The sequence below is a fragment of the Trueperella sp. LYQ143 genome (assembly GCF_046599595.1).
In the GTDB taxonomy this organism is placed as follows: Bacteria; Actinomycetota; Actinomycetes; order Actinomycetales; family Actinomycetaceae; genus Trueperella.
Genome location: NZ_JBKIWR010000016.1, coordinates 1 through 57,671, shown reverse-complemented (window position 1 = coordinate 57,671; position 57,671 = coordinate 1). Strand labels below are relative to the sequence as shown.

At 52.7% G+C, this 57,671-nt stretch carries 44 protein-coding genes and 5 tRNA genes (1 of these 49 running past the window's edge); 18 read left to right on the top strand and 31 right to left on the bottom strand.

Features of this window, described 5'->3' with window-relative positions; all coding sequences use genetic code 11:
- From ACLHIL_RS07170 to ACLHIL_RS07150, 5 genes are all read right to left on the bottom strand, one after another.
- On the bottom strand, positions 1 to 2,580 hold part of the coding region annotated (locus tag ACLHIL_RS07170; RefSeq protein WP_411297271.1) for a hypothetical protein (this coding region is incomplete at its 3' end). Its footprint begins 1,630 nt before the window's first position; 2,580 of 4,210 annotated nt are visible.
- A gap of 494 nt (positions 2,581 to 3,074) precedes the next feature.
- Positions 3,075 to 3,986: an exonuclease domain-containing protein gene (locus ACLHIL_RS07165; protein WP_411297270.1), complete on the bottom strand. Its 912-nt coding sequence runs from the start codon at positions 3,984 to 3,986 to the stop codon at positions 3,075 to 3,077.
- 196 nt (positions 3,987 to 4,182) lie between these two features.
- Positions 4,183 to 4,551: a PH domain-containing protein gene (locus tag ACLHIL_RS07160; RefSeq protein ID WP_411297269.1), complete on the bottom strand. Its 369-nt coding sequence runs from the start codon at positions 4,549 to 4,551 to the stop codon at positions 4,183 to 4,185.
- Positions 4,552 to 4,760: 209 nt separating this feature from the next.
- On the bottom strand, positions 4,761 to 5,033 hold the full coding sequence (locus ACLHIL_RS07155) for a hypothetical protein (protein WP_411297268.1): 273 nt from the start codon (positions 5,031 to 5,033) through the stop codon (positions 4,761 to 4,763).
- Positions 5,034 to 5,147: 114 nt separating this feature from the next.
- Positions 5,148 to 5,221 (bottom strand) — tRNA-Gly (locus ACLHIL_RS07150).
- A 139-nt stretch (positions 5,222 to 5,360) separates the two neighbouring features.
- Here ACLHIL_RS07150 and ACLHIL_RS07145 point away from each other — a divergent pair.
- A tRNA-Pro gene (locus ACLHIL_RS07145) sits at positions 5,361 to 5,434 on the top strand.
- A gap of 799 nt (positions 5,435 to 6,233) precedes the next feature.
- On the opposite strand, the gene ACLHIL_RS07140 is transcribed toward ACLHIL_RS07145, so the two are convergent.
- Positions 6,234 to 6,851, bottom strand: coding sequence for a hypothetical protein (locus ACLHIL_RS07140; protein WP_411297267.1), 618 nt, complete (start codon positions 6,849 to 6,851; stop codon positions 6,234 to 6,236).
- Positions 6,852 to 7,044: 193 nt separating this feature from the next.
- Entirely contained in the window at positions 7,045 to 7,212 is a 168-nt protein-coding gene (rpmF, locus tag ACLHIL_RS07135; protein WP_411297266.1) for a 50S ribosomal protein L32, read from the bottom strand.
- A 640-nt stretch (positions 7,213 to 7,852) separates the two neighbouring features.
- Between rpmF and ACLHIL_RS07130 the strand changes: the two genes are divergently transcribed.
- The 3 genes from ACLHIL_RS07130 (at position 7,853) to epsC (ending at position 10,444) form a co-directional block, all read left to right on the top strand.
- A complete protein-coding gene (locus ACLHIL_RS07130; RefSeq protein WP_411297265.1) occupies positions 7,853 to 8,512 on the top strand; it encodes a YigZ family protein in 660 nt (219 codons plus the stop codon).
- Positions 8,513 to 8,591: 79 nt separating this feature from the next.
- Entirely contained in the window at positions 8,592 to 9,539 is a 948-nt protein-coding gene (gene cysK / locus ACLHIL_RS07125; protein WP_411297264.1) for a cysteine synthase A, read from the top strand.
- A gap of 329 nt (positions 9,540 to 9,868) precedes the next feature.
- The gene (epsC, locus tag ACLHIL_RS07120; RefSeq protein ID WP_411297263.1) at positions 9,869 to 10,444 is read left to right on the top strand and encodes a serine O-acetyltransferase EpsC; all 576 of its coding nucleotides are present in this window, start codon (positions 9,869 to 9,871) and stop codon (positions 10,442 to 10,444) included.
- Positions 10,445 to 10,745: 301 nt separating this feature from the next.
- Here the strand turns inward: epsC and ACLHIL_RS07115 are convergent, their stop codons facing one another.
- Positions 10,746 to 11,207, bottom strand: coding sequence for a ribose-5-phosphate isomerase (locus tag ACLHIL_RS07115; RefSeq protein ID WP_411297262.1), 462 nt, complete (start codon positions 11,205 to 11,207; stop codon positions 10,746 to 10,748).
- A gap of 76 nt (positions 11,208 to 11,283) precedes the next feature.
- Between ACLHIL_RS07115 and ACLHIL_RS07110 the strand changes: the two genes are divergently transcribed.
- Positions 11,284 to 13,323 (top strand): M13 family metallopeptidase, encoded by a 2,040-nt coding sequence (locus ACLHIL_RS07110; protein WP_411297261.1) that lies wholly within the window; start codon positions 11,284 to 11,286, stop codon positions 13,321 to 13,323.
- 126 nt (positions 13,324 to 13,449) lie between these two features.
- Here ACLHIL_RS07110 and ACLHIL_RS07105 read toward each other — a convergent pair whose 3' ends face one another.
- Positions 13,450 to 14,088, bottom strand: coding sequence for a disulfide bond formation protein DsbA (locus ACLHIL_RS07105; protein ID WP_411297260.1), 639 nt, complete (start codon positions 14,086 to 14,088; stop codon positions 13,450 to 13,452).
- A 94-nt stretch (positions 14,089 to 14,182) separates the two neighbouring features.
- On the opposite strand from ACLHIL_RS07105, the gene pepN reads away from it, so the two are divergent.
- Complete coding sequence (gene pepN / locus ACLHIL_RS07100; protein WP_411297259.1) at positions 14,183 to 16,741, top strand: aminopeptidase N; 2,559 nt, start codon at positions 14,183 to 14,185, stop codon at positions 16,739 to 16,741.
- A 470-nt stretch (positions 16,742 to 17,211) separates the two neighbouring features.
- Here pepN and ACLHIL_RS07095 read toward each other — a convergent pair whose 3' ends face one another.
- On the bottom strand, positions 17,212 to 17,457 hold the full coding sequence (locus ACLHIL_RS07095; RefSeq protein ID WP_411297258.1) for a glucose PTS transporter subunit EIIB: 246 nt from the start codon (positions 17,455 to 17,457) through the stop codon (positions 17,212 to 17,214).
- Positions 17,458 to 17,574: 117 nt separating this feature from the next.
- The gene (gene malQ / locus ACLHIL_RS07090; RefSeq protein ID WP_411297257.1) at positions 17,575 to 19,722 is read right to left on the bottom strand and encodes a 4-alpha-glucanotransferase; all 2,148 of its coding nucleotides are present in this window, start codon (positions 19,720 to 19,722) and stop codon (positions 17,575 to 17,577) included.
- Between the two features lie 140 nt (positions 19,723 to 19,862).
- On the opposite strand from malQ, the gene ACLHIL_RS07085 reads away from it, so the two are divergent.
- Complete coding sequence (locus ACLHIL_RS07085; RefSeq protein ID WP_411297256.1) at positions 19,863 to 20,759, top strand: acyl-CoA thioesterase; 897 nt, start codon at positions 19,863 to 19,865, stop codon at positions 20,757 to 20,759.
- Positions 20,760 to 21,040: 281 nt separating this feature from the next.
- On the opposite strand, the gene ettA is transcribed toward ACLHIL_RS07085, so the two are convergent.
- The 5 genes from ettA to ACLHIL_RS07060 all read right to left on the bottom strand — a co-directional run bounded on the left by ettA (position 21,041) and on the right by ACLHIL_RS07060 (position 27,024).
- Entirely contained in the window at positions 21,041 to 22,723 is a 1,683-nt protein-coding gene (ettA, locus tag ACLHIL_RS07080; RefSeq protein ID WP_411297255.1) for an energy-dependent translational throttle protein EttA, read from the bottom strand.
- Positions 22,724 to 22,978: 255 nt separating this feature from the next.
- Positions 22,979 to 23,497 carry a single-stranded DNA-binding protein gene (locus ACLHIL_RS07075; RefSeq protein WP_411297254.1) on the bottom strand — a complete coding sequence of 173 codons (519 nt, stop codon included), beginning with the start codon at positions 23,495 to 23,497 and terminating at the stop codon, positions 22,979 to 22,981.
- Positions 23,498 to 23,598: 101 nt separating this feature from the next.
- Complete coding sequence (locus ACLHIL_RS07070) at positions 23,599 to 23,751, bottom strand: hypothetical protein (RefSeq protein WP_411297253.1); 153 nt, start codon at positions 23,749 to 23,751, stop codon at positions 23,599 to 23,601.
- A 241-nt stretch (positions 23,752 to 23,992) separates the two neighbouring features.
- Positions 23,993 to 25,477, bottom strand: coding sequence for a GTP-binding protein (locus tag ACLHIL_RS07065; RefSeq protein WP_411297252.1), 1,485 nt, complete (start codon positions 25,475 to 25,477; stop codon positions 23,993 to 23,995).
- 2 nt (positions 25,478 to 25,479) lie between these two features.
- Positions 25,480 to 27,024, bottom strand: a complete 1,545-nt coding sequence (locus ACLHIL_RS07060; RefSeq protein ID WP_411297251.1) for a GTPase domain-containing protein — start codon at positions 27,022 to 27,024, stop codon at positions 25,480 to 25,482.
- 166 nt (positions 27,025 to 27,190) lie between these two features.
- Here ACLHIL_RS07060 and ACLHIL_RS07055 point away from each other — a divergent pair.
- Together ACLHIL_RS07055 and orn are read left to right on the top strand one after the other, a co-directional pair.
- Positions 27,191 to 27,263, top strand: a tRNA-Arg gene (locus ACLHIL_RS07055).
- Between the two features lie 19 nt (positions 27,264 to 27,282).
- Positions 27,283 to 27,951: an oligoribonuclease gene (gene orn, locus ACLHIL_RS07050; RefSeq protein ID WP_411297250.1), complete on the top strand. Its 669-nt coding sequence runs from the start codon at positions 27,283 to 27,285 to the stop codon at positions 27,949 to 27,951.
- A 158-nt stretch (positions 27,952 to 28,109) separates the two neighbouring features.
- On the opposite strand, the gene ACLHIL_RS07045 is transcribed toward orn, so the two are convergent.
- The 3 genes from ACLHIL_RS07045 to ACLHIL_RS07035 form a co-directional block, all read right to left on the bottom strand.
- Positions 28,110 to 29,471 (bottom strand): phosphotransferase, encoded by a 1,362-nt coding sequence (locus ACLHIL_RS07045; protein WP_411297249.1) that lies wholly within the window; start codon positions 29,469 to 29,471, stop codon positions 28,110 to 28,112.
- A gap of 463 nt (positions 29,472 to 29,934) precedes the next feature.
- Positions 29,935 to 30,009 (bottom strand) — tRNA-His (locus ACLHIL_RS07040).
- Between the two features lie 83 nt (positions 30,010 to 30,092).
- On the bottom strand, positions 30,093 to 31,022 hold the full coding sequence (locus ACLHIL_RS07035) for a RimK family alpha-L-glutamate ligase (RefSeq protein ID WP_411297248.1): 930 nt from the start codon (positions 31,020 to 31,022) through the stop codon (positions 30,093 to 30,095).
- Positions 31,023 to 31,433: 411 nt separating this feature from the next.
- Here ACLHIL_RS07035 and ACLHIL_RS07030 point away from each other — a divergent pair.
- The 8 genes from ACLHIL_RS07030 to ACLHIL_RS06995 all read left to right on the top strand — a co-directional run bounded on the left by ACLHIL_RS07030 (position 31,434) and on the right by ACLHIL_RS06995 (position 38,564).
- Positions 31,434 to 31,506 (top strand) — tRNA-Lys (locus tag ACLHIL_RS07030).
- A 418-nt stretch (positions 31,507 to 31,924) separates the two neighbouring features.
- Positions 31,925 to 32,149, top strand: coding sequence for a helix-turn-helix domain-containing protein (locus ACLHIL_RS07025; protein WP_411297247.1), 225 nt, complete (start codon positions 31,925 to 31,927; stop codon positions 32,147 to 32,149).
- Complete coding sequence (locus ACLHIL_RS07020; protein WP_411297246.1) at positions 32,142 to 32,339, top strand: hypothetical protein; 198 nt, start codon at positions 32,142 to 32,144, stop codon at positions 32,337 to 32,339. The genes ACLHIL_RS07025 and ACLHIL_RS07020 overlap by 8 nt, the downstream gene beginning before the upstream one ends.
- The gene (locus ACLHIL_RS07015) at positions 32,332 to 33,012 is read left to right on the top strand and encodes a hypothetical protein (protein WP_411297245.1); all 681 of its coding nucleotides are present in this window, start codon (positions 32,332 to 32,334) and stop codon (positions 33,010 to 33,012) included. The genes ACLHIL_RS07020 and ACLHIL_RS07015 overlap by 8 nt, the downstream gene beginning before the upstream one ends.
- A 221-nt stretch (positions 33,013 to 33,233) precedes the next feature.
- Positions 33,234 to 33,686, top strand: a complete 453-nt coding sequence (locus ACLHIL_RS07010) for a hypothetical protein (protein ID WP_411297244.1) — start codon at positions 33,234 to 33,236, stop codon at positions 33,684 to 33,686.
- Between the two features lie 165 nt (positions 33,687 to 33,851).
- Positions 33,852 to 34,376, top strand: coding sequence for a hypothetical protein (locus tag ACLHIL_RS07005; RefSeq protein ID WP_411297243.1), 525 nt, complete (start codon positions 33,852 to 33,854; stop codon positions 34,374 to 34,376).
- A gap of 707 nt (positions 34,377 to 35,083) precedes the next feature.
- Entirely contained in the window at positions 35,084 to 37,726 is a 2,643-nt protein-coding gene (locus ACLHIL_RS07000) for a DEAD/DEAH box helicase (protein ID WP_411297274.1), read from the top strand.
- 58 nt (positions 37,727 to 37,784) lie between these two features.
- Positions 37,785 to 38,564: a YggS family pyridoxal phosphate-dependent enzyme gene (locus ACLHIL_RS06995; protein WP_411297242.1), complete on the top strand. Its 780-nt coding sequence runs from the start codon at positions 37,785 to 37,787 to the stop codon at positions 38,562 to 38,564.
- Positions 38,565 to 38,730: 166 nt separating this feature from the next.
- On the opposite strand, the gene pflA is transcribed toward ACLHIL_RS06995, so the two are convergent.
- The 9 genes from pflA to ACLHIL_RS06950 all read right to left on the bottom strand — a co-directional run bounded on the left by pflA (position 38,731) and on the right by ACLHIL_RS06950 (position 50,473).
- Entirely contained in the window at positions 38,731 to 39,630 is a 900-nt protein-coding gene (gene pflA, locus ACLHIL_RS06990; RefSeq protein WP_411297241.1) for a pyruvate formate-lyase-activating protein, read from the bottom strand.
- A 177-nt stretch (positions 39,631 to 39,807) separates the two neighbouring features.
- Positions 39,808 to 40,056: an autonomous glycyl radical cofactor GrcA2 gene (grcA2, locus tag ACLHIL_RS06985; RefSeq protein WP_411297240.1), complete on the bottom strand. Its 249-nt coding sequence runs from the start codon at positions 40,054 to 40,056 to the stop codon at positions 39,808 to 39,810.
- A gap of 47 nt (positions 40,057 to 40,103) precedes the next feature.
- Positions 40,104 to 42,185, bottom strand: coding sequence for a formate C-acetyltransferase (gene pflB / locus ACLHIL_RS06980; RefSeq protein ID WP_411297239.1), 2,082 nt, complete (start codon positions 42,183 to 42,185; stop codon positions 40,104 to 40,106).
- A 165-nt stretch (positions 42,186 to 42,350) separates the two neighbouring features.
- Complete coding sequence (locus ACLHIL_RS06975; RefSeq protein ID WP_411297238.1) at positions 42,351 to 43,505, bottom strand: branched-chain amino acid aminotransferase; 1,155 nt, start codon at positions 43,503 to 43,505, stop codon at positions 42,351 to 42,353.
- An 18-nt stretch (positions 43,506 to 43,523) separates the two neighbouring features.
- On the bottom strand, positions 43,524 to 44,585 hold the full coding sequence (locus ACLHIL_RS06970) for a 3-isopropylmalate dehydrogenase (protein WP_411297237.1): 1,062 nt from the start codon (positions 44,583 to 44,585) through the stop codon (positions 43,524 to 43,526).
- 388 nt (positions 44,586 to 44,973) lie between these two features.
- Positions 44,974 to 46,398, bottom strand: a complete 1,425-nt coding sequence (gene aspA / locus ACLHIL_RS06965) for an aspartate ammonia-lyase (RefSeq protein ID WP_411297273.1) — start codon at positions 46,396 to 46,398, stop codon at positions 44,974 to 44,976.
- Positions 46,399 to 47,022: 624 nt separating this feature from the next.
- Positions 47,023 to 48,048 (bottom strand): ketol-acid reductoisomerase, encoded by a 1,026-nt coding sequence (gene ilvC, locus ACLHIL_RS06960; protein ID WP_411297236.1) that lies wholly within the window; start codon positions 48,046 to 48,048, stop codon positions 47,023 to 47,025.
- Between the two features lie 56 nt (positions 48,049 to 48,104).
- Positions 48,105 to 48,665: an acetolactate synthase small subunit gene (ilvN, locus tag ACLHIL_RS06955; RefSeq protein ID WP_411297272.1), complete on the bottom strand. Its 561-nt coding sequence runs from the start codon at positions 48,663 to 48,665 to the stop codon at positions 48,105 to 48,107.
- Entirely contained in the window at positions 48,665 to 50,473 is a 1,809-nt protein-coding gene (locus ACLHIL_RS06950; protein ID WP_411297235.1) for an acetolactate synthase large subunit, read from the bottom strand. Before ACLHIL_RS06950 ends, ilvN begins: the two co-directional genes overlap by 1 nt.
- Before the next feature lie 495 nt (positions 50,474 to 50,968).
- Between ACLHIL_RS06950 and ACLHIL_RS06945 the strand changes: the two genes are divergently transcribed.
- Complete coding sequence (locus ACLHIL_RS06945) at positions 50,969 to 52,573, top strand: aspartate:alanine exchanger family transporter (protein WP_411297234.1); 1,605 nt, start codon at positions 50,969 to 50,971, stop codon at positions 52,571 to 52,573.
- A gap of 629 nt (positions 52,574 to 53,202) precedes the next feature.
- Here the strand turns inward: ACLHIL_RS06945 and ACLHIL_RS06940 are convergent.
- From ACLHIL_RS06940 to ACLHIL_RS06930, 3 genes are all read right to left on the bottom strand, one after another.
- The gene (locus ACLHIL_RS06940) at positions 53,203 to 54,549 is read right to left on the bottom strand and encodes a threonine/serine exporter ThrE family protein (RefSeq protein ID WP_411297233.1); all 1,347 of its coding nucleotides are present in this window, start codon (positions 54,547 to 54,549) and stop codon (positions 53,203 to 53,205) included.
- A 165-nt stretch (positions 54,550 to 54,714) separates the two neighbouring features.
- Positions 54,715 to 56,562 (bottom strand): dihydroxy-acid dehydratase, encoded by a 1,848-nt coding sequence (gene ilvD / locus ACLHIL_RS06935; RefSeq protein WP_411297232.1) that lies wholly within the window; start codon positions 56,560 to 56,562, stop codon positions 54,715 to 54,717.
- A 120-nt stretch (positions 56,563 to 56,682) separates the two neighbouring features.
- On the bottom strand, positions 56,683 to 57,504 hold the full coding sequence (locus tag ACLHIL_RS06930; protein WP_411297231.1) for a class I SAM-dependent methyltransferase: 822 nt from the start codon (positions 57,502 to 57,504) through the stop codon (positions 56,683 to 56,685).
- Between the last annotated feature and the right edge of the window lie 167 nt (positions 57,505 to 57,671).

The following is a 57,671-nucleotide window of genomic DNA, read 5'->3' as shown; positions in this document are numbered from 1 at the left end:
CAGCAGATATGTTCCAGTGGCAGTAGCGCTTTGCCCTGGCTCAAGATCCTTGCGGGACAGCTCGCTGAGCGTGAGATCTGGAAGCTGATCGGTCAAGGTAATTCCTTTGACCGTCACATTTCCAGTGTTCGTCACTGTAAAGGTATAGGTAACTGGCGTCCCTACTCGTGCAACATAATCCTTGACATCATCTTTATCGGAAACCTTTTCCAAGGATAAAGCTGGCGTCCGTTTAATCGTTATGTTATTTGGCGCTTCATTAGAATTAATATCGCCATTCTTCGGATCTTTTCCAGTGGCGATTGCCTTATTCGTAATCTTACCGGCATCGACATCTGCCTGAGTGACCTGATATGTGCCGCTAGCAGTCAGTGTATTTCCTGGAGCGAGCGAGGTCGCCGAGGGTTTGCCGACGTTAACGCCTTCCATCAGATCTTTAATTGCGATGTCTTTGACCGTGACGTTACCCGTGTTCTTCAAGGTAAAGGTGTAGTTCACGGTATCGCCAGCTCGCAGAGTTGACTCTTTACCGTCATGGTCAGAGGTCTTCGTCAAAACGATTTCCGGCTGCTGTTCGGCTGGCAAAGAAACTGACGCGGTGCGCGTAAGGGTACTTCCCTTAGGTTCTTTAGCGTTAGCCGTTACTGTATTTTCCAATACCCCGCGCTCAACATCATCTTGCGTAATGGTGTACTGAGCGGTAGCAGTCATCACATCATTAGGCTGCCCGGCTGGTGCTAGTACTTTCTGATCCGGATTCGTAAAGGTAATCGGACCCAAATTCGGCAGTGGATCGTTCAGAGTAATATCACTTAGCGATACATTGCCAATATTCTTCAAAGTAAAGGTGTAGGTGACGACTTCCCCGGCAGTCAGCTTGTAGTTCTTCGGCTTATCCGCCGTCTTCGTCAGGGTGTAATCCGGTTTTTGTGGCTCGGTCTTTAACTCGTTCTTATCATGCGAGCTACCACCGGAAGTCTTTTCTCCATCCGAACCGGAGTATTCCACCAGCACGGTATTCACGATTGCTTGACCTGCGCCCTTAGCAGTGAGCTGAGTGCGATATTTGTACATGACTTCCTGGTTGTAAACCAGAGTGCCGCCATTTTCAGGGGTTGCTCCATTGCCGATATGGAATACCAATTGATGTTTATCCGCTACGTACTCGGAATCATCATCTGCAGGCTGATCCGTTCGTGGTTCTCGAACGTCACCGTTCATGTGGACGATACTTCCGGGGATATATTCAACCGTGCCGGGCAGGTTATCTGTTGCAACATTTAAGGTCGCCGTATCATAACCTACGTTCTTAATATCGACGGTGTACTCGAGAATATCGCCTTCCGTCGCGATCTTCGCTCCGGGACGGGTGATGTTCTCCACTGTTTTTTGTACTCGCACATCCGGCGAATAAAGCTCAACTTCGGTTGTAATGATAGTTGGGTAGTAGATATCGCCGGTAGATGACATGTACACACCGAAGGTATCCTGCCCATTGTGCAGTTTCCCGTCAATGTTAATGACCTTGGCGTCAACACCGTGGTTGTTGTTGTAATTCGGGATGCGATCAGTAATCAGCTTTCCTTCATACGTAACGGCTGAATTACCAAAATCATCAGCGGGCGTCAGCTCGTCATATACCCGCGCATTCGTTGGGGAGGCTTCCTTTCCAACTGTTGCGAAATCTCCTTTACCCGGCTGATCGCCTTCCCAGCTCACCGTACCCAATTTGGCGTGAACCGTACCGGCCACCGGAGTGACTAACCCCGTAAGGTTAATCGCGACCCTATTATCTTTATCCGTATAGCGTTGCCCGAAAAAGACGTTCAAATCATTGCGCGGTTGATCTGAATCAGCATAAACCACGACCAGCGACCAACCGCCGTATGCGTCGTATCCGGTGGAAAGCGGAAGATCGCCAGCCCAATACATGCCAGCACCGGCTTCTTTGACGTAATTCGTCACATCGGCGTAGGCGGTGTAATCCTTCTTAAAGTTCGTCAACCGTGAGCTCTTTACTGGAGCAACGTTGATGTAGCTACTCATCTTCGGAGTCTTAAACTTGATAACGGGGCCAGCCACTACTTCGTTCTCCGGGGCAGCTTTTGGCGGCTCCTGAGGAGTCTTGCCCGTCTGGCTCCCGTTTGTACGCGTTGGATCACCAGGAGCGCTGGAACCACCCCAAATTAGGAATGCTTTTTCAACACTCGCATTTTCTGCGATTGTGATACCAGCGGCTGAGGAATTGCGAGTAGTGGGATCGTTATCAGCATCCACTTCCCCCATATACAGATCGTTGTTCATACTGGAGCCATTAGCGCCTATACCCGCTTTGCCGTAAGCGGCAATAAGAGCGTCGGAGTAGTAACGCCTATCTGGCATACGCAGAGTATTACCTGTGATCTTGATATTCCCCTTCATCTTCGCGGAATAAATCCGCTCAAAGGGGGTTTGCCCATTCGGCAGAGGATCGGCTGCAAAAGCGCGACCTAAGCCGCCGAACGCACCCATGCCTACCAGAACTAATGCTAAAGCAAGTAAGAAAGCTGCAGCCTTCTTACCGGAGTAAATCCAACGCATTCTTGCTCCTACTACTCACCACAAGATTGGGGAAATATTACCGTCTCTTTAACAGCTACCACGAGGCATAGCTATACGACGGCAACGCAGCAGAAGATCAATGCATAAAAATTGCTCACCTAGCAAAAATCTCTGCTTCGTCTAACCTCCCCTTTTCCTAGGAGCCAGTATCGCATGTTAACGACTCTAATAAAAGTTGGATCAACATTTTCACCCAGGATTACACCACACTCACCCGCGGCAAAACCTTACTACTAAATTGCTAAAACCTTACTAATTTAATAGCAAAATTTTACTAACTTAACTTCTTTGCAGAGAAAAACATTACACAATCTCATACAGGAACCATTCACTATTACCCCCCCCCCCGACACCATACAGCCAGAAAAGCAAGCAATAGCGCCACTTATCGCCTAAACATATAAAGGTAACGAGATTTTTCGTATGACCAATAAAGAGCTATAGGATGTTTATCGCTATTCTTCGATAATTCGTTAATCTGTGAGAAGATTGAAGAATTCTTCCTCCGTAATGATCCGAATAGGAATTCCCGCGTCTCGCATGCGAATTGCCGCCAGTAGCTTGCGAGAACCAGCCGATTCATCAGCCCAAACACGCGGATTTGGTACACCAACGACAAGCATAGTGGTTTTCTTTGTGAGAGATCTCTCTGGAGTGGCACCTATAGCCGCCACAAGCTCCTGCAAAGCAGAGCGCGCCGCTCTGGTAAGCGTCCCAGTAAAAAGCACCCGCTCCCCTTCAAGAGCCGCGGTATGCCCATAGTGCTGGATTAGCTCAGCAGCACTAGCCCTATCAGCAGTATGCACCCTTGTAGTAGCATTACGGGAGCTTGAGCCATCATTTAGCCGAGTCGGATTGAGATTCTCGTATCCGTATTCTGACTGCATGCGCGCAAAAATCCGACCACAAGCCTGCGCATCTGAAAGTGCCTCGTGATGGGTAAATGATTCACCTGGGAAGTAATACGCAAAGAGCCGTTGCAAAGTGCGCTGCTCTAACCGATCACCAAGCAATCTGCGGGCCAACTGTACAGTACAAAACAGCTCATTTTCCCATCGCGGCAATTCGTATGCCCGCGCCAAACCCAATAAAACATGCCCATCAAAAGCCATATTGTGCGCCACTATCGGACGTTCACCAATGAAAGCGCAAACCTCGCCGTACACCTCATTCCACTGAGGGGCCTGTGCCACATCACTAGGGCGGATATTATGGATTCGCACGTGAACCGGATTGAAATAGTCAACATCCGGATGTGGACGTAGAAGCCGATAGTAACGATCCGCTATCTGCCCCTCACTATCAAAACGGACCATTCCAACCGAGCACGCAGATCGCCGCTGCTCATTTGCCGTCTCAAAATCAATGGCAACAAATTCACGCATACCTCAATACCACCCTGAATTACCTGCACGCCGGTCCGTTTGCTGTACCTCGTCAGCGCGAACAGTACCGATCACGCCCCGCCTAACAAATAGTAACTCTTCTTCGGTATAACAGTGCCGCACCGCCCGTGCTACTGCAGTGAACAGCAAGAAAACGAATTCTTCCCTACTGAAAGTTCGTTGCCCTATTTCCTAATCAATCCGCCAGAACCGCATGGGCGATAAGCATGTCAATCCGACGCACATCCACCTTTTTACCGACATTAACCTTGATATGCCCAGCTTTCGTCCATAACTCAATCTCAGCATTGAGATCAATCTTTCCCGCATTTTCAGTAGACCACATACATATCGACGAATACGGCAGCGAATACACTTCTACTTTCTTTCCAGTTATTCCCTGAGCATCTCGAACAATGAGGCGCTTATTTGTGAATACGGCAGAATCACGCAGTGTTTTATACGCCGAATGTGCCTGCTCCCCAGGTAAGAGAAGCGGGACAATATCAGCAGGGACCGGCACTTCTTCAAAGAAAGTCCATTGTGTAATCGCGGAAAGCTCCATCTATCTACCCCTATCGTTTATCAACACGTCCTCGTGTACTAACAAAATACGACCTATACGGCACAGCCTCTTTCAGGATATATGAAATCCGTAGAAGTTTTACCTATTTATACGGAAACACGCTCTTTATATAAGGAGCTATCTTTAACTATCAGGCAATATATGCACGACGCCAAGAACGTCATTTTTACTCAATCAGCATGGCATCTTCACACAGAAAATTCTGGCACTTTCTCGTAGTGCCATACATCAATGGCATTAAATTCCCTATGAGCGCGCAAAACTAGCTTTATAGCCCCAACACAGTGATAGGCAAGCACATTCACGTCTTTCACACCGACGAAACGACACATCATCACTTCAGGATTAACAATGGCGAAGATGAAAGCACACTGACGCTTCACCTCATAAAGCACGGGCCATCGCCACCATTTCTTAAAACACCATGCCCCGCCACAAACCGAAACGACAAAAATGCCCAAAATAAAAACACCGTTTGCTGTAGACGATCTCTACTCATTCACTGAATATCACCGCAGGGATATAACCACAAAGGCGTAAATGCGGAACATGCCTGGTTAAAAACCAGGCAATCATGGAGCGAGTGACGGGAATCGAACCCGCACCATCAGCTTGGAAGGCTGAGGTTCTACCATTGAACTACACTCGCACAACGCCACTATCTGTAACGTAGCGAATCTGAGTCTAACAAGAATATTGCCCAGACCAAAAGCTCCCGGCGTGATTTATCACTCATCATAGAGTTCAAAATTCGTTCCCAGCCCCACTCTCCCCTAAGATAGGCGAGACGGGGTATAGCGCAGTTTGGTAGCGCGTCCGCTTTGGGAGCGGAAGGTCGCAGGTTCAAATCCTGTTACCCCGACGGTAAGCCGCTGTTTTCCATGAAACTACCGAAGGAAAACAGCGGCTTTGTTGTACCCCTGCCCGCACACCCTGGTATTTCCTGATATACCCAGGAAAGCATGCAGGAGAGTTGGTAATTCACGGCTGACTTTCAGTAGATCAGGGGAACTCGTCAGATCAAGGGATCTCGCCAGATCAGGGGCTTTTATTAAGCGGGCACCCTTCATCAGATCAGGAGTTCTCGTTAGCTGGGGGGCGATCTTCATTAGAACGCTTCCCCTTAGATAGATACCGCGTCTTACCCCTGATAAAAGCCAAACCTTACGCCAATATATCCGCTACCTTGCGGTCAGGTACAGGAGAATCCATCTACCGATAACGAGCATAGCCGTGATTTCGAATGAGCCACGTATTGCCCACGGCACAGCTAATTCCGGCCCTCCCCTTTTCCTTTCTAGCCTGCAGAGCGAAACTTATCTGAAAGCGGGCACTGATGAGAATACCCACTGGTCACAAGCACTGGGAACACGATAACTGACTTATGCTCGGTTATCGTCGGTTTTTAATATTGGCGTCAATATTGCACCCAGACTCCGTATTTTCTGAGATTCATACGCACACCACAAGAACGCGTAAACTGGCACGAATCAATCCTCGGGAACACGCCAGCACAGCGCACCCACGCCCACAGCGCTAACTACGCGGGCACTACCGCCCGACTCTCAATCTCCCTATATCTTTACGCCCCAATACACGCCCCCAATGGCACACTCGCACCCAGGTACCGCGGGGGGGGGAGGAGGGGCGGCATCCCACAATTACTCGTGCGTTTTGAAGGAATCCATCAGACTCGTTGCGGCTACTGCATTTTGGCTATCGCGACCCCACGTTGTAACTTCGTAGACCTTTCCGTGAACCGTCACTACATATACGTATGCCTGATATGTATCAGTGGTGACGCGGAACGTCGGGTATTTATGTTCACCGGCAGAGCGATAATCGAGATAGGTCACACTACCCGCCGACAACCCAAGATTAGCCTGCAAATGTTCACCATAAGCAGCCGGATCGCCTAATAATCGTTCAGCCCCAATGTAATTTATAGATAATTCTTGTGAATGATCCGGATTCGCAACCGTTATCGGCATCTGATCTGCTGGGGAAGAAATCGGTGCCCACTGCGCCGGCACTTTCACCTCGAAAGCGTTATCCCCCGCAAGATACACAGTGCCATCTGCCTCAGGATGCGAGGCAATATGGCGCGCAGGATCCGCTGGAGCTGTTTGACTCGGGTTTGCCGGAGCGTCATCACTCCCCTGATTATCGGAAGCGCTGTGCTCCTGCGACTGCGCCGGCGTATCCGGAGACGCTGAATCTGTACATCCGGCGAGCAAAAATGCCGCCACAGTTACCCAAATAATTTTTCGATTACGCATAGCACTTCTCAGCCTACTCCGAAGAATGACGCAGCAGGTACTACATTGAACTGACTGTCTGCCACGAATAGCTCGACATTCCTCACCCATCGATTATATTGCTTGAATTCAGCGCCACCTATAGACCACAGGTATGCATGAAGGCCTCAGCATTACTAACTGAGACCTTCAATATCAACGTAGCGTTGAGCGCTTAACCGAGATCAATAAGACCCTTCTGCGCAGCCCTTGCCAGGCGACGCGGAACGCGCTTCTCACGCCCACCAACGCGAACGGGCTGAAGCTGGGTCAGCTCAGCCTTCCACTGGGAGCGGCGAGAGCGGGTGTTACTGCGAGACATCTTGCGCTTGGGAACTGGCATATCCAACCGCTCCTTTCAATTCTCCAGACCTTAGGTCTCTCTTATGCGCGGTATTCCGCGCAGCCAAAGATCCACTTTACTAGGTCTGGATTAAATCGCCATAATGATACGTCTAAGTGTGCTAGGAAACACGCACATATATGCCTGACGGAGAATATGCATGCCGACGAGCTATCACTTGACGCCGATGACCTATCATTCAACGCTGATTATCTTATAGCTATACCGTCTGCCTAACCTTATCCGCACAGCTTGCCTGATGCATATCTACAGACAATCTACACACCTACTATAACCCGCCTACCTACAGATATAGCGCTACCCCGACTTATATAAAACTTGCCTCTGCCGCGATCCTCAGCCAAACCAATCCGCCTTCTATCTGGAGCGCATAGCCAAAGAATCAATCCCTATCACCACTCATGACGAAAGCTCCTTTCAGCACTCCCGTCAATACCTCATGCCCAATTACTCAAAGCACCCCGACGCCCCCTTCTACGCACATCTCTCATCCCACGTGACCACACATAGCACGAGCGGAGGCCATAACATCAGGCATACCGCTATTTATGCCACCGCGCCGTGCGCTACGCACCCCAGAAACTGACATTTCCGCCCGCAAACTGACATAATTGACCCCATGACGCATCTGCGCCTCGCCACCTACCAAGAATTACGCGCCGAAATAGAAATAAAACGATCGCGCTTTATTACCTGTATCCGCCGAGTGGATAACGAGAGCGCCGCACGCGACCTGGTAGCGCACGCCCGCGCAGAGTTTCCCGATGCTCGCCACCATTGCAGCGCCTTTATTGTGAGCATGCCAGATGCCAACCCGATCCTACATTCCTCTGACGACGGGGAACCCTCTGGAACAGCGGGGCGCCCCATGCTCGACGTTCTCCTCGGCGCTCATCTCACTGATATTGCCGCTGTTGTCATCCGATATTTTGGCGGGACTCTCCTGGGAACAGGCGGATTAGTTCGCGCATACTCCGAATCCGTCAAAACAGCCTTGGAGCAGGCTCATTTCGTCGAGCTTATCGCCCACCACCACCTGAGTATTAGCGTCCCCCATGCGACTGCCGGAAAATTAGAATCCGATTTGCGCGCTCGGGGATATACCGTGATGGACGTGGTCTACCAACCCACCGGCGCACTTATGCATATTGCCGCCCGTGACGATACTGCATTCACCCGAGATCTTGCCGAATTGACCGCAGGAGCTATTACTGCCGATCATCTCGGTATCGTTCAGCGCGAACAACCTATCGCATGCCGAACAGTACAATTACAATAAGTCCCGATAATAGAAAATTGCATTACATGCGTGCGTCTATGTCTACTGGCTAGACGCCCCACACGGAAAGGATCGGGAGATGCGAATTCTCAATAGTGCGACTGAACTGGTTGGCAACACCCCACTGGTACGCCTTAACCGAATCATGCCCAAGGGATCATCCGTCCTTGCCAAACTGGAATACTTCAACCCAGCACACTCCGTCAAAGATCGTGTCGGCCTAGCCATTATTACCACTGCTGAGCGATCAGGAACCCTCCAGCCCGGCGGCACCATCGTTGAAGCCACCTCAGGCAACACCGGAATCGCTCTCGCTTGGATCGGTGCAAGCCGCGGCTATCGCGTCATTCTAACGATGCCTGCCTCCATGTCATACGAACGTCGCGCTCTCCTGCGTGGCTTCGGTGCGCAACTCGTCCTCACCGATCCCAGTACCGGCATGAAAGGGGCAGTTGACCGCGCTCAAGAAATCGTCGCAAGCACACCTGGCGCTATTCTGGCATCGCAATTCACCAACCCTGCCAACCCGTCAATCCACGAAACCACAACCGGCCCAGAAATCTGGCGAGATACCGACGGGCAGGTAGACGTACTCATAGCTGGCATCGGAACTGGTGGAACAATCACCGGAACTGGCCGCTATCTGCGGCAAAAGAATCCCGATTTACACATCGTCGGCGTAGAGCCAGAAGCCTCTGCCCTGCTCTCCACCGGAAAAGCAGGACCGCACCCCATCCAGGGCATCGGCGCAAACTTTATACCCGATGTGCTTGATACTGAAATTTTTGACGAGATCGTCGCTATCGGCGGCGATGATGCCATTGACTTCGCTCGTCAGGCTGCACATCGCGAAGGTCTGCTCGTAGGAATCTCCAGTGGTGCCGCTTTAGCTGCCAGCTATCGCGTTGCCAGCCGCCCAGAATATGCCGGAGCGAATATCGTAACGATCATTCCCGACTTCGGCGAACGTTACGTATCAACTGCCTTGTTTAGCACCGACGATGATAGCGAGTATTCCAGCCAGTAGCGGCAGCCATAGCTGACACCAGTTAAACTGACGGTACTAATGCACCCAGTTAATAACAGAAAGCCTACTTGCTGTTATTTTCTCCCGTGCTATTGCCATTATTACCGCAACTAGGTCAGCTATAGCCTGCTAATACGTCGCTGTTCACTGGATCATTGGCCAGCTAATCTTTATGCTATCCAGACGAGCCACGACATCGGCGCAGTTCCGCGAGCGCGCATGGCAGCATGAGCGAACAGCACGCACCTTGCCCAATTCAGCTAAAGCCTAAACACCCGTCTAACGGTCAGACGATTGCCTTACCTTTGGACAGAAGAACAGGATATTCCATGACTCAACCCCGCCTCCTTGCTGCTATGCGTGAGGATCTGCATGCAGCACTCAACCATGACCCAGCCGCTCGGTCTGCTATGGAAGTTTTCCTCACCTACCCTGGCGTCCATGCCGTATGGGCGTATCGAGTTGCTCACCGCATGTGGCAACGCCATGATCGGCTACGCTTACCTGCCCGTATGCTGACCCAGTTCATGCGGGCTATCACCGGAATTGAGATTCATCCGGCAGCCGAACTGGGGCGCCGCCTCTTCATTGATCACGGGATGGGCGTCGTTATTGGCGAAACCGCAGAAGTTGGGGATGACGTCGTTATCTTTCACGGGACGACGCTCGGCGGCACCACCATGCAAAGCGGGAAACGCCATCCCACCGTGGGCAATCGAGTCACCATTGGATCGGGTGCGAAAGTTCTCGGCGCAATCACTATCGGAGATGACGTCAGTATTGGCGCAAATGCCGTTGTCGTCAAAGATGTTCCTGCTAACAGTACTGCCGTCGGTATCCCGGCGCATGCTCGAACAAAAAATATCGCCGAACCAGGTATTGATCCGGCGATATATCTCCCATGAGCACTGCAGCAAGATAAGCACATCCGAGCAATCCTCATGCCGTCTCGTATTGCCAACCGACGATCATCAGCACACCCAGCGGCATAGAACCAGCACACACGGAAAATCGGCTGAGTTATGCACGCGCGCGGCATACCCGAATCGCCTCAGGATGCTACAGCGGAATGCGCTACACCCAAGGTGCAACGCAGGAAACGTAAAACATGATGGCGGAAAGCCTAAAAGGCAAGCAACCCCGCTTTCCCTCACCCAGACGTGGCAGCCCAGATACGACGCGATATGCCTCCGCCGTTTCTTCCGCTTACTGGAAGTCCCGCTTGCCTTGCTCGTAGTCGCGCATCATCTCAATCCGAGATTGATGGCGAGATTCCGGGTCAAAACCCGTGGCAATAGCAACCTCAACGAAGCGAGTAGCCTCTTCTATTGTGTGTTGGCGCGCTCCAATAGAAATAACATTCGCATTGTTATGCGAACGAGCAAGCTCCGCAGTTGATTCATTCCATACCAGCGCGGCACGCACACCAGCGACCTTATTCGCCGCCATCTGCTCACCATTACCAGAGCCACCAATCACGATGCCCAACGATCCCTCATCGGCAACTGTTGCTTCGCCAGCGGCGAAACAAACCGGCGGATACGCATCCAGGGCGTCGTATTCGGTGTATCCATGGTCAATTACCTCGTGACCTGCACTGCGCAGATGCTCAATAAGATGCTGACGAAGTTCAAAGCCGGCATGATCGGCTGCAATATGTATACGCATAATGCCACTATACTCCTAAACATACCCAGGGAACTCACCGTAGGATCCGTTCCCCTAATGATTGAAGGATGCTTCTATGACTCAACCATCATTCGCTGGATTGGTCGCCGGTTTAGACCACTCCATCCGCCCGCAAGATGATCTGTTCCGTCATGTTAACAACACCTGGATGGACGCAAACGACATACCAGCAGACAAACCCCGAACCGGCACGTTTGATATGTTGCGTGACCAAGCCGAACTCGATGCCCGCGCGCTCGTTGAAGCCGAAGTTGCTCGTGCCCACGCCTTAACTGAGCCAGATGCCGATCCAGAAGAAAAACGTGCATTTGAAGGAACAGACGCTCACAAGATTGCCCTGTTCTACGAATCATTCATGGATGAAGACCGCATTGAAGGTATCGGGGCAAGTGCACTCGATGACGATTTCGCCATCATCGACGAAGCTACCGACCGAGCTGCCCTCGACCTTGCCGTTGGACGCCTCATGGCCACCAATGTATCGGCTCCTTTCGCCTGGACGGTCGAATCTAACCCTGATACCCCCACCCAGTACATTACATGGCTGGCACAAGATGGGCTTGGCTTGCCTGACGAGGCCTACTACCGATCCGAAGAATATGCTGAGTACCTAGAGAAATACGAGAACTTCATTCCGCTTCTCTACTCGCTGGCAACCGGAGAAAATGACGCAGTATCCAAAGACGCCGCCCGCGATATTCTGAACTTTGAAAAAGCTATCGCCGCACATCACATGACAGTCGTTGAGGCCCGCGATGCAGATAAGACGCACAACATCATCGCATGGGACGCCTTCATCGACAGCGCACCCGGATTCGATTGGGCAACCGTATTGGATGCGCTCGGCCTCAACGCCGAAATTGCCCCAGAATTCATGGTGATGAATCCCGACGCACTGCGCGGATTTGCAGCCGAATGGGCTAAAGCAGAGCTATCCGTATTAAAGACGTATCTGCGTTGGCAAGTCATTCTCTCGCGGGCACGCTACCTCAACAAAGATATTGTGCAAGCACACTTCAATTTCTATGGCAAGACTCTCAGCGGCGTGGAAGAAATGCGTGACCGTTGGAAGCGTGGTTTAGATTTCGTTGACGGAGCAATCGGATTTGCCGTCGGTAAGCTCTTCGTTGACACGCATTTCCCGCCTCGCAGCAAAGAAATAATGGGGCAACTCGTCGCCGATCTCCTGGAAGCCTACCGGCAATCCATCAGCGCACTCGATTGGATGACCGACGAGACCCGCGAAAAGGCCCTCGCAAAGCTATCAACCTTCCGCACCAAGATCGGATACCCCGACTCCTGGCGAGATTACTCTGCGTTGGAAGCCAGCGACTCCCTCATGAGTAACGTTCGCAACATAGCCCGTTTCGAGATCAACCGCCAATTCGCTAAGCTCGGCGGCCCTATTGATCGAGACGAATGGCTCATGACGCCGCATACCGTCAACGCCTATTACCACCCTCTCGTCAACGAGATCGTTTTCCCGGCTGCAATCCTGCGCCCACCATTCTTCGATCCAGACGCAGATGCCGCCCTAAACTATGGGGCAATCGGAGCCGTTATTGGGCATGAAATCGGGCACGGATTCGATGACCAAGGATCAAAGTATGACGGAGATGGTCGGTTAAATAATTGGTGGACCGACGCCGACCGCAGCGAATTTGAAAAACGGACGGGAAATCTGGTCAGCCAATACAACGCATACATCCCCGCTCAACTTGGCCCGGATAGCCCACACCACGTCAACGGCGAACTGACTCTCGGGGAAAACATTGGCGATCTCGGCGGCCTCTCCATCGCATTAAAAGCCTACGACATTGCCATGAAACGCGATGGTCATGCCAGTGCTGCACAAGCCGACGTCATTGACGGATACACCGGCATTCAGCGCGTATTCCTCTCCTGGGCACAGGCATGGCAAAGCAAAGTACGCGACGAATACGCCATCCAGATGCTCGCCATTGATCCGCACTCCCCTGCCGAATTCCGCTGCAATGGGGTCGTGAAGAATATCGATGCCTTCGCAGAAGCATTCGACGTACACGAAGGTGACGCCCTCTACCTCGCTCCGGAACAGCGCGTCCGGATCTGGTAGATAAAAATCGAGCAAAACAGCGATAGCTGCTAAGGAATATATGGACTGATCGGCGGTATTGCACCAAAAGCAATACCGCCGATCAGCATAGACCAGCTCTTATCCGGCTGACCCTCCACCTAAGATTTACGGCTGCGGGCTCTGACCTTCCGGCACGGCGAAAATCGGAGGTACCGTGCGAGTCCGTTTCAGCTCATAAAAACCGTCAATCATCGTGGCATTAACGACCGCATCCCACAGGCGTAAAGCCTGCTGCCCCGTCGGCGCCGGAGACAACACCGGCCCAAATATTCCTCGATCACCAAAGCCAATGATCGGCACCCCAACATCCGTACCAACCAGCGCCCGCCCGGCCTGCGTCTGCTGCCGCAAAACCTCGTCATAGCCTCCATCCAGCGCCCGCTGCCCCACCTGAGCATCGCCGGTCACCTCAGCTATCGCAGCCACAACCTGCGCCACCTGCGCCGGCTGCTCCGAGCCATGAATCATCTGCCCAATACGGGTATAACACTGCCCCAAAAGATCCGGATATTGCTCATACACACCAGCACACAGGCGCGACCACACCGATCCATGCGCCAGATGATCCCGATACTCCTGAGAAATATCCGCCCCCTCATTAGCAAACAACAAGGAATACGGATGCCAGGTGATCGACAGCGACCGGCACTGTGCCACCGAAACCAGCCAACGCGAGGTAATCCACGTCCACGGACACGACGGATCAAACCAAAAATCAACATCTCGAATATCATCAATGCTCATAGCCACATCGTATCCTTTCCCTCCTCTCAGTTATCGGCTCACCCCCACTCGCGCGTAGACTAGGAGCCGATATTGTCCAGGAAAGAAAGATGTTATGCCTGCAGAAAATCTCACGCGCAGCGAAGCTGCCGAACGCGCTGACCTGCTCCAAACCGAAAAGTATTACGTCGCTCTTGATCTGACGGGCGATACCACGTTCCGTTCACAGACGACCGTCACATTCACCGCCACAGCCGGCGCTGATACCTTTATTGATCTCATTGCACAATCCGTCGAACAGATCACCCTCAACGGCGTCGAACTGCCCGTCTCCGCTTTCGCCGATAGCCGCATCGCGCTGTCCAATCTGGCCGAACACAATGAGCTATACATCGACGCCACCTGCGAATACTCCCACACCGGAGAAGGCCTACATCGCGCAATTGATCCAGCCGATAACGAAGTCTACCTTTACTCCCAATTTGAAGTGGCCGACGCCCGTCGGGTATTCGCCGTCTTTGAACAACCAGACCTGAAAGCCGAATTCACCTTCGACATCACCGCACCGGCACGCTGGAAAGTCTTTTCCGTCTCACCGACGCCAGAACCCACCCGCGATGGCGAATACGCCCGCTGGGTATTCACCCCCACTGAGCGAATCTCCCCCTACCTGACCTGCATCATCGCTGGTCCATACCTTGGAGACACCGGAAACTACACCTCAGTTGATGGGCGAGACATCCCAATGGGCGTCTACTGCCGTGCCTCTGTCTACGAGCACCTAGACGCACAAGAAATCATCGACATCACCATCGCCGGCATGGTCTTTTACGAAAAAGAATTCGACGTCCCCTACCCGTTCCGTAAATACGACCAAATCTTCGTGCCAGAATTCAACGCTGGCGCCATGGAACATCCAGGATGCGTAACCATTTTGGACGATTACGTATTCGTCTCTCGCCCCACCGAAGCTATCGTGGAACGACGAGCCATCACCGTCCTACACGAACTAGCTCACATGTGGTTCGGCGATCTCGTCACCATGAAATGGTGGGATGACCTGTGGCTCAACGAGTCCTTTGCCGAATTCATGAGCCATGTGGCCACCGCCAATGCAACCCGTTGGACCAACGCCTGGGTAACTTTCAACGCCTCCGAAAAAGTTGGCGCTCAGCAACAAGATCAGTTGCCCTCCACCCATCCCATCGCAGCCGATATTCGCGATCTAGAAGACGTCCTAGTGAACTTCGACCAGATCACTTACGGTAAAGGCGCCTCCGTATTCCAGCAGCTCGTTGCCTATGTGGGCTACCACGCTTTCATGAGTGGCGTATCGAAATATCTGAAGAAGATGGCCTGGTCCAATGCCACCTTGCGCGATCTGCTCGTCGAACTTGAAGCCGCCTCCGGGCGTGACCTGCGCACCTGGTCTGCCCTGTGGCTCGAAGAAGCTGGAATCAACACCTTAACTCCGCGAATCGAAACTGACGGCACACGCATCACACGTTTCGCCATCGAACAAAGCTGCGACGAACACGCCTCGCTGCGCCCACACCGCATAGCTGTTGGCGGCTACTCGCTACGCGAAGGCAAACTCGTCCGAGTGCTGCACAGCGAACTCGATATTGACGGCGAACTCAGCGATGTTCCGGATTTCGCAGGAGCAGAACGCCCCGACGTGATCCTCATTAACGATGGCGACTTGGCCTATGCGAAAGTGCGCCTCGACGAGGAATCTGCCGCGGTTGCTCGCGATCATATCAACGACTTCTCCGATAGGCTCACGCGCACTCTCGTTCTCGATTCCATGTGGGATATGTGCCGTGACGGCGAACTACCAGCCCGCGATTTCATCGCTCTAGCCCTTAACGCACTTCGCACCGAAGATCACGGCACCGTACTGCGTTATCTGCTTGCTGAGCTCACTCTCGCCGCCCGCTTATACACCGCACCTGAATACCGCCAGGAGGCAGAACAGCTCGTTGGCACCTCGCTCTTTGAACTGCTAGCCGACTGTGAGCCAGAATCTGATCGTCAGCTCCAAATCGGCATGTCTGCCGTCAGCTTTGCCACCGCGCAAAGCGATCTGGACCGTATCCACAACTGGCTCTCCGGCCACGACGTACCTCCAGGGTTGATGATCGACGCCGAATTCCGCTGGGTAATCCTGCGCCGCTTGGCAGCCGTCGGGCGGATCACCGAAGAAGATATTGCCACCGAAAAGAACGAGCGCGATAACACTTCCTCGGGAGCTGCCAGTGCTGCCCGAGCCCGCGCCGCACTTTCCGATCCGGCCAGCAAGGAAACCGTCTGGCGCGATATTCTCGCTGGGGAAATGCCGAACTCTATCCACCGTTCTCTGTGCCTCGGCTTTACCGACGGCGACGCAGAACTGTTAGTTGCCTTCGTTGATCGGTACTTCGGCGCACTCGTTGAGCAGTGGGAGGATCGCACCGTCGAATTTGCCTCAAGCTTTATTCGGCACACCTTCCCCACACAGCTCACCGGCATGGACGTCTGCGTCGATATTGTCGAACGTACCCAAAACTGGTTGGAAGAACATTCGGATGCTGCGCCTGCGTTACGGCGGCTCGTCTCTGAGAATCTTTCTCGGGCGCAACGCGCACAGCACGCCCAACGTTGCGATGCCCAGGCAGCCCGCCACGACCAGTAATATCTCGCAAGACCAACACCACAATCGGAATATACGAAAGCTCTGATACGTCACAGCATACGAATAATCCGGTACACGTGTGGGGCAACCGCCTGGTTGCCCCACACTCTTTATATCTACTTACTCTTTATATCTACCGTCCACGTCATCTTTTTCATACAGTTTTTACGCAATGCTAATATCGGCAAACTCGCCACCAGCGCCAATATTAGGCCGCAATGCCAATCATGGAGGCTAGTTTTCCCGCCCCAGCTCGGCACACGAGCCAGCAATATCGGCCAGCAAAAACCAAACCGCAATAAACTCACCGGCTAGGGGGCACGCCCTGCGCAGAGCCAAGACCTAAACGAAAACCGGCATAGTGGCTTGCCAGTAAAAACCGCAACCGCGTGCGCAGAAAACTCCCCACGCGGCACGCAACTACCTCACACCCTCACAGGCGAACGCTTTAACAACGACGAGGACGCTTCTTACAACTGGCGCTGCCCGGGCAGGAGGCACATCAACGCCGCAGCTATCTCCTCAGTTGCCGGCCCAAGGATTACCTGCACTGCACCGCGCTGCACGACAACTCCGATCGCGCCACATTCCCGCACTGCCCGTTCATCAACATGGCGACTATCCACAACAGCCACCCGTAACCGAGTAATCGCCGTCTCGACGCTAGTGATATTGACTCGACCGCCTAAAGCGGCCAGCAAATTCTCCGCGTCCATCCCGGCTCCCCTACTCAGTTACCTCGTATATCCTCTCAGTCTATCTCCTGCATCCGGATTTGCGGGGTTGTCTCGTCAATCCGCCTACCAGATCCCAATGAGCGCAGTTCTCTCTCCTCAATCGCGAGAGCGCTGCAGTTCCTCCGTAAAGGCGGCAACCAGGGATTGCAGTCGAGGATTCGTGCCCAAATCTTCGACCAAAACCACCTGTTCCGTCCCATCAGCTAGCGGGATTCGCCAGTTCGGATACTCCTGGTCAGTGCCCGGCTGATTTTGCGCCCGGCGCTCACCTACCGCATTCACCAATCCGACCTGCAGCAGCGGTGCTGGCGTCTGAGCGATATAGCAGTGCAACGCCTCAATAATCTCGCGCTCTGTTGGCTCTTCGCCAACTAGCCCATGTTCCCGAAGCCGCTGAAGAACCCGCTCTTTTTCCTCACGAGCTTCCTGGCGCATCTGCTCAACCGGATGTACCAGCAAGCCCAAACTATCGCGCAAGTCCACATGCTCACCGGCAAGATAACCGGCCGCTGGTGGCAAATCATGAGTATCGACCGAAACGAGGGCATCCGAACGGAAATCGTGCGGGTGGATCGGCCAGCCATTCTCGTCCTTTTCAAACCAGAACACAGACGTGCCAAAAATTCCCCGCTCACGCAGATAATCGCGCACCCAAGGCTCAACCGTCCCCAGATCTTCCCCGACGACGATCACTCCAGCCCGATAGGCTTCCAATAGGACGATTCCTACCATCGCCTCATGGTTGAAACGCACATACGTTCCATCCTTGGGGGTAGATCCCTCAGGAATCCACCACAGGCGGAACAACCCCATAATATGATCGACCCGTAACATACCAGCATGACGCATGACCGTGCGGCACATATCCCGCAGCGGAGCGTACTCCATCGCTTCCATCGTGTCCGGACGCCACGGCGGCTGGCTCCAGTTCTGCCCTTGCTGGTTATACATGTCCGGCGGTGCACCCACACCAATCCCCTTTGCAAAGGCTTCCGGATTCATCCATACATCGGCGCCTTCGGGATGGATACCCACCGCCAGATCATGCGCAATACCAATTCGCATACCACAAACCAGGGACTGGCGCTGCGCTGTGCGCAACTGTTCATCCATCACCCATTGCAGCCACGCCCAGAAATCAACGCGATCTTGTAACTCTCGCCGCTCACGCTTGACGTATGGCGAATGAATATCCTGCAACTGGGCCGGGAACTCAGAGCCATATTTCTCTTGCAGAGCACACCATAACGCGAAATCTTCTAAACCTTGCCCCTCGTTTTGGCGGAACACCATGAACTCACGTTGACGTGCCTCAGAGCGCCCCGCAGCATAGATGACGTCCAGGGCTTCCCGTTTCGCCGTCCACACCGCATCGCGATCAATGAGGGAGTTCTCTGTGGAGAGCTTCTTGACATTTTCTGCCGCCCACGTCACCAAAGCCCGCTGCGGGCCGGTCATATAGGCCACCTCACGAATATCTTCGGGGCGAATATAAATCGGGTTAAAGAAACGACGAGTAACCGGCAGATACGGCGAAGGCGACATCGGCGCGATAGGCTCTGCAGCATGGAGCGGGTTAACCAGCAAATAGTCTGCGCCTAGCGACCCAAAGAGCGATCCCATCTCTGCAAGATCTGCCGTATCGCCAATCCCCCAGGAATCACGGGAACGCACCGAGTACAACTGAGCCATCATCCCCCAGGCTCGACCTTGAAGTTTCTTTCCTACCTCAAGGCGTGCCGGGGTCACGATCAATGAGCCCCGCGCCTCATGAATCTCCGAATCATCCGCATGCCATACTCGCGCTCGCAAGGTGTGGTATCCCAATGCTGTTCCCTCAGGAACAACGAACGAGGCTTGACCGACGGTATGCCCATCAATAGTGCGCGGTTCGGTAAAATCGTCGATCTGGCGAGCTGCCAAAATTCCGCCGTCTTCCAAAATGATGTCAACTTCCACGTTCCATCCGTGTGGAACGTGAACACCGAACGGAGTCTGACGATCATTGCGCACGACGAGGCAGCGCGGCACAACCCGACGCCAGTCACGATCAGCCAAAGTCGCGAGCTCCCGCTTGATGGCTTCATCTGTCGTCGCGTCAATATCCATTGCCTGGAACACCGCAACAAGGGTTTGTGCAGATACTTCGTTGTAGTTCCCGTCAAAATCCCAGAAACTGGTGGCTACCCCATACGCATCGGCTAATGCGGCTAGCAGATCGCGATTGAGCTCCTCGTGCGTCATTGCAACTCCTTGGTTGTATGTAACTAACACAGATTTTGCCAGAGTGTGCGGCGTTTCTAAAAACCTATTAGCGGGTTTGCAAACTTCTTTGCACGCGAGATAATTAAACGAGCTTTTTGTCTGCTCACCAGGAGACGATCATGTCATATCTTGCTATTCCAAAAACTACTGATGAACCCTTGGCTTCCGTGCTGGCAACCTTGCGCATGCAAGAAGTCGAAGCTGGGCGTTACGTGGGGAAAAACTTGCCGCAATTATCTGGTCGAGTCTACGGTGGGCAAGTTTTCGCTCAGGCCGTGGTCGCTGCTTGGGCAACTATGGATGAGGGCTATGCGGATCGGCATATTCACTCCATCACTGCAGCATTTTTACGTCCTGGAAAAATTGATGAACCGACGGTGTTCGAAGTCGAAGATGTGCTTGATGGGCGCTCATTTTCCACTCGGCGCGTTTTGGCGTATCAAGACGGTAATACCATCTTCTCGGCACGCGCGTCTTTCCAAAAACACCAGGCTGGCGTTGAGCACCAATCAGTGCAACCCGCTGCCCCCGATCCGCATACACTGGAATCCTCGGCTCGGTTCTTCGCCCAGTTTGATCATCCGGCTGCACGGGCAATGAGTTCGACTAATGCGGTTGATCTGCGACACGTCGGCGGTCCTATCTGGCTCAAGCCGGTAGAACCGACGAGTGAGCCGACGTTGATCTGGTTTAAGCTGCGCAATCCTATGCCCGCAGATTCCTCCCAGTTACTTCACCGCGCTATCCTGGCTTACAGTACCGATCAGTTCATGTTAGAGCCGATTCTGCGGCGGCATGGAATGTACTGGATGAGCAAAGAGATCTCGCTAGCTACTCTCGATCATTCAATTTGGTGGCATCGCGATGTCGATATGTCACGCTGGATCCTCGCTGAGTTATCTTCCCCGAGTGCGCAAGGTGGTCGAGGCCTGTGTGTGGCACGTTTCTTTCAAGAGGGTGCCCATATTGCCACGATGTCCCAGGAGGGAATGGTTCGTATGCGCCCCACTAGCTAGCGGATCTGTTTAAGATATGCGAGAAGTGTTCATCTAAACGAGATACCTATCGCGCCTTGGTATTTCTAGCAAGCTCATAGGCGGCCAGGTTATCCGCATAGGCTATGGCGCACTGAACGGTGTTTCAAAAGCTAGCTGATAAAACAGCAAGCCAGAAGAAGCGCCCGTAGCTACACCACCGCATTATTCGGGGAGGGCAACGAAAATATCTCGTTGCCCTCCCCGACCTCTATGAATTACGTCGTCAATTACCTATAACGACACACCCCTTGCTCAGGTTATCAGTGACGCGTGAACTTGCGATGCGTCGTCGCATTTGGCCGAGCAGCTTCCTCGCCTAAGCGTTGGATCTTGTTCTTTTCGTAGGACTCGAAATTCCCCTCGAACCAGTACCAGGCTGCAGGATTTTCCTCATTGCCTTCCCACGCCAAAATGTGAGTGGCTACGCGATCCAAGAACCACCGATCGTGGGTAATAACAACCGCACAGCCGGGGAACTGCAAGAGGGCGTTTTCTAGAGAGCCCAGCGTTTCCACATCCAGATCATTCGTCGGCTCATCTAGCAAGATCACATTTCCGCCCTGCTTAAGAGTCAAAGCGAGGTTTAACCGATTTCGTTCGCCACCGGAGAGAACGCCTGCAGGTTTCTGCTGGTCAGCCCCCTTAAAGCCGAATGCTGACACGTATGCACGGGAAGGCATCTCGACCTTACCAACTTGAATATAATCCAGCCCGTCCGAAACGACTTCCCATAAGGTCTTATCCGGATCAATTCCTGCTCGGTTCTGATCTACGTAGGAGAGCTTGACCGTCTCGCCGATACGCAGGCTTCCTTCATCAAGTTCCTCAAGGCCGACGATGGTCTTAAACAGCGTCGTCTTTCCAACGCCATTAGGACCAATAATCCCGACGATACCGTTACGTGGCAAGGTAAAGGATAAGTCATTGATAAGGACCCGTTCACCGAAGCCCTTACGCAGATCTTTTGCCTCAATAACCAAGTTACCTAAGCGTGGCCCTGGCGGGATCTGGATTTCTTCAAAGTCGAGCTTGCGCGTGCGCTCAGCCTCTGCCGCCATCTCCTCGTAACGAGCCAGACGGGCCTTTGACTTAGCTTGACGCCCCTTTGCCGAGGACCGCACCCACTCCAGTTCATCCTTGAGGCGTTTTTGCAACTTGGCATCTTTTTGCCCCTGGACTTTCATCCGCTCGGCCTTCTTCTCCAAATAGGTCGAGTAGTTTCCTTCGTAAGGATAGAGCTTCCCGCGATCAACTTCCGCAATCCATTGCGCCATATTGTCCAAGAAATAGCGGTCGTGCGTAATGGCAATAACTGCCCCAGGATACTTAACGAGGTACTGCTCCAGCCAAAGCACTGATTCGGCATCTAGATGGTTCGTCGGTTCGTCAAGCAGTAGCAGATCCGGAGCCGATAACAGCAATTTACACAGAGCAACTCGGCGGCGCTCACCCCCAGATAGCACATCAACAATGGCATCTGGTGGCGGGCAACGCAATGCTTCCATCGCCTGGCCAAGTTGCGCGTCAATATCCCACGCATCGGCTGCATCAATTTCCGTCTGCAGCTTGCCCATCTCATCCATGAGCGCATCAAAATCAGCATCTGGATCAGCCATTTCCATACCGATCTCGTTATACCGATTGACTTTTGCGAGAATATCAGCCACGCCCTCTTGGACGTTTTCTAATACCGTTTTTCCTTCGGTTAATGGCGGTTCCTGAAGCAAAATCCCCACCGTATAGCCTGGCGACAGCCGCGCCTCACCGTTTGAGGGCTGATCCATACCAGCCATGATCTTCAGGATTGTCGATTTACCAGCACCGTTAGGACCAACCATGCCGATCTTTGCGCCAGGATAAAACGCCATCGTCACATCATCAAGAATGACCTTATCGCCCACCTTTTTGCGAGCGTGGATCATTTGGTAAATAAACTCAGCCACGATACTCCATTACTGCGATTTGCTCCGGCATACGCGCCTGCGAGCATTGTCTTTGCTCTGCCTATGCTATCGGTTGTCAGGTCACTTTGGCGCCTACAGGTAAAGAGGAATCGCCCACGTCGAAACATGTACAGCTCTCTTGACTACCTTTGCGACGCCGCCCATCAGCTCACTGCTCCACCCCAGCCATAAGCACAAACTGGGCTACATACCCGCGATACCCGCTCCACGGCTACTCGGCATACCATCATCTCTTCATTCTGCCTGCCTCTCCAACGAATCCGAGATAGCGGCTTGCGGTTCCCCGTACTCGCTGTTTTCTGCTTGTATATCCGTCTGATTTTCCCTAAACTCCCCAGCTTCACCAAAGACAGGCGTTAAGGAGCGCATCCCATGTTTGGCGAACTGTACCGTGCCAGTGGCTAGCTCTACCCCTATGGAATCTGCCAACACGAGCAGCTCATTACGCTCTATCCCTGCACTATCGGTATATGGCCGGACATTAAGTTGGCCACGAATCAGAACCGGCATTCCAGTATGTAAAGACGTTGCCGCATGACGTGCCAACGCTCCATAGCAGCGCACTGAATACCAGGCAGTATGCCCGTCTTGGTATGAATCACGGGCACGGGAATAACGCCGAGGGGTTACTCCGACTCGAAATACCGTCGTAGTACCAGAGCCGCCTGAGGGATGCTCCGAGTGTGAGTTGTTGTTATACAACCGCGGTGTCGCTCCCACCCAACCACGGATCGTAATGGTCGTTTCATTCATTTTCATTCTCCTTCATAGATGGACCAGGAGATATGAGTGTGCCTGAACGGCAATACGATAGGAGGCCTGCCGCAACGATCTGTGGAAACTACATACGCACACTAAAACTGTGGATACTTCTTAAGCGGATGTTGATTGCCATTACCTCCCGCTTTCGATTCCGTTTTGCTTCGAGTTGCCACCTCTGCTTTTCCGCCTTGCTTTCCGTACCCCGTCTTACCTGAATACCCAACCGACTTCTCACGGCTTCTCACTAGATTTCCAGCTAACTAATATGCTTGTCCAGGCCAAGAACGTAGCCACTAGAAAGAGCTGAGGCTCACCCTTTTCCTACTAGCCCATCCCACATATCTATTGCTGAAATCTCAAAACCCGTAAGAAGAGCTACCACCCCATAACGTAACGAATTACGAAAACTCGTCACTATCGCCGGTGTTCACAACAACGCACCTGGCAGCCATTAGCCACCCGCCAACATCGGCATACACGCATTACTCAGCGAGCAAAAACCTCATCATCTAATGCCTGGCGCGTCTGACGATGCAGAGCTAAGATCTGCGCTGGACCATCAACCATATACCGCCGAGTCACATCATCAAGCGCCACCTGCACTTGACGCTCATAAGCACGGGCCGCACGTTCAGCCGCACAACGCAGACGGCGACGTGCCCAATACCCCACCCCTAAGCCAATAATTACACCTGCAGCACATATACCGCCCCGCCCGATAGCCGCAATACCTGGCACACATACAGCGATCACTATCCCTAAAAGGGCGATACACCCCGCAGCAAAAATCAACCCAAAGGGAGCACGACGGGAAATACGAGGAAGATCAATAGATCGCAACGTCGTCCCAATCGCCCGACGAAACTTCTCCGCGCTACTGACCGATTCCACTGCCGCGGCTTTCCACAAAGATGGCAACCCTCGCCCAACTTGCGCCACCCACGCATCGCGGATAGCCGTCACCATCGTCATTGCCGGCTGATCTGGCACAACAAAGGCATGCGAACTCAACGTTCGCCCAGAATCGGCAATCGCTTCCACCACTGCCGGAACACCGGAGGACTGAACAATCGTCTGCGACATCTGGGCAATAACGTCATCGGATAACTCCATCTCGCTTTGCCCCACATTCGCCCGCAGGCGGGCGGCAATAGCATCTAACTCTGCCGCAGCCGTGCGAACACAAGCCGATGGCTGCTCAGCCGCACGCATAATACATTCACGCACCTGACCGACACCCTCACCATACAAAGCGGAGGCAGCCAAGACTCTCACACTACTCAGCCCATCACGATCCAAAATCGCGCGCACATCCGCCAACAATTCCCCACGCTGCTCACAAGGCACAGTATCAATATGGTTCATTACTACAACCATCGAATCCTGCCGTAGCCGCAACGCTGACAAATAATCACGATGCAGGATTTGATCGGCATATTTTTGGGGATCAACAATCCACACCAACAGATCTACCATCGGGATCAATCGGGAAACTTGCACCGAGTGCCCAACCTCTACCGAATCGTGGTCCGGCACATCCAAAACCACTAGCCCCGACGGATACTGTGAGCCCGCGGTAAGAATTGACGAATGTTCAATCCGTCGCTCCTTATTGACCTCCAAATAATCCAACAAAGATTGCGCATCCGTATCGAATGTACAGGCCGACGCATATTGGGTCGTCGGGCGAATCTCACCGGCATCCGCAAAATCGAGTTCCGTGATGGCGTTAAACATGGTCGATTTACCCGATCCAGTTCCCCCCATCAAAGCAACGACGGTCAATCCAGCCCCTAAACGCATGCGTTCCTGTGTACGGGCAAGATCATCCTGCGCTCGCCCAGCCACGTATGGATCAAAAAAGGCTCCTCCCGCACTAACCGCACGCTGGAGCGCCTTTAACCGCCCAGTAACCTGCTCATCGTCTCGCAGCACCTGTAGCACCTCTACCACGTCATTCTTCTTTCGCATCCCTACTGGTATAAGAACTCGCTCGCACGCGCCCTCAATACCGCAGCAGGTGGCATAGCTATCTCATCAATAACCGCGATATAAACTCCGACGAGTTCGCGCAACGCCTGACGAACTCGATGCGATAAATCATCGCGAGCTTGGCGAACCTCCGCCGCATATCCCAACGACTGCGCAATCGTTTGCGCACCAGCAATTCCCCCAGCAGCCACCCCAATCAAAGCTGCCGTCCCCGAGGCAGCTAACCACGGATTTGGCGATACCTGGCGTCGAGCGAGATCCGCCTTCCAACGATCCACTGCCCGCTCCACAATCGTATCCATATCGACGCCTACCGCCGCTTGCTGGCACAGTTCCTCAGTCTGAACAACATCTTGCCGCCACGCTTCAGTGACATTCATATCAGCAGCCGTCAGTCCTTGAGTGAGCGCTACGCGAACTGACGTCAGCACCGATTCAAATACGGTTATCATTGCGCGATCTCGAATAGCACTACGAGTAGCAAAAAAGCGCGGTTTGCGTCTGGCTACTAATTTTGCCAATGGTCCTCCCGCAGAAGCTAAGGAAAGCCAGGAGGTCGTCGGCGCACCATTAGCAAAACGCCCATGTTCGATATTGGTCAGCAATTTATCAATGGGCGCTGCTGCTGCCTCACGCGCCTTATCTCGCAAATCTATTCTGGCGTGTTCCTGCAGATCAACAACATCTGCCAACATCAACAAATCCGAGCGAAGCTGCGGCAAGGTCGCTGCGGTCGTGCGATCAACCAAAGCGTTACCCGCCTGAGTTCGCGCAATCAACTCCACCCATTGACGAATATCAGCGATTTCTTCAACCGGCAGTAATCCCGAATGAGGCCCCATATCTCGCACCATAAATAGCGGACTATCAGCCATCTGCATTGACGCCATTCGCCTCATCAGATCAGCTCGCACCGGAGCCAATGCACGATCTGGCACACGATCTAGCACAACAGCACACGTTATGCCGCGTTGATGCGCCATCGTCAAGGTGTTCCACGCAAGCGCGTCCCCATACCGCGAAGCCGTCGTCACAAACACCCACAGATCTGCCGAATCAATTAATCGCGCCGATAGCTCCCGATTCGAATCATCAACCGAATCCAGATCTGGCGCATCGACGATAACCACGCCACGAATCGCCCGCTGATGGCATACGCAGGTCCCTAAATTCAGTAACGCATGATCCTGCAAGGCCGCCTCGTCATCAGGATGGATAACAATAATAGGCGTTCGCGTCGTTGGCCGGAGAATCGACGCTTGCGAAATCTCTTCTCCAATGAGTGAATTAACCAACGTCGATTTTCCAGCACCTGAGGATCCCCCAAACACCATTACCGTTGGGGTGCTCACCTGCCGTACATGCGGCAAAATCCTGTTCTCTAGCTGAGTGATGAGCTGCCGACGTGTTTGTTCCCATTCATGAGCGCCAGGCATCTGCAAAGGCAGGCTCGTCGAACGCAAGGCCGCTACCGTGCGCTCAATTCGATTCGCCATATCATAACGAGAAATTGCCGGGATACTCACGTCTATTATTCTTCCTCAAATACGCGCAAAATTCGATGAGCACGTGATAAACCGATACGCTCCACATCCGCGCCGCTCACAGGCTGACCAGTTGATTACATAACAAAAGATCTTGGCGCATAATTACCGTAGCGAAGCTAACACCAGGTAGTATGTGAGCCGCATTGCCCTCATAGCTCAGCGGATAGAGCAGTGGCCTTCTAAGCCATGTGTCGCAGGTTCGAGTCCTGCTGGGGGCGCTCTTGGTATGGTTAATAGGTGAGTACTTTTTCTGCGCAAACGACCCCTATCGTTTGGATTGACTGTGAAATGACCGGCCTAGATATTGAGCACGACGATCTCGTCGAAATAGCCGTGGTTGTCACAGATAGCGAGCTGCATCCATATAACGCCGGCTTAAACCTTGTCATTAAACCATCTGCCCAGGCTGTCGCCAATATGGATTCTTTCGTCCGAACAATGCACACTCGAACAGGGTTAATTGACAAGTGGGATGACGGATTGACCATCCCTGACGCCCAGAAAAAAGTGCTGGCCTACGTGAAGAGGTTCGTCCCGGAAGCGCGTAAAGCTCAAATCGGCGGCAACTCAATCGGGATGGATAAGATGTTCCTATCGCGGGATATGCCGGAACTTATTGAGCACCTCCACTATCGCGTCATTGACGTCTCCACCATTAAAGAGCTAGCAAAACGCTGGTATCCGCGCGTATATTTTGCGGCGCCCGCTAAAACAGGCAATCATACGGCCCTCGGAGATATCTACGATTCTATTGACGAGCTGCGTTACTACCGGAAAGCATTATTTCCTGACGGTGACGGGCCCAGCAGCGAAGAAGCAAACAGCTACGCTAAGGAGATTTGCGAGAACCTCACTCGCACCCAAGCGGAAGAGCACGCCATGCAGCGCGCTCGCGGCGATGAATAACCTCCACAGTTCCCGATAACTAGCTACCGCTAACTACCGTAAAGCGCGCTCAATAATACAGTTTCCCCGTGCGTATTGAGCCGCATACCTTAAACACTGCCCCTGCTCTGGCAATGTTGTTGACGACATTAAAGGGTCAAGACGGCAGTCAGTTGCTGTTATATCGGCGCAATATCGATGAAGCACTCCGGCGTCACCGGAACAACCCGACCATGACGAGCACATTCGTACCACCACATGGCACGCCGCATCCTCGCCCGCGCTTCTCGTGGAGCATGGGCGACGTCACTGTTTGACGCAATCGAAATCGTGACTGCCGCTGCCCGCAAATATAGATCACGCCCATCTACACGCTTTTCCAGATAAGCACACCAGGAACGCAGCACCCGCTCTGCCTGCGGATAGTACGAACAGCGCAGCCCTCCGGGGTTGAGTAGCTCTACCTCGTCACGATATGGCTCCTGCGGATCTGCCACCACCCAGCGATTCTCCGTCAGAAACGGCAAAACCGAGACGTGGGCCAATAAACATGCCCAATCGTCATTTCGTTGCCCGGGTCCAATATGATCGAGATCAATCATGGCCAAACGCCCGTCGTCTTGCACAAAAACATTCGCCTCAAAAAAATCACCATGCGTGGGAACACTTGGTGCGCAAACAGTATCAACATGGCGAGAGACGCTGTCAGCAATCACATCAATCGCCGTTGCCCACTCCGGCATATACGCCCGAGCATTACGGGCATACTGTGTTATCCGTTTTGACCATGACGGGTAAACATCAAATTCGGCAATGGTCGCTGGCATCGCTGCTAGGAGACGTTCCAACTCACCAATGCGCTCACAGGCCACATCAGGACGATAGGCAATATCGTGCGATAACGGATAGCCGCTAAGTGAACGCGTCACAATCAAACCATCTGAGGCAGCAAAGGCCAATATAGCAGTATCAATCTCACCCGAGGTCATTGCATCAACACGACGTATGAGAGCTTGCGCGTGACGTTTCTGGACGACTTTTCCATACGCATAGGCCCGATCATGCACATGGTATTTCACCACCGCCCGACGGGTAGGACGATATACCACGACTCGCGAAGTTAAACCCGGCAGCCCTAAGACGTCGGCAATATATTGATCGTCTACCGCACGCGATAGTGCAGGCAACAGGGGATCATGGGGAAAAAGCCAGAGGGTTACGGGGGAAATAAACGGAGATGGCGGATCAGCGATCTGATAGCACGTCTCAGAATTATCCTGGACGTATGTGGAACTAATACGCTCCGTTGACGCCACAATATAGTGCTCTTTCCCCTGTCTATCGCTTATCGTGTATCCCACGGATATGCCCGCCCCCGGGCGCATGTGCGGCTTATCCCAGGAGAATTGCGCGAGCTGAACACCGAAGGCAGCACAGGCCAGCTCAAGAAGATCTCGCATCGCCTGCGAACACATATATTGCACGCAGGCAGCACGGACGCGAGTCTCATCCGCAGACGTATTCGACAAGCCAGAAGACATATCTCCATTCGACCACAATGTCCGTCATCTCGCACGGCGCCAGGCATGTATTTTCTCAATCGCGCCGCCAGCACACATAGCTCCCCCACCCTAATAGGTTCCGGAGCTACATATTATTTTCCAACCTTAAGGTCAAAAGCATGTCTGAAATCGGGGTTTTTCGTTGTCATAATGCCTGAAATTCGCAATTTTCCAAACCTGGTAATTAAGAATGCATGGCTTCTCGCGGCTATGGGTAAAGTTATGCTGCATACTCTGGCGAACTGAGAAATAGTAAGACCACGACCGAGAGGATTCGCTATCGGGGTTACTATTCTGCGCAAAATGAAACATACGTGCAGCAGACAGCCCCACACAGGCGGTGATTACAGTAAAGACCGCCACACAGAAAGCTGCAATCAGCTCCTGTGGGTCCCACACGCAAAACCTACAACAAAAGACGTAGGCAAATGCCAGTAAAAAATGGGGTGGCTGACGGGGATTGAACCCGCGACCCTCTGGACCACAACCAGATGCTCTACCGCTGAGCTACAGCCACCATTGCAACGGAGAAAACTATATCAACACTGCGAACAGAAACAGAAACTCGCTACGGTGAAGCCGCTCACCTACCGAGGAGCATCACCAAAATGCGCGCGTCTGAATAGCGTCTGCAAACCTCTCCAGATGGTCAGAATCCGCCGACAGATACAGCGATCCGTCAATCAAGGAAATCTCCATGACGTAGAATTCTTCCGGTGATTGTGGGCCGCCACGCACAATATCTACCCTATTGAACAGCAGCAACTCATCTCGCCCGTTAACTTCTTTGATATACCCGTGCAAAGCCTGGCGGATTTTCTCTCCCCAACGCCACGATTCTTCTGAGGCATCTGCCGAACGAAGCACTTCCTCGACCACCCCAGAATCCTTCGCATTTCGGAAACGCGGGTGCAGCATTGGTTCTTTCTCCACCTGATACGAGGCCAAGCCGTTGAGATAAATCAATGAGGTTTCGCCAACTTCATCAATTTGTTTCAGGTAACGCTGAACCATCACGGATCGCCCAGCGTTGAGTTCATACTGCGCATGAGCAATCGCTTCACTTCGCGATGACACGTCGGTAGCGGTGTAACGCCCAGTACCACGCCCGCCAGAAGAAATCGCTGGTTTGATAACAAAATCCCCGTTAGCAGGAAAACGCGAATGAATCTGCTGTTTGGATAGATTTTGCTCTGGTTCTAGCCACATCGTCGGAATAATTGGCAATCCATGACGAGCAAGGGCTTGCATGTAGTGCTTATCCATATTCCAGCTCATCGTGTCAGCCGAATTGGCAATCCGCGGGATGGAACGTGCCCACTGCCGGAATTTATCTGGATACTTCGCATAATCGCGCACTGATCGAACAACGACGAGATCTGCCTCGCCCCAATCCACACTGGGATCATTCCATACCGCAACACGGGGTTCAATCCCTCGATCGCGAAGGGCGTCAGGGAGATCTTTTTCGTCCTGGTCGAGCTGCGGAAGCTCGCGAGACGTCGCTAGAAAAACTTTCGGTTGAGCCACAGCCCCAACTCTAGTGGATTTTGTGCGGACCGTGCAGGTGCTTGAATAATCTGAACGGCAGATCACGAAGAATCTTCAGTAGTAAGAAGCAGTGACGCACACTGACGCTTTCAGATGTAACGCACAAGATTTCCTCTTCGCGCTTTGCTACTGCTAGCCCTGTTGCCGGTAGTGATTATCTAGAGTCTGTACCTGTCGCAGGTTTTACGATTAATTCTCGTGCAAGCTACCTGAGGCAAACCTCGGACGCAGATATATTTCCGCTCTACGCCCGAGCTTCACCAGCAGCTCACGCCCCGCCTACCATTGACGCATAGCCAGACAATAGTAGCTTGTGCATGAAGTCACAGCCCTTAGCACGAAAATAACTTGCCTTTGCCACCTGCGCACACTAAAGTAATTTTTCGTTGCGCACCGCTAGCTCAACTGGCAGAGCATCTGACTCTTAATCAGAGGGTTCTGGGTTCGAGTCCCAGGCGGTGTACAGATGAGACGCTCGACGAGTTCGGGCGTCTTTATTCATATCTGAGATAAAGAACTGAGATAACGGAATATCGAACAATTCTGAAAGCGGTCCAAGGTCATCGAGCTTCCATGCCCTACGTCCCGTCCACTTCATAGAAATCGCGCCCTGGGTCACTCCTAGCGCTCTCGCTAGATCACCTTGCGTCAACAACCGCCGAGCCGCTTCGGCGCGCACATTAGCCGCAACCAATTGCGAAACATATAGCGGTCTATCTAATTCAGAAACTTCAAGACTATGCATGCTCATAACACGAGTTTAGCCAATTATTACAAATCGTTGCAATATTTCATAAACATTATTTGACGATTAGCAAATACGACACACCCATAAATTACAGTTCGTAATAATTCCATCCTCTCCGAGATAGTATTTGCGCATGAATAATTACTCAGACTTTGTTTATCTTGCCGTTAAGCGATATATGCGTAATACAGGTGTTTCTAGCGCTTATCTTGCGAAGCGTTTAGGCATGGAGCGCGGGACGTTCTACGCGCGAATGCATGGGCGTCGTAAATGGACCGTTGAGGATTTACAGCGCCTATCAGCTATCGGGGTTGACGTTCCTAGACTTCCGCAACCACGGAGGGCTAGCTATGTATAAAGTGAATTGGGTACTGGTCATCTTCCTAATCCTGGTGTTCGTTATCTCCGTTGCTATTGGCGCGTGTATCGGGCTGGCGTTTAACAGTACATCGAGCGAGATAGCCACCGTTCTCAGCGTCTTAGTGTTCCTACTTGGCTTTATTGCCGGTAGATTTATCGCCAGTATCGACGGTGATAGCGGTGAGTAGCACGACGCTTAACGCTCGAGCACCCTTGCCCTCGCTATTACGTTCGCTATCGCGTGCTGGATGGGGTGAACTGACTAGCGAGATTCCGGCGGTCCGTCTCGTACTACGCGGGTTATCTGATCTGGTTAACGATTATTCGGGGCGCGCCCTAGTTACCGCTACGCAGGTAGCCGATGTCACCGCGCTATCGGAACGCTGGACCAGACACGCACTAAACAGATTAGAAGAATTAGGGCTGATCCGGTGGGTTCGTGGCGGAATCATTCACGGCAAGCCCACCCCATCCTTTATCGAGGTATCCAAACGCGCCCTTATCGACCTGATCCGCAAAGCACGCGCAACGATTGAAGAGCTCCGCGCTATGCGCAAAGTACGCACAGCGCAACGACTATCCAAGATCTCACCTCACTCGGTTATCTGGGGTAGGTATTCGCGCAGGTCAGACCATGCGGAACTGACTAATAGCCTCCTCTCTCCTACGGAGGACACCTCAAGGAGTGCCCTCCGTAGAAATGAAATCCTCAACATGCAAACCCGCCAACGGCTAACAGATAAACGCGAAACCGAACACCGCCAACGGTTGAACACCGATAAGGACTATCGGGCGCAATGCCAGGTTGCGGCACGCACAGCAATCAGCCGCGTACTTACCAGTCTTAAGGAATCAGCATGATAAACGAAGAACTACTACGGCGTCGAGCCGCTTCAGCACGCTTCTCACCACACCCACAGGGACGCTCCCCACCTAGACATGCCCTAAAACTAAAACAATCGTCATTACCATTAAAATGTATAGTTTGCAAATTATCTATTGACCATATTGCAACGATTCTAATATGATTCTAATCACACATCTTATGGGAGGTATGTGTAAGAATAGAGGGGAGCACTACGATGACTCTGCACGTTATACGAAAGAAACGGCTCACAAGCCTCATCGCATTCGCCTGCCTTACCGCCACTGCTGCCTTAGTATCTACCGCTAACGCGAGTGTTTCTGCTCCCACTCCTACGTCAGAAAGTAGTAACTCACAACCTTTAACAGAACTAGCTCACCGCATTAGTCCGACAGGTGATCCCTCTGAGGTGATCTCGCAGATCGTATGGAACGAAGTTGCTGAAACATTAGATAACACCCCAGGAGTTATGGGATTCTATACTGACATACAGACGGGGACGCTCCATATCAACATTGCACATGATTCCCCAATACGACAAGATTTGCAGCACATTCTTGATTCTCGGATACATTCCATTACCGCCGAGTCACCGGAAACAGAAATCCTTAGTTCCCTAACCGTCGTTTTTGATATTGTCGGGGCAATATCAGACACTAGCGACGCTTAGTGCGAAACATTCACACCACAAATCCAAAGATTCCAAACACTCGTGTTCTTTTTACCAGAACTCACCGTTCTCCGGAACAAACGCCGTTGGAATCCATAAAGGAGGAAATAACAACTTCTCGGTTTACTCCAAGATAGGTTTTGCGTTAGGAAGTCTTAACAGCCAATGAAACGCGTATTGACAATTCTTTGCACCATTACCGTATGCCTCCAGATAGCGGGCTGCTCACATTCCGAAGGGAACGAAACACCCACTACACCTACCTCAGCCTCGCAAACACCAGCCCCATCGCCAACGCAGTCAGAATCTGGAGATCCTAACGCCAGCGCTACATCTGATCCCATAAAAGAGGGCGTTGAAAGCCAAACGATCACTGATACTGCTATCTCAACGTATGCAGGCTCATATCAAGGCGTTGGTGACGGCGCACTATTAGAAGGAACACTCAAGGTTCTCGATGGCTGCCTCATCGTCATTAACAAAGACGGCGGATTAACCATTCCTATTTTTCCTAGCGACGATACTCGCACCGAAAACGGAAAGCTCATCTCGGGAGATAAAATATTTTCTGTAGGGCAAAAAGTTAGCCTTGGCGGAGGCTTCCTCCACATGGACGACGCCGTCAGCAGCTCATGTCAATCCCTGGCAAAGAGCTCCAACGCTAGCAACTTCACCGTCCATTTCAATTAGCCATTTAGATCGATACCGCAAACACGCAAACAGGCGTAATGGGAAGCATGCAGCTTTCCATTACGCCTGCTTTTCTGTCTCACTAAGTGCCTTTCACCCGAACATCATGAGGTAAGGTCTATACAGCGGGAGGAACGTCAGCCAATATTCTGCGCAGATATGCCCTCCGGCATAACCACGTCAGCTACAGCCGAGCGCGAAGGCTTATACACAGTAGGATTTACACACGTCCAGGAGGTAAAACAGTGCACCGAATCTGGGGCTCAACATTTCATCCGCTCCTGGTTTTCCTCGCCATCTTATGCGGCTTTCTTGCATTTCGCGCCAACGCCACGGAACGCCTCATCTTCGCATTATTAGCACTATGTTTACTGGTATCTCTTCTCTGGCAATTATTTACTCACCGACGAACACGCCGCCATGCTACCTCTGCCCGTCATAGCATTACCCAACATGAACAGTCGCATACACCTGATAGCTATCTCGCTTCTCATCACCAGAAACCCGACCAGCCCACACACAACCCACACCTTTCCACCCAGCCGCCACTCATTGAGAGCCCTCCGTCGCCCTCGTCTGAGAAAATCTAGCTCTACATTTCATATCTGCATTACGAGGAATCTATTACTGTGACGACGTCCGATACCCAAGCGCCAAATACTCAACCAGCACATCCCCAGCTATCACACACTCATGCGCTCAACCGCCTGCTTGATGCCCTCGAAGACGAATATGGCCTCACCCCGCCACCAGAAGCCATTTACGACACATTCACGCAGTGGTTCACCGATACCGGCAAACAGATGTACTCACATCAAAGCGAGGCACTGTTGAGCATCGTCAGCGGGGATCACGTTATCGTCGCCACTCCGACCGGATCAGGGAAATCCCTTATCGCTATGCAGGGGCTTTTCACTGCGCTGGCTACCGGCCAAACCGCATACTATACGGCGCCATTAAAGGCCCTTGTCTCGGAGAAGTTTTTTGAGCTCATTGCGCAGTTCGGAGCACACAACGTCGGAATGATTACCGGCGATACCTCCATCAATCCGCAAGCACCCATAATCTGTGCCACTGCGGAAATTCTGGCAAACACTGCGCTCCGCCACGGCACACAGGCAGATATTGGCCTTGTCATCATGGACGAATTCCATTTTTATGCCGAGCCTGAGCGCGGCTGGGCCTGGCAGATTCCCTTGTTAGAGCTCACAGCCACCCAGTTCGTTTTACTGTCTGCCACCCTCGGCGATACCTCATTTTTTGTTACTGATCTGAACAGACGAAGTGGGCGAACAGTAAGTGTTATCGATGACGCTATTCGCCCCGTTCCACTTCATTTCAGCTACTGCACCGAGCCCATCGCAGAGTACATTCATGAGCTCGTCACTACCCACATGGCACCCGTCTACGTCGTTCATTTCTCACAACGTGACGCCGTTGCCCAAGCTCAGAGCCTCCAATCCTTTTCCTTTATCTCCAGCGATCACCGCGAGCGCCTGCGCGCTGCTATCGGTGACTTCCAGTTCTCCACTGGATTCGGCAAGACGCTATCAAAACTGTTGCGCAATGGTATTGGCGTACACCATGCAGGGCTTCTCCCCCGCTATCGGCGTCTCGTTGAACGCCTAGCGCAAGCCGGACTCTTAGTTGTCATCTGCGGCACTGACACTCTCGGGGTCGGCATCAACGTCCCCATCCGAACTGTGCTCATCACATCGCTAGTGAAATTTGACGGCACTCAGATGCGCACACTTGGCGCTCGGGAATTCCACCAAATTGCGGGTCGTGCTGGCCGCGCCGGATTCGACACCATCGGCTATGTCGTCGTCATGGCTCCCGAACATGAGATCGAGAACGCCCGTCGGCTCCGCAAAGCTGGCGACGATCCGCTACGGCAAAAACGAGTACAGCGAGTCAAAGCTCCTGACGGAATAAGCTGGTCTGAGAAAACATTTGACCGATTGCGTGCCGCCGAACCGGAAACTCTCACGTCTCAGTTCCGGCTTTCCCATGCGATGATTCTCAATCTGCTCCAGCGCCCCGATCCAATCCCTGCCATCATCTCGCTATTAACAGATAATCACCATCCAAAGTCTGCTCGTAATCCATTTATCCGGCAAGCAATAGATATTTATTCTTCTCTGCGCACGGGTGAAGTGATCGTCCATCATGATCGAAACTGGCGGCGGACCCACCCTGACGAACCAGCTATCGAATTCACGAAGGACGTCCCCGAGGATTTTGCTCTCAACTCGCCTCTCGCTCCTTTCGCTTTCGCTGCTTTCGATCTGATTGATCCCGAATCTAGCGAGTATGCTCTCGATATTGTTTCCGTCGTTGAAGCGGTACAAGAGAACCCAATGCCGTTACTTATCGCACAGCAAAAGCACGAACGTGGCAAACTGATCCAGCAGCTCAAAGTTGAAGGGGTGGATTATTACGAGCGAATGGCCCGCGCTGATGAAATTAGCTGGCCACAGCCTCTCGCGGAGGTACTGACGCCGGCCCTGGAGATCTATGCGCAAGCAAACCCGTGGGTGCGCGATCACGAGCTATCCCCGAAATCCGTCGTTCGCATGATGATCGAAGAAGCCATGTCTTTCTCCGATCTCATCTCTCGTTTTGATCTGAACCGTTCCGAAGGGGTGGTTTTACGCTACCTCACTGATTGTTACCGAGCCATGCGGCAAATGATCCCGATAAATATGCGCACGCCAGAGCTGAGCGACATCATTACCTGGCTAGGTAACCTGGTACGTGCAATCGATTCATCATTACTTGATGAATGGAATGCCCTCGCCAATGGCACATACATGCAGGCTGACGAGGGTAATACTGACGTGGAAACTGGTGCAGATATTGCTTTCGGTGCCGAGGCCGACGGGCATCTGCTGATAACTCGCAACCAGCACGCCTTCAAGCGCGCCGTGCGCAATGCTATGTTCCGTCGCGTTGAGGCTTTAGAGTACGAGCAATACGAACGCCTTGCCCAGTGGGATGGTGCTTGCGGATGGGACGCGCAGCGATGGGAAGCCGCCATTGACCCGTTCTTTGACGATTATGAGCATATTGGTACAGATACTGATTCGCGCTCTGATCGGTTCTTCTCTGTGCTCACTGACCCCTCTTATGCCGATTTATTGGCCGCTGGGCTTGCCGAGGACCGCGCCTGCGCTCTCGTTGAGAGCCATAAGGCGGGTCGAGCCTGGCTCGTCATTCAAGTATTAAATGATGGCGATGAGCAACACGAGGCGGAGATGACGTGGGCTATCTGGGCTATTGTCGATCTCGATGCCAGTGATGCAGCCGAACAGCCAGTCATTGAGATTATTCGGGTTGGCCCACGGTAGCGAGTAAGCTAGGCAGTAGGTAGCCTGCGAGTTATTCTTACACCGCATTTTCAACGCCGTGTACGCACAGCCCACTTTTATCGTCTTTATGGAAGAAAGTACGTCAATGCTTAGCGCGCAAGACATCACTGAACGGCTTAGCCATGTTCATGCCCAAATCCGTCAGGCTCAGCGTGAGGCCGGGCGAACGGGTGAGCAGGTCGATCTTATGCTTGCCGTCAAGTATCAACCTTTGGCTGCTATTTTGGCCGCTGCCAGCACTGGGGAGCAGCTATTTGGGCACAATATCGTCCAACAGCTATGTACTGTTGCTCCAGCGCTCAAAGAGGCGAATGCGCCAGCAAAGCATTGTGTTATTGGTCCGGTTCAATCCAATAAGTTGCGCGCCGCAATGGATAACGCCCACCGGATTGACACCGTAGATTCTTTACAGCAAGCCGAACGTATTGCCCGCCGCCAAGAAGCTCGGATTAAAGAGGGGCTAGCCGATGGCCCATTTCCGATCCTATTGCAGATCAATTCTGCGAATGCTGTGGGGCAAAGTGGGTGTGCTCCGGATGAGGCCTACGATATAGCCCGACGAATTAGTCATATTGATCTTGTTCGTATTGACGGGGTGATGACTATTGGCGCTCATAGCACAGAACGCGCAGTCATCCGCGCAAGTTTTGACCTAACTCGCCAGCTCAGCGCGGAGATTCGTAGTTTACCTGGGCTTTCCCATGCTGACGTGATCTCTATGGGAATGACGCAGGATCTAGATGTGGCTATTGCTGCTGGATCAACGCTCGTGCGCGTTGGAACAGCAATTTTTGGAGCGCGCCCGACGCCCGCCTAATGCCACCTATACTGGCGTTTTCTTTAGCTCTCTGTGGCGGGGCATTTCGGCTCACCTGCGCTGCCTTTCTTGGTGCTTACGCCGCTTTCTGCCAAAATGCCCAATCATCACAGCAAGGCGGGCACGGGCACGCGCAATCCGAATCGCCTTGCGCGAGGATTGACCCTCAGTAGACCGTCAATCCTCGCGCTCGGAATACATCTCGAATATTCTCGGTATGTTCGGCCGAAGGTGGCGTGACGTCATTAAGCTGATACTCCAGGCCTAGCGTCTCCCACTTATCGCGGGCCATCTGATGGAATGGCAGGACTTCTACACGGGAAACCGTGGACCATTTCGCCACAATATCTGCCACCGCGTTGACGTTCTCTGGCGCGTCCGTCAATCCCGGAACAACAACGAAGCGAATCCAAATCTCTTTTCCAGCATCGCTTAGACGTTGACCGAAACGTAAGGTAGGTGCGAGGTCACGGCCAGTGGTGCGTTGATAGGTTTCTGAGATCCCGCTCTTAACGTCTAATAACACAAGATCGAGGTTATCCATCATCTCATCACTCAATGCATGACCGAGGAAACCTGAGGTATCAATAGCGGTGTGGACGCCAGCCTCATGGCATTTGCGCAACATACGGGCTAGGAATGCCGGCTGCATGAGCGGTTCTCCCCCAGAGAAAGTCACTCCACCATGGGATACCTTAAAAATTGCTCGATAGCGCAGGATTCGCGCGAGCAGATCAGAAGCCATGACGGGATTCCCGTCACGCATTTTCAACGTATCGGGATTGTGGCAGTACAGGCAGCGCAAGGGGCATCCTGAGAGGAACACCGTTAACCGCGTTCCGGGGCCATCCACTGCGGTAACTAATTCCCAGGAGTGTACTGACCCTAACTCGCCCGAACGCACCGCTCGGATGTGTTCCTCATGTGTCATCGAACCAGCACTCGCGATTCCGCTGATACCTGCGCCGGATAGCCGAGGAATCTCCTCTTCTAAGGGAGCAGGACGGTACTCCCCCGTTGAGCCTTCACCTGTTAAATAACTGCGAGCATCGAATGACGCTGCCATCTTTCTCCTTATTTCACTCGCTCAATAGCGTATTAAGTGAGCTAAGTGAGCGCTACCGTCATAGCTGGTGTAGTGAAAATTACGCGGTATTACACGCACCTGGATAGACCAGGAAAACAACGGGCGCCCGAGTCATTCCCGGGCGCCCGAGCTTATCGTCGTGACGAAAAGTTACCCTTACATTCCCTCGTGGAAGGTACGCGAGAGCACATCAAGTTGCTGCTCACGGGTCAGCCGCACGAAGTTCACTGCGTATCCGGAAACACGCACCGTAAGCTGCGGGTACTTATCCGGATTCTCCATCGCGTCTTCCAGCGTCTCACGGTTCAGCACGTTGATGTTCGCGTGGTACAGACCCTGCACACCACCGTTGCACTGACGCTGAGCCTTCATCGAGGCGAGGCGCTCTTCGAATGTCTTTGCCATGGTTTTTCTCCTTGTTTTACCTGATATGCCGAGAACCGAGCAGTGCCTCAGCCTTGCTTGATGAAACCGGCATCCATAATGCCGACGAGATTATCAATCTGTTCGTCCCGAGTGCGACCAAGAGACGAAGGAACAATGGTGTTGGTCAACGAAATGCCGTCAAGGGCGTCGTTGTAGTCAAGTTTTGCCACGGAAAGCATCGATGCCAACATTCCGTGGGTATCCATCCCGTTTTCTGGGTTAGCACCCGGAGCGAACGGAGTTCCCGCACGGTGCCCCGAAGGGAAGGAGCCTGTTGCCTTGCCGTAGACGACGTTCGAGGTAATCGTCAACACTGATTGAGTCGGGATAGCGTCACGATACATCGGGATCGCCTTGATCTTCGCCATCACGGTATGAACAATAGTTGCGGCAATATCGTCTGCGCGATCATCGTCGTTACCGTAGCGCGGGAAATCACCTTCCGTAATGTAATCAACGACAAGACCCGTCTCGTCACGAACCGGAGTGACTTTCGCATACTTAATAGCCGACAACGAATCCGCCACGATTGATAGACCAGCAATACCGCAGCCCATCGTGCGCACAATATCGGAGTCGTGCAGAGCCATTTCCATTGCCTCATAGGCGTACTTATCGTGGCAGTAGTGAATGATATTCAGTGCTTCAACGTAAGTCTCAACAACCCAGGTGAGCATATCTTCATACTTTTCCCACACTTCATCGAAGTCGAGTGGACCGTCGCCTGCAATCGGCTCATGACCAGGCACAACCTGCTTGCCCGTCATTTCGTCACGCCCGCCGTTAATGGCGTACAGCAAGGACTTAGCCGCGTTGACTCGCGCACCAAAGAACTGCATTTGCTTCCCGACGCGCATTGGCGAAACACAGCAAGCAATTGCCGCGTCATCGCCCCAGTGATCCACGATCTGACGATCAGCTTCATACTGAATCGACGAGGTTTCAATCGACACCTTAGCGCAGAAACGCTTGTAGCCTTCCGGCAGATGCTCCGACCAGAAAATCGTGATATTTGGTTCGGGTGCCGGACCGAGATTGATTAAGGTCTGCAGTAGTCGGAAAGACGTCTTCGTTACCAACGGACGACCATCCTGCCCGAAACCGCCATCTGACCACGTCGCCCAGTACGGATCACCTGAGAAGATCTGATCGTAGGCTTCGGTACGCAAGAAGCGCACAATACGCAGCTTGATAACGAGCGCGTCGATAATCTCCTGCGCATCAGTTTCCGTAATCAAACCGGCCTTCAGATCGCGTTCAAAGTACACGTCAAAGAATCCAGACAGACGGCCAATAGACATAGCCGCACCATCTTGAGATTTGACTGATCCTAAGTAGCCGAAGTAGGTCCACTGCACGGCTTCTTTCGCGGTGGCAGCCGGCTTGGAAATATCAAAACCATAGGAGGCCGCCATAACCTTGAGCTTCTGCAGCGCCTTAACCTGCTCGGCGATCTCTTCGCGGTTACGTGCCCATTCAGCACTGAAAGGCTGATCGACAAAGCGATCCTTATCGGCCTGCTTTTCCTCAATCAGACGATCCACACCATAGAGAGCGACGCGACGATAATCACCAATAATTCGACCGCGACCATAGGCATCTGGCAAGCCCGTGATGATATGCGAGGAACGAGCAGCACGGATACGCGGGGTGTAAATATCAAAGACCCCTTCGTTATGGGTCTTGCGGTAGCGAGTGAAGATCTTCTTCACGTCTTCATTTGGCTCTTTACCGGCTTCACGCAACGCGGTTTCCACCATGCGCCAGCCACCGTTAGGCATCATGGCGCGCTTAAGCGGCACGTCCGTCTGCAAACCAACAATGACGTTGTCATCATCGGAGATAAACCCTGGACCAAAGGCATCGACGTCAGCCGGAATCTCGGTATCAACGTCATATACGCGCTGCTTGCGCTCCACTGAAAGATAATTCTTCTCTAGGTGATCCCACACACGTAGCGTCTTTTCAGTGGGCCCAGCTAGGAAGGAATCATCGCCTTCGTAGGGGGTGTAGTTCTTCTGAATAAAATCGCGAACGTCAATCGTTGACGTCCATTGACCTTCGGCAAAATCTTTCCACTCGGGACAAAGATCGACTGCGTTTGTCACGGATGCTCTCCTTACGAGGAATCTCGACTACGCCATCCATTCTAGAAATTAACACAGTCAAATATGAGTTTATTGACTATCCTCACACGCAATTTTGGAGGATAAATCCGATTTAAGGGCCGACATGCTCCTCCTCACGCCTTTGGATAGGACCTCAGCCCCGAATCACCGAGTGGGCACCTCCACAAGCTGATAGAGCCAGCCAAAACGATCCTCCCGACGCCCCAATTGGATCGCCGTCAGCTCCTCGTAAATCTCCTGCGTTCGCGGACCAACCGGCACATCCACATCGAAATCCGTCCCTGTTAACCGGCCAATCGGCGTCACCACGGCGGCCGTCCCACAGGCAAACATCTCCGCTACCTCACCCGACTCGATACCGCGTAACAAACCATGCAATGGTATCGCCTCCTCACGCACAACCACTGATTGCTCTTCGAGGAACTGCAAAATAGCCGACCGAGTTCCACCCGGCAGAATCGTCCCAGTAAGTTCCGGAGTACACACCGAACCGTCAGACATCACCACAAAAACATTCATTCCGCCGAGCTCGTCAAGGTTGGTGTTCGTCGCCGCGTCCAGGAATAACACCTCGTCGAAACCCCGCTGCGACGCCTCAACCTTCGGCAACAGTGAAGCGGCATAATTGCCTCCCGTCTTCACATCGCCCATTCCCCCTGGACCAGCCCGATGGTAATCACGCTCCACCCACACCTGGATCGGCGTTAGACCATTGGCAAAATACGCCCCCGACGGCGAAGCAATCACTAGATACTCATACCGCGTAGAAGCCCGCACTCCCAAAAAGGACTCCGAAGCAAAAATAAACGGACGCAAATACAGCGAACTACCTGGCGCATCAGGCACCCACCGCGCATCAGCGCGCACGAGATCCACAATCGAGGCATGGAACAGCTCACGCGGCAAATCTGGGATCGCTAACCGGCGATTCGACATATTGAGCCGAGCCGAGTTGTACCCTGGGCGGAACGTCCATATCGACCCATCCTCATGCCGATACGCCTTTAAGCCCTCAAACACTTCCTGCCCGTAATGCAACACTGCTCCAGCCGGATCGACGCTCAACGGACCATAGGGCTCAATAACGCAATTATGCCACCCGTTATCTCGGGTCCACGTCGCATGGGCCATATAATCCGTAAAATCCACCCCGAAGCGCAGATTCGCCATAATCCGCTGGTATTCCTCATCCGAGCGCAGATGCGGATGAGGCTGACGGGCAAAGGTACCCGCAAGCTCTGCTGCCGACGGGCATGCTTCACTGGCTAAACGATCCAACTGCGTGGGCTGTCGCGTCATTTTCTTCCCTCTCTGCCGCTACCGAGCACTCGAAAGTAGGTCAACGATAGCATCTCCGATGTCGCTCGTTGATCGCTGTACTACCTGGCCGGACGCCACGCTACGCGCCCGCCACGCCATATCCATATCAACAGCTTGGCGTATCCGAGACGCCAACTGGCCATAGCCTAAGAAATCCACCATCATCGCCACAGACAAGATCGTTGCCGTCGGGTCAGCAATCTGGCGTCCAGCAATATCCGGAGCAGAACCATGTACCGGCTCAAACATCGACGGAAACTCCCGCTCTGGATTGATATTCCCGGAAGCCGCCAAGCCAATACCCCCAGTAATCGCACCGGCTTCGTCAGTCAAAATATCACCAAAGAGGTTATCCGTCACGATCACATCGAACCGCCCGGGATCGGTAACCAGAAAAATCGTTGCCGCATCCACGTGCAAATAATCCGTCGCCACCTCAGGATATTCCTGCGCTACCCGTTCAAAAATACGCCGCCAAAGATGGCCAGCATGGACGAGAACATTATGCTTGTGCACTAAAGTTACTCGCTGACGGCGCCGAGAGGCCTGCTCAAAAGCAAAACGCACCACACGTTCCACCCCGAAAGCCGTATTAACAGATACCTCAGTTGCTATCTCATGCGGAGTATCAACCCGCACGGCCCCACCGTTTCCACAATAGAGCCCCTCGGTCCCCTCCCGAACAACCACAAAGTCAATCTCACCTGGGCGCGCTAACGGGCATGGCGTTCCCGGATAATACTTCGCCGGGCGCATATTGACGTATTGGTCAAACGCAAAACGGAGCTCCAGCAATAACCCACGTTCCAAAACCCCTGAAGGCATCGATGGATCGCCCACTGCACCGAGCAAAATCGCATCCTTGGTAGCTAGTTGTGCTAGCTCCTCATCTGTAAGGACCTCACCTGTGCGATGATAGCGCTCGGCACCGAGATCATAATGTGCAATATCGTATTGTAATTCGCTGCCAGCGCTGACCGCCTCAAGTACTTTCAGCCCTTCAGCCACAACTTCGGGACCAATCCCATCCCCCGGGATCACTGCCAATTGCACACTCATGGCAGCGAGTGTACTGCCTCAAAGCACACATTGTAGGAACTTTTCACACTGTGAACCCCGGCTATTCCTGCCCTGATCCCGTATCTGCGCGCACGGAACGGGCGATAGGCTCATACACCCGATAAAGCCGCGCACCTGGGAATTCCAACCGTGCACTAGGCGCTCCATGCGCACATACCGCAAACACCTACATGATTTAGCTAGCACCGACCGGCGCACCCAATGAGCCGATACGACCAATCCCCCACTGGCAAATACCTACAAAGCGCGCACCGCGCAGGTAACTAACTCAATCCAGGCAACACACCACGGGGTAACGCACGCTGGCACCCGACGAATACGCCTGTTTTCACCACAGTATTAGCCGCAAGGCTTCGCACCCCTAGGCTTAATCGTCGTAAATCATCCCCATATACTCAGGCTCCATCAGGTTTTCTACCGACAAGGCCCGATCCAGCTCACTTTCCGTCATTAATCCACGCTCCAAAACAAGATCGCGCACACTCCGCCCCGTGCGGGCTGCTTCTTTGCCGATCAGATCGCCCTGGTGGTGCCCAATAATATCGTTGAGATACGTGACAATTCCGATGGAATTCATAACGAAATTCCGGCATACCTCTTCGTTGACGGTGATGCCATCCACACATCGCTCCCGCAATACTCGGCAGGCGTTTTCCATCAACATGATGTCCTCAAACAAAGCCTGACCGATCACTGGTTCCATAACATTCAATTGAAGTTGACCAGCTTCCGAAGCCATCGTGACCGTCACGTCATTGCCAATAACTTTAAAACACACCTGGTTGACGACCTCGGGAATAACAGGGTTGACCTTCGCTGGCATAATTGACGATCCCGCCTGCATTTGCGGCAGATTAATTTCATTCAGCCCGGCTCGCGGCCCGGAAGATAACAGACGCAGATCGTTGCAAATCATTGACAACTTCGCAGCAAGACGCTTAAACGCTCCCGAAATAGCCACATACGCGCCCGTATCCATCGTCGCTTCAATCAGATTCGTCGCTGGTTTCACCGGCAGGCCCGTCACCTCAGCCAACCGCCGCACGACGACCTCCTGGAACCCCTGCGGGGTATTGAGCCGCGTTCCGATCGCGGTTGCCCCCAGATTCACTTCCAGTAACAGCTCCATAGTGTGCTGTAAATAGCGCACTTCCTCGTCCAACAAAATCCGGAAAGCCGCAAACTCCTGCCCGACAGTCATCGGAACCGCATCTTGTAACTGCGTGCGGCCCATCTTCAACACTTTTGCATTCTTTTTGGCAATGACGTCGAACGCCCCCGCCAATCGCTCAATCTCTGCGATCAATCCCTCAATCATGCGGTAGAGCGCCACCCGAAAGCCTGTCGGGTACGCATCATTGGTGGACTGTGATTTATTCACGTGATCGTTGGGATGAATAATGTCGTACCGGCCTTTTTCCTCTCCCAGGATCTCTAAGGCCAGATTCGCCACTACTTCATTCGTATTCATATTGACGGACGTACCCGCACCGCCTTGGAAAACGTCTACGGGGAACTGATCCATCCCCACGCCCTCATCTAAGATTTTGTCGCAGGCAGCCACGATCGCCTCAGCAATGCGCCCCGATAATACTCGCTTATCGCGATTCGCTAAGGCTTCTGCCTTCTTGACCTGCACCATGCCCCGAATAAACTCCGGAACATCGCTGATCCGCACCCCAGAAATCGGGAAATTTTCTACTGCGCGCAGAGTATGGACTCCGTAATACGCATCCGCAGGAATTTCACGCGACCCAATGAGATCCTCTTCGACTCGGAAAGAAACCATTATTTCTCCATATGCCACGATCTTGCCCGTACACCTCATACACGCGGCTGGCACCGACGGTTAAGGCGACGTGAGCGAACCTCATCGTTCGCACCCGCTACCAGTATAAAGACAAATGTGCAGCTCCGGGGAGATAAAAGCGACCCTCGCTGATGACGCGAAGGCCGCTTTGGTTTTTGACGTTTTTACTTCGTTATTGCAAGGTGCCTCTGTGGAATATCACTGCTGGCAAGCGCCAAGCATCGCCTCTCCAGCTTCCAACTGTAGCGCCGATGGCTGGTAGCTATTAGCTGTTGCCCCACCCGGCAGTACTCGTGAGTAGCCAGCAAACTACCCACAAGCACTACAAGATCACGAGTTATTACTCTGATAAGCCATTAGCTACTAGCCAATGACGATGGTTGCTGGCTAACATCCACAACCAGCAATCTACCTGTGCACCTCACCATCTGGCAGTTTTCAGCACAGCTAAACCGATCGATTCTCGGCGTTTCCCTTCTGCGCGCATCTAGAGACGTTATATCCGGCCAGCCGCCTCAGCAATATTTCGCTGCGTCCGCTGGCCGGTAACACACAATCTCGGCGCTGCCTTTCCCCATTGGTCTTTGGAAAAGCGGAAAACATCGCTTAGCGCGCTGCAGAACCGTCCGTATAGTCCGAGTCAATCTGCTGCCAGGCAAACATCTTGCGCAACTTTCCACCGACCTTCTCAATCGGATGACCTTCACCGCGAGCGCGTAGCTGTGCAAACTCCACCGCGCCGTTATCTTGATCGGCGATGAACCGCGCAGCGAACGATCCGTCCTGAATATCGGCTAACACCTGCTTCATATTCTCCTTGACCTGCTCATTAATCACTCGCGGGCCAGAGACGTAGTCACCGTATTCTGCCGTATCAGAGATCGACCAACGTTGCTTGGTCAGCCCTCCCTCATTGATAAGATCAACGATGAGCTTCATCTCGTGGAGCACCTCAAAATAGGCAATCTCCGGCTGGTAGCCAGCTTCCGTCAGCACCTCAAAACCATACTGAATAAGCTGCGAAACGCCTCCACACAGTACTGCTTGCTCACCGAAAAGATCCGTCTCCGTCTCTTCAGCGAACGTCGTCTTAATGACTCCAGCTCGGGTACCGCCAATCGCTTTGGCATACGATAAAGCCAAATCCCAAGCCTGCCCAGAAGCGTCCTGCTCTACCGCAACAATATCGGGCACCCCGCGCCCGTCCTCATATTGACGGCGCACAATATGCCCCGGACCTTTAGGAGCAACCATACACACGTCGTGACCCGCATCCGGAGTAATGTAACCAAATCGAATATTAAAGCCGTGCGCAAAGAACAGTGCCGCGTCTGGCTTCAAATGCGGTGCGATCTGCTCCGCATAAATCGTGCGCTGGTGCTGATCGGGAGCCAAAATCATGACGACATCGGCCACCTGGGTAGCCTCTTCAATCGTTGCAACATTCAGCCCCTGCTCGCGTGCTTTCTGTTCGGATTTTGAGCCCGGACGCAAACCCACTACAACATCAACCCCGGAGTCCCGAAGGTTCAGTGCATGGGCATGCCCCTGCGATCCATACCCGATGACGGCAACCTTCTTCGACTGAATAATGCTCAAATCTGCATCGTCGTCGTACACAATCTCTGCCACGTTTTTCTCCTTCAACTACGGCACTTTATCTCTGCACGTCTGCTAGTGATTTTATGTTATTTCCCAAAATCCGACGGGTTTGCTTCAGCTTGCCGGATCATCCGGCGTTCACGAGCCACGGATTCACTCATTGATCCGCTCCCACGCCCGATCGCCACCGCCCCAGATTGCACAATCTCCGTTACGCCATACGGTTCTAAGGCCGCGAGCAAGGCTTTCGTTTTCTGTTGTGAACCAGTTGCCTCAATCGTCAGCGCTCCCGGAACCACATCAACGATATGCGCACGGAAGAGATCCACCACATTGATAACATTTGCCCGCAAGCTGTCATCTACCCGTACTTTGACGAGCATAAGCTCGCGCAAAACTGATTGCTCGTCTTCCAATTCCACAATTTTGATGACGTTAACGAGCTTATTGAGCTGCTTAGTCACTTGTTCAAGCGGAGCGCTATTCGCATCGACGACGAGCGTGATACGCGATAAATCTGGATCCTCCGTCGGCCCAACAGCCAAAGAATGAATGTTGAATGCCCGTCGCGCAAACAAGCCAGACACTCGGGCAAGCACCCCAGGTTTATTCTCCACCAGCACTGATAACGTGCGACGATGTGAGATCATGCCTGTTCCTCCTCTTCTTGCACCGGCCGTAAATCGCGAGCGTAGAGAATATCATCATTAGATACCCCTGCTGGAACCATCGGCCAGACCATCGCATCCGGGGAAACAACGAACTCCACAACCACCGGACGGTCATTAATCTGCATAGCTTGAGTAATCGCCGCATCGACGTCGGCAGCATTGTCAACGACAATCGCAGCACAATCGTATGCTTGTGCGAGTTTGCTGAAATCTGGGATTCGTTTCGTCCCGTGCCCAGTATTCAGATCCGTATGCGAGAAACGCTTATCGAAGAACAGATTTTGCCACTGACGCACCATCCCCAGCGAGGAATTATTCATGATAGCCACTTTGATGGGAATATCGTTCAACCGGCAGGTCGCCAGCTCCTGGTTCGTCATCTGGAATGAGCCATCTCCGTCGATACACCACACTACCGAATCCGGATTACCTACCTGCGCTCCCATTGCAGCCGGAACCCCAAACCCCATCGTGCCAGCTCCACACGAGGTAACAAGCTGCCCAGGGAAAGACCACGGAATGAACTGTTGTGCCCACATCTGATGCTGACCCACACCTGTGGTGAAGATAGCGTCCGGAGCGAGAGCCCCCAAGCGGGAAATGACGTACTGCGGCGAAAGCAAGCCGTCATCCGGCTCTTCATACCCCACCGGATAGGTTGCCCGTAACCTGTTCAAGAACTCCCACCAGGCATCATGATTCGCCTGCCCATACTGGTCGTATGCCTCCGGCAACGCGTGATTCAAGGCGCTAAGACTAGCGCGCACATCACCTAGCAGAGCGACATCAACCGCTCGATTTTTCCCAATTTCTGCCGGATCAATATCTGCATGAATGACCTGCGCTTCAGGAGCGAAATGGGATAGCACTCCCGTCACTCGGTCATCAAAACGAGCGCCCAAGGTAATAAGCAAATCGGCTTTTTGCATAGCCGCAACCGCAGGAACTGTGCCATGCATACCCGGCATACCCAAATGGCGCTTATCCGAATCTGGGAAAGCTCCCCGAGCATTCAAGGTCGTCACAACCGGAATATTGGTCAGATCAACAAGTTCTGCTAGTTCCTTATGAGCACGCGCCCGAACGACCCCGCCACCCACATACAACACAGGCTTGCGTGCTTGGGAAATGATTCTCGCCGCTTCCCGGACCATCCGCTGATTAGGTTTCGCCTGCGGGCTATAACCAGGTAAATCCAACCGAGGCGGCCAGATAAACTCACATTCTTCGGTTTGTGCACTCTTCGTCACGTCCACAAGCACCGGCCCCGGACGCCCCGTAGCCGCTAAATGAAATGCCTCCGCCAGACGCGCCGGAATCTCATTCGCGTCGGTAATTAAGAATGAGTGCTTTACCAGCGGTAGAGTTGCCCCAATAATATCGGCCTCTTGGAAAGCGTCCGTCCCGATCAAGGACGCCCCCACCTGGCCAGTGATTGCCACGATTGGAACCGAATCCAAATTGGCATCCAAGAGTGCAGTAACCAGATTCGATGCCCCCGGTCCTGAGGTTGCCATACATACCCCAACGCGACCAGTCGATACTGCTAAGCCCTCGGCCGCATGCCCAGCCCCCTGCTCGTGCCGAACGAGAATGTGCCGGATCTTCGTCGATTCAAAGATCGCATCGTAAAGCGGCAATGCTGCCCCACCCGGCAGACCAAAGACGTCCCGAACCCCGAGTTCTTCCAATGAACGAATAACTGCACGAGCACCCGTCATGCGTTCTCGACTCACAGCCGCCGCTGGCTCACGTGTAGCAGGCGGTGTAGGCACTTTAGCCATTTCTCCTCCTCGGATGTGTCCCATGCTCTTCGACGTTTCCGTTTTCTCACCGTTCGTTTCTTTTTCATATCATCACTGACATGAAAAAACCCCTCGGTTATCGAGGGGCGCACCGCAGAACAGCGTTACCTGCAGGTGCGCTGGACTACTACGAGAATAATGGAACGACGATTAGCCATGCCACTAGGCTAATGCACACCCGTCAGCACACCAAAAATACTTCCCGATATCTCACATCATGGATGCATTTTCTCCAACCTATATATCCCGCTCGTTTTACCGATCACTGTGCATCCGTAGCATTACTAGAGAAAAATTGTGTTTTTACGCCATTCTCTCGCCCCACCATTCCGCACAACATACGCTCTGATGAGGTGAGCTATGACCTTAGGGCCACAATCTCGCCATATCGACCATCTAAGTTAGTACTCGTGTAGTGCTCAACGATGACGCTGAAGCAGCATCTGCAAAGTCAAATCTAACCAGGAGTTCCTTTTGTCTTTCATCTTCTCTGCTCTCTCCCACAATCAAGTCCTCTTGCTTTTCCTTCTCGTGGGAGTAGGAATGCTCTTCGCCCACATCCGTATTCGCGGAATCTCTCTCGGAGCCGCAGCCGTTCTCTTTTTCGCCATCGCGATTACTGCCTGGGGATTAGCTGCCGGATATGAGCTCCACATCAATCATGATCTCGGTATCCTCGGGCTCGCATTGTTTGCATTCGCTATTGGAATCAACTCTGGGCGAAACTTCTTCCACACCCTGAAATCCTCATTCGGTCCGCTGGTACTCATGCTGGTTATGTTCGCGCTGGCAGCAGTCGCTGCCGCCGTCATTGGGCGTTGGCTCGGCATGGATTGGGCGCTTATCGCGGGAACTTTCGCCGGAGCCATCACCAATACACCGACCCTATCGGCCGCTGGCCAGGCCTCTGGTGATCCAGCAACCGCAACCGTGGGATATGCAATCGCTTATCTGTTCGGAGTAATCGGCATGCTTGGCTGGACGATGCTCGCCTTATCGAAGCGCCGTACAGATAAGGACACCCCCTCTCCGATTATCAATCGCACCGTCCGAGTGGAGCGCCAGGATAGCCCACGTCTCGCCGACATTCTCGAACTCGTAGGCGATGGCGTGCATTTCTCGCGAATTCGCCGAGGAGAAGTCGGGCCAATCTGGATTCCCGAAGAAGAAGAGCAGCTTCTGCATGACGATCTAATTACCGTGGTCGGTACTCGTGAACAAGTCGATCGCGTTATTGCTCACCTCGGGCACGGATCCTCACATTCCCTCATGGCGGATCGTCGCTACCTTGATTTCCGACGCATTACCGTCTCTGATCCCAAGATCGCGGGAAAGACGGTGGAACAGGTCGATCTGGAAGGCAAGTTTGGCGGCTCTATGTCTCGTATCCGACGTGGTGACACGGATATGCTGGCCCAACCCGAAGTTGTACTGCAACTAGGCGACCGCGTTCGCGTCGTCGCACCCATCGGAAAGATGAAAGAGATCTCGCATTATTTTGGCGATTCCTCTAAAGGTATGTATGACATCAACCCAGTAGCTCTGGGCATTGGTATGGCTCTCGGTATCATTATCGGCGAATGGAAAATCCTCACCCCCTCTGGGTTAACATTCTCCATTGGTTCTGCAGCCGGCACCCTTATTGTCGGGTTAATCATGGGTCGTATTGGTCGTATCGGGCGCATCGTCACCGCCTTGCCGTACACCGCCTGCCAGGTTCTCGCAGAATTTGGTCTTCTCGTCTTTTTGGCATACGCCGGAACCACTGCAGGGTCGCAAATATCAACTGCTTTCACTGGCGGGTCATGGGCAAAAATCCTCCTACTCGGAGCGATCATTACCTCGATTGTCGGCGGCGGCTTGTATTTCTCCATGCGGTATATCGTCAAGATGGGTGGTACGCGCCTAGCCGGCCTTATCGGTGGCGCACAGACGCAACCTGCTGTCTTGGCCTTCGCTAACGACCGCACCAATGCGGATCCTCGCGTCGCGTTGGGCTATGCCATGGTCTATCCCGTTGCAATGATCGCCAAGATCTTCTGCGGTCAAATCCTTGGCTCTCTCGGCGGATTCTTCTAATCCTATCTACGGCATAGAAATAGGTGGGCTGGCAATTGTTGCCAGCCCACTTTCTGTTTTCCTCTTTACGCTTTTCAATCTGATCCCGCTTTCTTTCGAACCTGCTAAGAGTATGGACATGAATAGCACGGTGTTTGCCTTTCCTGGTGTATCGCAGCAGCGGAGGACCAAGCTGAGGATGATTTTGCGTTCTTCGACATTCTTTTTGTTTCAAAGCTCGCTGTTTTGCCTTTCAGAAATCTCGACCTACGTATGCCCTACCTGAATTCCTTTCGCCTCTTGCATCTTCCTTTTTGTATCCCCTATTTTCACTCTCTTCTGCCCAGTCATCTCTCGTCTTATCTTGCTTACTTGTGCTGCCTTGGCATGTGTTATCGGTGTTCCCTCAGCTCTTGTGTTCTAGTGTTCTGCATATTCCAAACGCGGAACACACATTGGCGCGATTGCTAGAGACACCCGCACGGCGCATGTTACTGCGGTTCTATAACGGAGAAAAGACGCCACAACTCGCTAACCCGATCTAGCTCCCAGAGGTTTCGCTTTCCCCTCGTTTCCCCCCTCCCTCCAGATATGACATGTGCGGGCTGTTACCGTAGTAACAGCCCGCACATTCTGACGATCAGCAAGTTTTAATAATGCGCTGCGCGCGCCGTCTTATCGAGATCATCAGGCAGCACCGCAGTTTCGGAATCAAATAACCAGCCTGGATCAGTGACGATTCGAGCAACCGCCAGACCAAAACCAATCGACATGACGACGAAAAAGACTTCAGAAATCGGACCTAATGCTGAGAAGAAATCCCCTTCGTTCAAAGCCACAAGCGCCCGATAGAACGGCACACCCGGAATCATGATGACAACTGCAGGAACCGATAGCGACACCCGCGAATGCATGGTTCGGGAGGCCACAAGTGTTGCCAAACATCCAGCCACAAAGGCTGCCATACCTACAGCTAGCTGCCAGGACATGTCATGACCTTGTAAAACTAAACGCCCTGTATTGACGAAAGCTCCAATCGCACCGCCCGCAGCAGCAACTTTCCACGGCGCATTGAATAGCACCGCGAATCCATAGGCAGCCGCAAAGCTGGTCACGATTCGCAACGCGAAAAGCACCCAATAATTCAACGGTTCCGGAGCGGGGCCTTCTACCGGCCATCCCAAGAAGTGCGAAACCATCCATACTGATAAACCAGCCGATCCGATGACCATCAAGCAATAGTTCATACGGGTAAGTGCCGACCAGAAATCCATTCGAACGAAATCAAGGATCGCAGTAGTCAGCGGGAATCCCGGAATAAGATACAGGATCGCCGAAATAACCCCCGCATGATGCGCCCCCGAGATCACGCCAAAGTGTGTCGCTCCTGCAATAATACCGATGTACAACAACGTCGAAGCAGCCGCGCAGGTAATCCACACGGCAAAATGCGTCACCTTGCGCCCCAGCAACAGACGACGAATCCATTGCCCCGCGCCAGCCGCGACAAATACCGTCGCACATTCGACCAATCGCCCAGAGTTCAGGAACGAGAACGCCGCACAAGCAATAGCTGAGGCAAGTACGCTCGCCCAGATCGGATAATGGCGTGTACGCTTATCAATTTCATCCAATGCTGCATTTAACTCTGCAACAGTCATATCGTGATGGAGCCGGATACATAACGCCATGAGCTGATCGAGCTTGTCAACATTCACTCCGATTGAGCGAATTTCCACTACTTCAGTTCGATAGTTATGCCCTTGCCAGGAGGTAGTAATAATCTCCATAAGCGAGACATGCGACTCGTGCCGCGACAACCCCACTGCCCGGGCTGCCCGAGACATCGCAGACTTCACTCGATATGCTCCAGCACCGCAGGAAAGTAAGGTCTTTCCTAGCCTCAGGACAACCTGAGATTTCTCCACAAGATCAAGATGGCTCAACGCATACGCATCGAGACGGTCAACGTCAGCAGGTATCTTCCCATTATTCACGGTCCACTATTGTGCTACGTCTGCCCGCTTAACACGACATCCGATAGCCATTTTCCACCGTGATTTAGCTGACTCTGCCCGATATGCCAGAATATTTTTTGCCGATCTAGGACTAGCGCCCAATCTGTCCTTGTCTATCAGGAAGAGATCTCTATGATTGCGTTCTTACTGCCTTTCTTCCGGCAGAACGCGAACGCCACCTGTTGAGGCAGAGCTAGCCATCGACGCATAGGCACGCAGTGCACGCGATACTTCCCGTTCTCGCGGTTCATCAGGACGCCACGGAAGATTGCCTTTCATTTCTCGACGAGCGTTTAACTCCTCATCACTAATATCAAGGCGCAACTCGCGTCGGGTTACATCAATAATGATCCTATCTCCGTCTCGTACCAGACCAATAGCACCACCAGAAGCTGCCTCCGGTGAAATATGCCCGATAGAGATTCCCGATGTGCCCCCAGAAAAACGCCCATCCGTAATCAACGCACAGACCTTACCCAGGCCAAGGCCTTTCAGGAACGACGTAGGGTAAAGCATTTCTTGCATACCTGGCCCGCCTCGCGGCCCTTCATAGCGGATAACAACGACGTCCCCTGGTTGTACCTTTTTACCTAAAATCATCTCAATTGCTGCTTCCTGCGAATCCACCACTCGAGCAGGACCAACAAAGCGGAAGAGAGATTCGTCAATACCAGCAGTTTTAATTACTGCACCATCCTCCGCTAAATTTCCATACAGGACGCACAAGCCGCCGTCTTTCGTATATGCATGGTCAATATCTCGTATGCACCCCTGCACGGAATCAACATCGTGGGTTTCGTACCAGCACTCTTGTGAGAATGCCTGTGTGGTGCGCTGCCCACCCGGTGCCACCAAATAGAGATCACGCGCGCGCTGATCCGGATGCTCACTGCGAATATCCCAGGTATTCAGCCAGCTCTCTAAATCAGGGGCATGCACAGCATGAACGTGCGGATTGAGCAATCCGCCTCGATAGAGCTCTCCAAGGATTGCCGGAATACCACCAGCACGGTGGAAATCTTCCATGTGATACGTCGTTGAGTTCGGGGCAACCTTCGATAAACAGGGCGTTTGCCGGCTCAACGCATCTATATCTGAAATACTGAAATCCACTTCCCCTTCGTAAGCAGCCGCAAGGATATGCAATACCGTATTCGTTGACCCGCCCATAGCAATATCCATCGTCATCGCATTACGAAACGCAGCAGGCGAGGCTACCGATCGGGGTAATACGGATTCATCGTCATCTTCATAGTAGCGACGGCACAAATCAACAATAAGCCTACCCGCCTCAAGAAATAGATCCCGACGTTTCGCAGCAGTAGCTAACGTCGTCCCGTTTCCGGGTAAGGATAATCCCAGGGCTTCTGTCAAACAGTTCATTGAATTAGCCGTAAACATCCCTGAACACGAACCACACGTCGGGCAGGCATGTTCCTCAATCAACGCTAGATCAGCGTCACTAACGCTATCGTCAGCAGATTCAGCAATTGCGTCCACCAGATTTGTGCGGTGATTGACGACGCCCTCAATAGCTGCACCAGATTCCATCGGCCCGCCGGAGACGAACACCGTCGGAATATTTAGTCGCAAAGACGCCATCAACATCCCAGGAGTAATTTTGTCGCAATTCGAGATACATACCATTGCGTCAGCACAGTGGGCATTGACCATATATTCCACGGAATCTGCGATGATTTCGCGCGAAGGAAGCGAATAAAGCATGCCAGAATGCCCCATCGCGATTCCGTCATCCACCGCAATGGTATTAAATTCTTTGCCGATTCCCCCTGCTGCTTCTATTGCGCGAATAACCAGTTGCCCCATATCGCGTAGATGAACATGCCCAGGGACAAACTGAGTAAAGGAATTCACCACGGCAATGATGGGTTTACCAAAATCTTCCGACGTCATTCCCGTCGCGCGCCACAATGCCCGCGCACCCGCCATATTACGACCGTGGGTTGACGTTGCTGAGCGAAGCTGAGGCACGAGAGGACCTTCTTTCTATATATGCGTTTTCCTCCCTATTCTAATGCGGAATACATATATAGAGTTATCTGTCTTATACAGCGGAGCGTAACCGTGTACCTGCAATGAAAGATGAGCTATTCAGCGTTTAATAAGTCGTTCGTGGGCCGGTGTCCACGAACAATCATTGCGAATAGCTACCCACATAAACATGCGATACGGTAAGTCGATGACGTCATCAGGGCGATACCCCAGATGATCGTACAAATACCACTGCAGATTTTCCTGCGTGCGTTCGCGCTGCACCGTGTCTGCTAAGATCCATGAGGCGCGAGTCGTCGTTAAGAGAAAAACGTCATGGGCGGTAATCTGATCCGTCCACTCGCAGTACTCTAGGGACGGCTCAGAAAACATATATTCCATATGACCGTGATGACCAGGAACACGTAAATCTGGCGCTTCAGTTGCACGACGAATATCCCCGGAACGCATGATGCGACTCAGGCGGTGTACCCAATCGTGGCGAATATCTAAGTAGTTACCAATAATTGCGATACGCGCACCGACACGGCATACCCGCGCAGCTTCAGCACTGGCACGTATTTCATCCAGCCAATGCCAACACTGGCCGTAGGTAATAACGTCGATAGACTCATCTGGAAAAGGGAGCTGCTCAGCGCGACCTGCGAGGCAATGACTCTGCTGTGTGGGCAGGAACAGGGTTTTCAGGTGTTCTCGCATCTGTTCGGACGGTTCAACAGCCCAGACGTTATCGCTGAAAGTACGCAGTTGTTGGGTGAGTTTTCCAGTACCTGCTCCGATATCTGCGATGGTCTGACCCTGAGTTATGTTTAAGCAAGCAAGTTTCTCACGTGGGTAGCTCGGTCGCAGATCTTCGTACGTTTGAGCGTTATTACCTGAAATATCAGCAGTGTAGGGGTTGAACCGTGTAGAGCGAGCCAACGAGCCCTTTCTTTCTTCTTTTAGGTATTGGAAGTTATTATGTGTGTTTTTGGGTGTGTGTTAGGCGCGGAGAGAAGTGTTTTTTCTCTTCGCGCCTATGTGTTGTTATGTGGTTGTGTGACGGCGGTGTCCTACTCTCCCACACCCTCGCGGGTGCAGTACCATCG

Excerpts from the sequence above, each read along its gene's own strand:
- ACLHIL_RS07165 (WP_411297270.1), bottom strand. The coding sequence starts at position 3,986 with ATGCGTGAATTTGTTGCCATTGATTTTGAGACGGCAAATGAGCAGCGG.
- ACLHIL_RS07160 (WP_411297269.1), bottom strand. The coding sequence starts at position 4,551 with ATGGAGCTTTCCGCGATTACACAATGGACTTTCTTTGAAGAAGTGCCG.
- ACLHIL_RS07140 (WP_411297267.1), bottom strand. The coding sequence starts at position 6,851 with ATGCGTAATCGAAAAATTATTTGGGTAACTGTGGCGGCATTTTTGCTC.
- rpmF (WP_411297266.1), bottom strand. The coding sequence starts at position 7,212 with ATGCCAGTTCCCAAGCGCAAGATGTCTCGCAGTAACACCCGCTCTCGC.
- ACLHIL_RS07130 (WP_411297265.1), top strand. The coding sequence starts at position 7,853 with ATGACGCATCTGCGCCTCGCCACCTACCAAGAATTACGCGCCGAAATA.
- cysK (WP_411297264.1), top strand. The coding sequence starts at position 8,592 with ATGCGAATTCTCAATAGTGCGACTGAACTGGTTGGCAACACCCCACTG.
- epsC (WP_411297263.1), top strand. The coding sequence starts at position 9,869 with ATGACTCAACCCCGCCTCCTTGCTGCTATGCGTGAGGATCTGCATGCA.
- ACLHIL_RS07115 (WP_411297262.1), bottom strand. The coding sequence starts at position 11,207 with ATGCGTATACATATTGCAGCCGATCATGCCGGCTTTGAACTTCGTCAG.
- ACLHIL_RS07110 (WP_411297261.1), top strand. The coding sequence starts at position 11,284 with ATGACTCAACCATCATTCGCTGGATTGGTCGCCGGTTTAGACCACTCC.
- ACLHIL_RS07105 (WP_411297260.1), bottom strand. The coding sequence starts at position 14,088 with ATGAGCATTGATGATATTCGAGATGTTGATTTTTGGTTTGATCCGTCG.
- pepN (WP_411297259.1), top strand. The coding sequence starts at position 14,183 with ATGCCTGCAGAAAATCTCACGCGCAGCGAAGCTGCCGAACGCGCTGAC.
- ACLHIL_RS07095 (WP_411297258.1), bottom strand. The coding sequence starts at position 17,457 with ATGGACGCGGAGAATTTGCTGGCCGCTTTAGGCGGTCGAGTCAATATC.
- malQ (WP_411297257.1), bottom strand. The coding sequence starts at position 19,722 with ATGACGCACGAGGAGCTCAATCGCGATCTGCTAGCCGCATTAGCCGAT.
- ACLHIL_RS07085 (WP_411297256.1), top strand. The coding sequence starts at position 19,863 with ATGTCATATCTTGCTATTCCAAAAACTACTGATGAACCCTTGGCTTCC.
- ACLHIL_RS07075 (WP_411297254.1), bottom strand. The coding sequence starts at position 23,497 with ATGAATGAAACGACCATTACGATCCGTGGTTGGGTGGGAGCGACACCG.
- ACLHIL_RS07065 (WP_411297252.1), bottom strand. The coding sequence starts at position 25,477 with ATGCGAAAGAAGAATGACGTGGTAGAGGTGCTACAGGTGCTGCGAGAC.
- ACLHIL_RS07045 (WP_411297249.1), bottom strand. The coding sequence starts at position 29,471 with ATGTCTTCTGGCTTGTCGAATACGTCTGCGGATGAGACTCGCGTCCGT.
- ACLHIL_RS07025 (WP_411297247.1), top strand. The coding sequence starts at position 31,925 with ATGAATAATTACTCAGACTTTGTTTATCTTGCCGTTAAGCGATATATG.
- ACLHIL_RS07020 (WP_411297246.1), top strand. The coding sequence starts at position 32,142 with ATGTATAAAGTGAATTGGGTACTGGTCATCTTCCTAATCCTGGTGTTC.
- ACLHIL_RS07010 (WP_411297244.1), top strand. The coding sequence starts at position 33,234 with ATGACTCTGCACGTTATACGAAAGAAACGGCTCACAAGCCTCATCGCA.
- ACLHIL_RS07005 (WP_411297243.1), top strand. The coding sequence starts at position 33,852 with ATGAAACGCGTATTGACAATTCTTTGCACCATTACCGTATGCCTCCAG.
- pflA (WP_411297241.1), bottom strand. The coding sequence starts at position 39,630 with ATGGCAGCGTCATTCGATGCTCGCAGTTATTTAACAGGTGAAGGCTCA.
- grcA2 (WP_411297240.1), bottom strand. The coding sequence starts at position 40,056 with ATGGCAAAGACATTCGAAGAGCGCCTCGCCTCGATGAAGGCTCAGCGT.
- ACLHIL_RS06975 (WP_411297238.1), bottom strand. The coding sequence starts at position 43,505 with ATGACGCGACAGCCCACGCAGTTGGATCGTTTAGCCAGTGAAGCATGC.
- ACLHIL_RS06970 (WP_411297237.1), bottom strand. The coding sequence starts at position 44,585 with ATGAGTGTGCAATTGGCAGTGATCCCGGGGGATGGGATTGGTCCCGAA.
- ACLHIL_RS06950 (WP_411297235.1), bottom strand. The coding sequence starts at position 50,473 with ATGGCTAAAGTGCCTACACCGCCTGCTACACGTGAGCCAGCGGCGGCT.